Below are 51957 nucleotides of genomic sequence, written 5' to 3'. Positions count from 1 at the left end.
GGACTTCATAGCCTTTTTCTAATAATAATTCGCTCAGATAGGAACCATCTTGACCGGTGATGCCGGTAATTAGGGCGCGTTTAGCTTCAGTCATCAGTAATTTACCTAATCGGAAAGAATAAAGACCCTGAAAGGGTCTGACTGCTTATAGCACACTTTAGCCCCTCATGACAAGTTTGGCTAGGTTGACAGGGGACAAAAAGATGAATTGATTTTTTATCTGGGCTGCATAGATTCTAAATGGTTCTGACAATTTTATCGGAATTTTCTGACTTGAAATTCCTTGACTTTGACTAATTGATAATTATCTTTTCCCATGGCTAGGGAAAATTTGGCTTCGGTCTCATCAAGTAAATTTTTGGAGATAGCTTTCCACTGTTCTTTCGTTTGCCAATGGGCAACGATAATTAATTGTTCCTCGATGGCGGGATTAATCCAAATTTCTTTACCTAAAAACCCCGCTTGTTTTGCTAAAAAATTTGTCCAAATTTCTTCATCTTTTTGGATAAATTTTTCCCTAGCTTCGGGTTTAACTTGAAATTCTAACCACTCAATGACCATAGTAATTATCTCCTATTTTTTGGCTTTCATCAAGAATTCTTCTGTGAGTTTCATAAAAGCTTTGGAACCACTAGAAGAAGGCATGGCTGCCACCACAGGCACGAACATATCCACAGCTTTAGCTACATTAACATCCATAGGAATCGCATTAGCAAAAATTTGATGGGCTTGAAAATCCTGTTGTACCCGGCGCATGACTTGATTATAGTAGCGACTGAGTAAACCACCACCGGAAAGAATAAAAACTATACCGAGTAAACTAGGGTTAATCGGTTGGGTTTCTTGATGACTAGCTTTCAGTTTAACTATTCTTCTTTCTAATAGCTGAATGCCGACAATTGATAAGGGTTCGGGACGGGCAGGTAGTAAATAAAAATGACTGCTACATAGTCCACTACGAGTTAAAAGATTATAGCCCGGAGCGCAGTCCATGATAATATAATCGTAACGGTCTTGAATCGGTTCAATGATTTTTTGAATTAGGATTCTTTCCAGGTTATTCCAAGCATGATCAAAGCCTAAATCTTCCTGTAAAATTGCTTGATGGTGCAGGGTTTCTGAGACGACATATTCGTCATATAGTTCGATGTCTCCCGGCAGTAGATCTAAGCCTTTAATTTCACAGACTGAAGGGACAATAATATCATCAATAGTTAATTTATTGTAGGGATTGGGTTTGATAATTGCTTCTAATAAATAGCTTAAAGTGCGTTTTTTGCGACGCAGTTGAGCGAATTCATGGGGGGACATCAAGCTAAGAGTCGCACTGATTTGAGCGTCTAAATCGAGGACAAGGACTCGTTTTTGCTGAAATTTAGCTAAACAGGTGGCAAGGTTGACGGTAAGGGTAGTTTTTCCTACTCCTCCTTTCATATTAACGGTGCTGATGACAGTGGCCATGATGGGAATTCCTTTCTAGTTAACCGATGGAATATCTCGACGTAAAACCTGCCCGTTGGGAGCCATAATCAAAGGAGGTAAACTGGTAATATCGATCGCCTTTTGGGTTTTCATATCGTAGGTGGTGTAAACTGTTTCCTGTTGATGGGGATTAATATCGATAATTGTTAGGGTTTTTCTAGGTGCTTGTTCACTGTTCAATAACCGTCGCGGTCCACTGCCTAAAGCTCCCGCGTGTAATAATTGTAATTGCCCCCGTTTACCCGGATAGTAAGCGTGAGCATGGCCACTAATATAAGTATGCACCTGATGGCCCTCTAAAAACGCTCTTAATTTCTCGGCATCGGCTAAATAATCCCCTGGTCGATTTCTACCGACGGCAATACCGTAGAGGGGTAAATGACCGATTACTAGCCGCATTCTAGCATTTTTAGCGTCGCTACTACTCAAGTTTTTTGCTGCCCAATTTAGTTGTTGCCCAGAGATTAAATGAGTGGAGGCATCCCAAACTAGATAGAATATACCATTTTGAGTGAAAGTATAATAAAAAGGAAAGCTGGTTTTATCGATAAAATTTAAACTTGTCTCATGTTGGGGATTTTGCCAATAATCTTGGGCTAATTTTCTCTCTTGAGCATAGATAAATTTTCCTGCGGATAAAGCTCCAGAAGCGTCATGATTACCGATGGTAAAACCAAAGGGTATTTTAGCAGCTCGCAGGGGTGCGGCGATATGGGAATCAAAGGCTGACCACATAGCGTTAATTGCTGCCTCTGTCAGGCTGCTTTTTTGTCCTGCCACCATGTCGCCACCACAGAGGACCAGATCGGGTTTATGATTGATAATTAAGGGGATAGCTCGATCGATTTCGGGATCGTAAGTAGTGGAACCGTATTGACTATTAAGGTCACTAATCACGATTATCTTGACTTTTTTCGCCTTTTGTGCTTGTTTAACAGGAGACTCAGGGGGATTTTTGGAAGTAACGGGCTGTAAAATTTGATGAGCGCAAGCTGCCAAGCTAAAACCGCCTAAACTGCCACTAATAAGCAAAAATTTACGGCGTTGCATAGAATATCAATCTCGTCTTTAATTGAGGTCACGTCAGTTAGTGTAGCAATTTTTGTCCCTTCGATCGCTTTTAAGGAAATAACTTGACAATTCTCTTAACTTCTTTTGCGCCTTGGTTATGTCATCACCGGAGTAATTCCTCCGATGATTTGTTAGTATCTATTCAAGATAATTATGCAAAAAAGCTTTTATTTTTGCGTCAACTTCCCGTTAATACCCATCGAGCCAGTGAACGAGTTATCAAAGCTATTCAAGACAAAAAACCCGATTTAGTTATTTGTTGTGGCATGGCGGAAAGTCGTTATCGTTTAAGTTTAGAATCTCAGGCTAGGAGTAGCACAAAAAAGTTATTGACACCAATTCCCTTGTCAGATTTAATTAAAAACCTTGACTATAGTTATATCAGCGATAATGCTGGTCAGTTTGTCTGCGAAGAATTATATTTTCAAGTCTTAAAATATCATCCGAGAGCCTTATTCGTTCATGTGCCGCTTTTAACAGACAAAAATTTCGCTATTATTCAAAGAGATTTTCAAAAAATTATCAGTAATTAGTCGGACAAAATTAATTTCCCAAGCTTAAAGCACTGGAATTTTTTAAGGCCGATAAATTAGCATTACCCGTACAGAATAAAGCAATTTCTAATTCAGCAATCAAAAAAGTCACCAACTCATCTACCGCCGCCTCCGATGCCACAGCTGCGGTGAGAAAAGGCCGGGCTAAACCGCCTAAATCCGCCCCTAAAGCGATAGCTTTGCCAATATCGACCCCATTTTTCAAACCCCCGGAAGCGATGAGAGGAATAGTAGAATTAATTGCCCGGATAGAGGTAATACAATCGGCGGTGGGTAAACCCCAATCGGCGAAAACTTGACCTAAATGACGCTGTTTTTTATCTTTTGCCCTTTGACTTTCCACCTTTGCCCAAGAAGTGCCGCCAGCCCCCGCCACATCAATCGCCGCCACCCCCGCCTCTATTAACTTTTTAGCCATTGCCCCGGAGATGCCGTTACCCACTTCCTTAGCCACCACAGGAACGGGCAATTTAGAGCAGACGAGGGCGATTTTGTCAAGGAGTCCTCGAAAATTTTTATCGCCTCCCGATTGTACCCATTCTTGCAGGGGATTAAGATGAAGAATCAGGGCATCAGCCTCCAATAAATCGACTAATTTCAGGCATTCTTCCACACCACAGCCATAATTTAACTGCACTGCCCCTAAATTAGCCAAAAGCAGGATATCGGGGGCGAGATGGCGAACGGAAAAAGTGGCGGCTAATTCCGGTTGTTCGAGGGCGATGCGTTGGGACCCAACCCCCATCGCTAAACGGTAACGTTGGGCGACGGTTGCCAGTCGAGTATTGACTAGATGGGCTAAGGTAGTTCCCCCGGTCATGGAAGAAATCAATACAGGGGCGCCGAGGCTTTTGCCTAAAAAGCTAGTACCAATATTAATATCACTGCGGTCTAGTTCTGGCAAACAGCAGTGATTAAAGCGATATTTCTCTAATCCACTGCTAATTTCGCTAAATTCTACGTCTTCTTCCAGACAAACTCGCAAATGTTCGGCTTTACGATTTTCTATGTCACTAGCGGCATTAACAGGGGGGAGAGTGGTCATAAGTAGTCGTGCAAAATAAATTTCCTAGTGAAGAAAGGCAAAAGGCAGGAGGCAAGAGGCAAGGGGGGGTAGATATGTGTAATTAATTTTGCTTAGGTACTTAGGTGAGGATTACAATCGCTACACAGTTGACTATACAGGATATTGAGTCAATTGTTCCAGTTGTTAACGAAGGCGGTGGTTGGTCGTCAGCAATGGAAACAAATTCAGCCATAGGAGCGATCGATCTTTTTGTCCTTTGTGTCTTTGTGGTTCTTTCCACGCGCTATATTAGATTGACAAGTCAAATAAATCAAGAGAAAGAGCTAAAAGATTGGCAACAGATTAACTGGTTCGTGTATGCTTTGAGAGGGTCATAATCTGAGATTTATGTTTACCCATCAGCTGATTGGCTACGAGATGATCAATATGCCTCCCGTTAGTTTAATCCGTGGCTGCTACGAATGCCCGGGGAAGATTAGCTAATAAGCAATCGCCCCGATCTGAAAATTCCCGCTCGATTTTCCTATTGCTTCGGTTGAAAATTGACCATGACTCTTATCTCTTCTAAATCCCTCACTTTACCGGAATTTCTCTCGCTAACCGATGCCGATGGCGATATTACCTATGAATTAGTCGATGGAGAAGCGATCGCAAAAATGTCACCGAAATTCTTTCATTCTCGTTTAACTGGTGCTTTATTTCTCGTACTCGATCGCTGGAATCAAGGACGGGGAGAGGTGGGAATCGAATGGGCGATCATTCTCAGCAAAAACGATCGAGATTGGTGTCCCGTTCCCGATCTCCTCTACATTTCCTTGGAAAGGTTAGGAGATATTCCCCTCACCGATGAAGCTTGTCCCGTTCCCCCGGAATTAGTCATCGAAATTATTTCTCCGGAACAATCCTTCAGCAGCCTGAGCGAAAAAGCCGTGGACTACCTAAAAGCGGGAGTCAGTCGCGTCTGGATCGTCGATCCCCGGGCCAAGCAGATCACAATTTTCTATCCCGACGCACCCCCGGCGATTAAAAAAGGCGATGACGAGATGAGCGATATTCTCCTCCCCGATTTAACCCTAACCCCCGGACAAATTTTTGCCAAGGCCCGATTAAGTTAATGCCCTACACCCCGCGATCGATTCCACCTTCTCCGAACACCTGTACTGATTAACGGCAGCGGATAGATTAGAACGGATTGAAAAGTTAACGAAAACAGGAACGATCAAAAACCCTAAAAGTCAACCCCTAGGCATAGCGTTTAAGGTTTTAACATTCTTTTAATGTTTCGCTCATGATCAATTTGGGAGGAGTTTTATGGAGCGATCGCCCTAAGCTGCTGTAGAATTAGTTTGACAAAAGTGAGATGCAGCCAAAGACTTGCAGTTAAATAATTGGATGGCGACCTAAAAACATGAGTGAATTAACTATTCGTCCTGCTAAAATTACTGGTGTCATCCCGGATTCGATCGCCGCCGAGGTGGGTTTTGAAATTGGGGATGCGCTCGTCTCTATCAATGGTAATCGTCCCCGGGACTTAATCGATTATCAATTTTTGTGTGCCGATGAATTTCTCACCCTAGAAGTGCTTGATAGTCAGGGAAAAACTCACCGGATAGACATCGAAAAAGATTATCATGACGACTTAGGTTTAGAGTTTGAAACTGCCCTTTTTGATGGCTTAATTCAGTGTAATAATAAATGTCCTTTTTGCTTTATCGATCAACAACCAGAGGGCAAAAGAGAAACTTTATACCATAAAGATGATGACTATCGCCTAAGTTTTCTCTATGGCAGTTATTTAACCTTAACTAATCTCACATCAAAAGAATGGCAGCGAATCGAAAAGATGCACATCTCACCGCTTTTTGTATCCGTTCATGCCACGGAACCAGATCTGAGGATTCGTCTCTTAAAAAATCCCCGCGCTGGTCAAATTTTAGACCATTTAAAATGGCTACAAGCGAGACAATTACAAATTCATGCTCAAGTGGTAGTTTGTCCCAATATTAATGATGGAATTCATCTGGAAAGAACCCTATTAGATTTGGTTTCTTTTCATCGGGGAGATATTCCCTGTGTGGAGTCGGTTGCCGTAGTTCCCGTGGGATTAACCCGCTTTCGTCCCCAAGAAGATGAATTAATTCCCGTTAGCCAAGAAAAAGCGCGAGAAGTGATTGAACAAGTCCAAATTTTACAGAAACAATTTCGCCAAGAATTTGGCAGTAATGTGGTGTGGTTAGCCGATGAATGGTTTTTAATTGCCCGAGTCGATTTACCACCCCAATCTCACTACGAAGACTATCCCCAAATCGGTAACGGAGTTGGCTCAATTCGTCAATTTATTAGGGATTTTCAGAAGACAGCCAAGAAGTTATTACCTGCTCAAATTACTCCCTCTAGACGGTTAATATGGGTAGTGGGAAATGCGGTAGAACAAGCTTTTCAACCCCTAGTTAAACAGTTAAATAAGGTGCAGGGTTTAACCGTGGAATTAGTGGCTTTAAATAGTGATTATTGGGGACAGGAAATCACGGTTACGGGTTTATTAACCGGGCAAGATATTCTTAAGGGATTACAAGGTAAAAATCTTGGGGATGGGGTTTTATTACCCTCCCTCATGCTCAAGCATGGGGAAGCGGTATTTTTAGATGATTTAACCCTAGAAACTGTGATTAATCAGTTAGGAGTCCCTATTTATCCAGTCCTGGGAGTGGAGGAATTAATTAAAACTTGTCTGACGCTCAATAGATAATCAGTTTTTAATAACTGGATTTATTATTAGCATAAATTAAACTTATCACACAAAGAATAAGAGGGCCGAAAAGCTGCAATCTTTTTAATGTTTCATCGCTTCTATTATTTTCATGGTTTCGACGCTGACAGTACAGACTCGTTGTAATAAGTCAATTACTGTTTCTTTATAATCGGCAAAGCGATAATGATTAAATCTTTCGGCGATGGTTTGATCTTTGGGTTTCTTTTCCTTATATTGATCTAATATCCATTCTAGGGCTGAACGATTACCGAGTTTATATTCCCAGGCAATTTTGGGAATATCTTGTAGGAAAGTGACATCATCGAGGTTGATAGAATTTTTTTCTCGGTCAGCTTTTAGTTTAGTTTTTGGTTTGAGGTTATTATTAGTATCAATGCGGGTTAGTGGGTAGGGTGCGACGGTTTCATAGTTGATATGTAATTCCATTAGTTTGCTTCCCCATTCTACCCATTGAGAGAAGTTATCATAAAAGGGAAGTCGCGGAAATTCTCGCTTAAGATTTAATTCGTATTTACTGCGATATTCCGGGTAGTGGAGGACTGCATAAGTGTAGTGGAAGATATCGAGTTTGGTGATGGTTTTATCGTTGTAATGTTTTTGGAATTGCTGCAATCCCCAATCGGTGATATTATCGATGCGGTTTCCTTCTTTGTCGTAGTAGTAAAGAGGGAGACATTGAGAGTCACCTGTTAAATGTAAATCAAAAATTTGATTACTTGAGAGAACTGTAAATGCTTTTTGTCCAGAAGAATAAATAATAACTATGTTTTGAGAATTTATATCAGGAAAGATTTTTGGGAGTTGATATTGCATTTCATTAACACATTTATCCCAGTAAATATATTTTGAAACAAAACTTCTATATAGAGATGGTAATATGCAATTCTCATCAAAACTTATTTTACTATTATTTGTTAATTGTTTTTTCAAGTCTCTCGTCCACTTAATCTCAGTTGATAATTTTTCCTCTAAAACATTTGATGTTTTTGATATTTTTCCTAGTTGTCTATTATAAATTTCTAGAAAATAAGACATTTTACGAGATAAGTTTTTGTCAGAATAATCATATACCCATTCATCTCGATTGGTTACTACACCCAATGAAAATAGTTTGAAAACTGCCATTTCTTCTGCGCCAGATTTGGCTAGTTTAGTATTCTTATTTACCAATGGTATCAGACAATCGAAATCATTATCTGATTGTTCAATCCAGTTATGTTTTTTATCTGGGATGATATGCTCAAAATCAAGCTGATTAAGTTTTGTCGATGACAAAAACTCTAATTTTTGCGCTGCTGTATCCAATTCAGGACGGCGAGTATATAAAATTTGACAAGGAAGATTATTACTTTCTCGCTTCACCATCAAACTAATCGTCACCCCCGTCTGAATACCGAAAACATTATGAGTTGTCCCTGAAAGTTTAGGATTTTTCCTGACATTACCACCTAAATCAATGATATAAATTTCACTAAACTCATTCTCTACTACTTTTCTAAAACCGTCAAATGTCCTCGCATCGATAAATGACGAATTAGTAATAAAACCTATTATACCATTTTCACCTAACCTATCTGTAGCCCAACGAAAGAAGCGAGAATACATATCATATAGCTTTGTCTTCTGCGCGGTACTCTCTTCGATGTAAGTATCCTTAATGCGCTTATCAATAGCAGGATACTTCCGATTTTTATTATTGTCATTCTCATTTTGCTGATTAGCATTATAAGGAGGATTACCAATAATTACAGAAATATTGCGGTCATTTTGATTTTGAATGCGTTGGGTATTCTCCACCGACATGGCAAACAAATCCATCTGCTTGAGATGAAAAGCAGCATGGTCCAGGGTATCCACAAAACAGATATGCTCAAACTCCTCATACTCACCCATCTTCTGCTTATAGGTGAACTCAATATTCAAATTCGCAATATAATAAGGCAGAATTGCCACCTCATTACAGTGCATCTCATGCTTATACTTGTACCGTAACTTATCCTTCGGTAAATACTCAATTAACTCCGTTACAAAAGTTCCTGTCCCCGTCGCCGGATCTAAAATTTCTACTCCTGGATCCGCCAACAACTTACCAAAATGCTTGTGGACCAAATAATCGACACTTTCAATCATAAAACGGACAATTTCATTGGGTGTATAGACAATTCCCAACCGGTCTGCCGCTTTCGGATTGTATGCTTTATAAAAATTCTCATAAATCGCCTTGAGAAACTTCTGCTTCTCGTGGTGGTTATAAATATTCGCCGCTGTCCGCCGAATTACTGCATAATAACGTTCAATAGTCCCTAAAGTATTGCGCTTAGTATTACCAGTAAAGAAAGTTTCAATCACTCCCTGTAATTCCCTAGCGATATTATTTTCCCGGTGAAACTGGGACTCATTAAAAATATTGATAAAAATATCCTCTGTCAGGATGTGCTGAATAATCATCTCTCGCACATCTTCCAGACTAATTTCTGGATTGATTGACTTGCGACAAATCTCTAAAAATTTGTCCCGCGCTGTCACAAAATTCCGATTCGTCTCCGACTGTCGCGCAATTAAACCCCGCAACGCTTCTAAAATTGTTGGTAAATCTTCCTTAAAACTATCAATTGCCTCTCGAAAATCCTCAACCTCCGGACGGACATAATTGATAAAAGCATTAATAATCCCATCCAAAGCCTCATCATCGCGCATGGAGACGCGCAGTCTTTCCTCTCCTCCTTGAATTAAAACCGCCGTCTGGGAGTCTTCAAATAAAATATTGTCATTGGGGTAGCCTTTCGCTAACTTTTTCTCAATTTCTTCGTCTAAATTATCGTATTGATCCTTACTTTCCCAATATCCCCAATCTAACCGCAAAGCATCCTTTACCGTCCCGTCAGGATAGACAACTTTTCCCGACTTAGTGCGATAATCCAACTCCGGAATTAACAAAAAATCCCGCGCCTTGCAATAGTCATTTAACAAATTCTGAAAAGCGACTCTAATCGAAGTTTCCTTGCGACTTCCGCCATATTGGACAATCTTCTCAACTTCCGCCTGATACTGGCTGATTAATAATCTAGACATGGGCTTAGAGGAGGTAAATTAAGTGGTTAGTCGTACAAAATTAATTTCTTGGTTAGGAGAGGCAAAAGGCAAAAGGCAAAAGGCAAAAGGCAGTTCCTTCCTGTCTTCGTAGTTTTTTCCACTCCCTCGCCAGCAGGACTATATCCTAGAATACATTTTACCCAGCAAACCCAAGAGAGTAGATTTTGCATCTCCCCTTGATTGTCTTTAATCGGGATGACAGGATTCGAACCTGCGGCCCCTTCGTCCCGAACGAAGTGCGCTACCAAGCTGCGCTACATCCCGAAATTTTTTAGCTAAATCATCATAGCATATTCGGCCTTGATTGGGTCGAGACTTGCTAGGATATTACAGATATAGGCAAAAATTATCGGAGTAGTTCAGGCGTGACGGTCAAACCAGAGTGGTTACGGGTGAAAGCACCGCAATGGCAGCGAGTCGGCAGTGTTAAGGAAGTTTTACGCGATTTAGGCTTAAATACCGTTTGTGAGGAGGCTTCCTGTCCCAATATCGGCGAATGTTTCCACGCAGGGACGGCTACCTTTTTAATTATGGGTCCTGCTTGCACTCGCGCCTGTCCTTACTGTGATATTGATTTTGAGAAAAAACCGCAACCTTTAGACTCCACGGAACCCCTGCGACTAGCGGCAGCCGTGCAACGTCTTGATCTTAATCATGTAGTGATCACTTCTGTCAATCGCGATGATTTGGCTGATGGGGGTGCTAGTCAATTTGTCCGTTGTATCGAGGAAATTCGCCGCATTTCTCCAAAAACTACCATCGAAGTGCTGATTCCCGATCTTTGTGGCAATTGGCAGGCTTTAGCTTTAATTCTTGCCGCTAAACCTGAAGTTTTAAACCACAATACCGAAACTGTTCCCCGTCTCTACCGTCGCGTGCGTCCCCAGGGGGATTACCAGCGTTCTCTAGAATTATTGCAGCGCGCTCGCGCCATTGTTCCCGCTACCTACACAAAATCGGGCATTATGGTGGGATTGGGGGAAACCGACGAGGAAGTGCGGCAAGTGATGGGCGATTTACGGGCCGTTGATTGTGATATTCTCACCATCGGGCAGTATCTGCAACCATCGCCAAAACATCTCGGTGTACAGGAATTTATCGCCCCCGAACAGTTCCAAGCTTGGCGCGAATATGGGGAATCCCTGGGATTTTTACAAATTGTTGCGAGTCCCTTGACAAGAAGCTCTTATCATGCTGAACAAGTCAGAGCCTTAATGAATTTGTACCCGCGAGAGTCTTGAGATGGGGCAGCAATTGCTCAAAAGCTCGTCCTCGGTGGCTAATTTTTCTTTTTAATTCGGGAGACATTTCCGCAAAGGTTAAAGCGTATTCGGGAACATAAAAAATCGGATCGTAACCAAAACCACCTTTACCCCTAGGACTGGTGAGAATTTCTCCCGTGCAGATTCCTGTGGCGCTCAAGGCAATCTCACCATCGGGACGGGCGATCGCAATTACACAGACAAAACGGGCCGAACGATCTTGATTATCCCCTAATTCTCTGACGAGGCGATCGATTCTTTCTCGATCATTTTTACCATAGCGGGCCGAGTAAATCCCTGGGGCATTTCCTAACCCGGTTACTTCCAATCCCGAATCATCGGCGATCGACCATTCTCCCAATGTTAGGGCAATTTGAGCAGCTTTTAAATAGGCATTTTCGGCAAAAGTCGCCCCGGTTTCCTCGATCTCTAAATAATCGGGTTTTAACTGCAATTCTAGGTCGATATCAGTTAAGTATTCCCCTATCTCTGCCAATTTACCCGGATTACTCGTGGCTAGAATTAATTTTTTCATTGGCCTTTTATCTCAGTGATCAGTGATCAGTTACCAGTTATCAAATGTGAGGTTTCAGCTTACTAGACCTCCAGGTAAGTAGCTGGTTATAATTAAATTAAAAATGGATTTTAGGCTCGATCCCCCCTGCCCCCCTTAATAAGGGGGGTGCCGATAGGCGGAGGGATTTACCCTTAATAAGGGGGGTGCCGATAGGCGGAGGGATTTACCCTTAATAAGGGGGCATCTGAAAGTTTTTAATACCTACCTACTTAATATTATCTCAAGACTAAAAGTCTTTCTGGTTGATTAACCCGTATTTTTTCAGTGAATTGCAGATATCTACTGATAACTGATAACTGTTTACTGATAACTGATAACTGTTTACTGATAACTGATAACTGATAATCCCGCTAACATTTGAGCGTAGGGAGTTTCGTGGAGGTGGGCCTTATTGACAGCACCAAAAAGGGTTAATTTGTCGATAATTACCGATTTCATCGCAGCAATTGCCTCTCCTGCGATTTCTAATAAATCCTTATCCTCTGGCCCGCAAATTTCCCGTTTCAGGGACTGCATATAGGCTTGACGCACTTCTGTATTAACATTAAATTTGCAGACTCCTAACTGGATCGATCGCCCGATCATTTCTGGGGGTAAACCGGAAGCGCCGTGTAAAACTAGGGGAATAGACAGAAGTTGTCGAATCCGGGCCAGGCGATCGAAATCGAGACGGGGCGGACTTTTGTACTCGCCATGGACATTACCGATAGTTACGGCCAGAGAATCCACTCCCGTTGCCTGCACAAATTGCACTGCTTGCTCTGGATCTGTCATTTTAGCCTCTTTTTCGGCAATAGTTAACCCGTCCTCAGTGCCGCTAATTCGGCCGATTTCTGCCTCCACCACGGCCCCGTATTCGTGAGCGAGACGAGTCATTTCTTTGGTAAAAGCGAGATTATCTTGGTAGGGAAGATGAGAGCCATCGGCCATAATTGAGGTCATCCCCGCTTCTAGGGCCTCGTAGATGTCGCTGGCTTTAGTGCTATGGTCAAGATGGACCGAGATAGGAACCTTGGCCGAGCGAGCGGCCTCTAAACAGAGAGCGACGAGGGTGGAACTGCCATAACGCAAAGCGCTGGGGTGAATTTGCAACATAGCGGGACTACGACAATCCTCGGCGGCACTAATCACCGCTTTGACCCCTTCTAGGTTATAAACATTAAAAGCCCCGATCGCATAGATATTTTTGCGAGCGGTTTCGAGGAGTTCCTGAGTAGAAGCGAGCATAATATGGAAAATAACCATTGATACTGCCCAATTTTACCCTAATTAGGGCTGGATTCTGAGTAACGCACAGAAAACGGGTTTCTCCGAGAAACCCGTTTTCTACTCATGCAATAGGCAATAGGAGGAATAGATAATCAGTTTTTAATAACTGGATTTAGTATAAAAGGGCAGCGAGTGTCAAAATCGCTACAATAATAAATAAAATCCTAATTGGGAGGAAAGCCTATCGATACCATCTTCGGCAATACCCAGGGACTAAAAGCTAGTCAGATGAAACAGCTACAAAGGCTGTACCATGAACGCTTACCCATCGATACTCTCACCACCCCAGAATTCGCCCAAAGACTGGCGGCTATTAGTACCGATATCCATCAACCCCTCTGCACCTATATCAACCGTCGCGGCCAGGTAATTCGTGTGGGAGTAGGAACCCCCCGACAAACCCAATTTTCTCTCTTGGAACTACCCCGCTACGGTTCCGAACGTCTTTGCGGAATTCGTTGTATCGCCACGGAACTCAAGCAGGAACCGCCAAAAGAATCCAGTTTAACCGCCATGGCTCTGCAAAGATTAGACGCACTGGTGGTCTTAACCCTAACCGGCACAGGCATGATCCGTCGCGGTGGTGGGGCGACCGGTTATGTGGAGCAGGTCTATCTGGCGCATCTCATACCACAAAGTCAAACAAATGTCAATAGTAATATATACTGGTCTGTCTCCCCGCCCTTAAATCTAGAGGATTTAAGCAAACAGGACTTTTTAGAGTTAGTGGAAGGACTAGAGGCGGAGTTTCAGCGAGAATTTACCGCTATAACCGTTGATACAGCCGAAGATCGGGTGCTATTGGTTGGTTTAATGACCGACAATATGAGCGATCGCCAGTTTGAGGACGGTTTAAGTGAATTAGAACGTTTAGTTGATACCGCCGGGGGTAAAGTTTTGCAAGTCACCCGACAAAAACGGGATCATCCCCATCCTCAAACAGTGATCGGTTCGGGAAAAGTGGCAGAAATCGCCCTACAGGTGCAAACTTCGGGGGCTAATTTAGTCGTATTCAATCGCGATCTTTCTCCCGCCCAAATTCGCAATCTAGAGAACCAAATCGGGGTGAGAGTGGTCGATCGCACCGAGGTGATCTTGGACATTTTCGCCCAACGGGCCCAATCCCAAGCGGGTAAACTACAGGTAGAATTAGCCCAATTAGAATACACTTTACCCCGTCTGACTGGGCGCGGATTAGCCATGTCGAGATTAGGGGGAGGAATTGGCACTCGCGGACCGGGGGAGACAAAATTAGAAACAGAACGCCGAACTATTCAACGTCGTTTATCCCGTCTCCAAGATGAGGTGGATCAACTGCAAGCTCATCGTTCCCGTTTACGCAAACAACGGCAAAAACAAGATGTAGCCAGTGTGGCGATCGTCGGTTACACCAATGCGGGAAAATCTACTTTAATTAATGCTCTCACCGCTGCCGAAGTTTATACCGCCGATCAACTGTTTGCTACCCTCGATCCCACCACCCGACGCTTAACTATTACCGATCCCCTCACCCAAGTCTCTCACCCCCTCTTACTAACCGATACGGTGGGTTTTATCCATGAATTACCCCCCTCGCTGGTGGATGCTTTTCGGGCAACTTTGGAGGAAGTAACGGAAGCAGACGCATTACTCCATCTGGTGGATCTCTCCCATCCAGCTTGGGAAAGTCAGATTGCCTCGGTGTTAAAAATCCTCTCGGAGATGCCGATTCAAACTGGTCCAATGTTAATGGTGTTTAATAAGTTGGATCAGGTAAAAAGCGACGATTTGGAAATAGCTAAGGAAAAATATCCCCAAGGTGTTTTTATCTCGGCTATTCGTCGGCTAGGATTGGAAACTTTAAAACAAAAGTTAATCGATTTAACTGCTTAGGTAGGGTTGGCTGAATAAGTCTGTTGGTGGGGTTAGGAGATAGGAGTCAGGAGATTATTTTTATTTATTCTTCCCACTTCCTAATTCCTAATTCCTAATTCCTAATTCCTAATTCCTAATTCCTAATTCCTAATTCCTACTGATAACTCAGGAACTATGCAAACAATCTTTCAGCGCGTAGGCTACCTGTTGTTGTTCCTCAAAGCTTAAATCGGGGAACATGGGCAAAGATAACACTTTTTCACTTGCTAATTCGGAAATGGGTAAATCACCTTTTTTATAGCCTAAATACTGATAAACCGGCTGTAAATGCAGGGGAATCGGATAATAAACCATCGATAGGACATCTTTTTCCTGCAAAGCTGCCCGAATTTGGTCACGATTCTCTGTTAAGATCGTGTACTGATTCCAAACGTGCTTACCCCCAGCTAAAGCGGCAGGTAAAGTGATATTAGGCAAAGGTTGCAGTAATTCCTGATAACGTTGGGCAATCTCGATCCGTTGATTATTCCAAAAATCGAGATATTTCAGCTTAATTTGCAAAATAACTGCTTGAACGGCATCTAAGCGACTATTCACCCCGATTACCTCATGGAGATAACGCACCTTGCTGCCGTGTTCTTTAACCATACGCATCTGTGCCGCTAACTCAGGGTTATTAGTGGTGACAGCCCCACCATCGCCACAACCGCCTAAATTTTTGGTGGGAAAGAAGCTAAAACAGCCAATATCGCCGATACTCCCCACTTTCTGCCCATGCCATTCTGCTCCTGTTGCCTGCGCGCAATCCTCAATCACCAATAAATTATGGGAACGAGCGAAATTTACTACCTCAGACATATTGACAGATTGCCCAAAAAGGTGTACTGGGATAATCGCTTTCGTCTGGGGAGTAAGCGCTTTTTCCAACAGTGCCACATCGAGGTTAAAAGTATTAATATCGATATCGACAAAAACCGGCACTGCCCCGACTAAATTAATCGCTTCGGCGGTGGCAATAAACGAAAAAGTGGAAGTGATTACTTCATCCCCCGCTTGAATACCGAGGGCGCGTAGTGCCAGATAAAGGGCATCGGTTCCCGAATTACAGGCGACACAATCGCTAACACCGTGATAGAGGGCAAATTGTCGTTCTAATTCGCTCACAGCTTCGCCACCAATATAGCGCCCAGAACGGAGGATTTCTAAAACGGCATGGTTAGCTTCTTCGCTGATAACTTGGTATTGACGGGATAAATCGACGGGGGGAATTGTACTCACGCGCTTTCACTCAAATTAGAGACTAATCGGGATTTGTCGGCGAAAAGAAGGAATAATTAGTCAAAAATAATTATAAACTTGCTATTTATAGATGAACTATCGTTGTAATTTGTTTCTTTTATTTTTATGGATGGATTAGTAGAACTAAATCTGGTGGATTTGGGTTGGGCTTTGGGGATGATGGGTATTTGTTTACTCCTCTCCCGTTGGTCAAATTTAGCCCTAGAGGGACAATTATTATTAGCGACCGGTCGATCGATCCTGCAATTATTAGTGGTAGGCTACGTTATCGCCGTTATTTTTTCCCTCGATAATCCTCTAGCAGTGCTGGGGATTTTGGCAGTAATGATAACTATCGCGACTATTGTTGCTAAAAATCGCATCGATAGCCGAGATAAAGGCTTATTACCCCTAGTTTTTGGCTCTTTATTGATTAGTAGCTGTCTAACTTTAGGTTATGCGATCGCTTTAATTATTCAACCAGAACAATGGTACTCGCCCCAATACTTGATTCCCTTGACGGGGATGGTGTTAGGGAATGCCATGAATAGTGCCTCTTTAGCCGGGGAGAGATTAAGCAGTACGATTAAAAGTCACCGTTTAGAAATCGAAACCCATCTTTGTTTAGGGGCAACTCCTCAACAAGCGATCGCAGATTATCAAAAAGCGGCGATTCGAGCTAGTTTAATCCCTACCCTCAATCAGATGATGGTGGTGGGTTTAGTCAGTTTACCCGGAATGTTTACCGGACAGGTATTGGCAGGAAGTGAACCTTTAAACGCCGCTTCCTACCAGATACTGATCCTGTTTATGATTGCCCTAGCTAACCTAATCACCGCTCAATTGGTGACAGAGGGAATCTATCGGCGCTTTTTCGGTGAGAATTTATCACTGATCAGTTGAAAGGAATCGGGAGGCGGGGGTTAGGGTTTTAGGGTTTTATTTGAATTCCCCCATTCCTCTATCCCCTAACGGCCAAAAATTAGGCCTTCCACTTGCTGGCGACGACTTCAGCGAGATCAACCACCCGTTGGGAGTAACCCCATTCGTTATCGTACCAAGCGATAACTTTTACCATATCGCCACCCATCACCATGGTGAGACTAGCATCAATGATCGAGGAAGCATCAACACCGCGATAATCAGAGGAAACGAGGGGTAAATCATTATATTCGAGAATTCCTTTCAAAGAATTTTCCGAAGCTTCTTTGAGGACTTCGTTTACCTGTTCCGCGATCGTGCTTTTTTCCACTTGCGCCACTAAATCCACCACAGAAACGTTAGGAGTGGGTACCCGCAGAGCGATACCGTTAAGTTTCCCTTTCATTTCCGGGATAACTAAGGCTACAGCCTTGGCAGCGCCGGTGGAGGTGGGAACAATGTTAACGGCGGCGGCGCGAGCGCGACGCAAATCCCGGTGACTAGCATCCAGAATGCGTTGATCACCAGTGTAACTGTGGGTGGTGGTCATCGTCCCTTTGATGATGCCGAAGTTTTCGTGAATCACTTTGACGACAGGAGCAAGACAGTTGGTGGTACAACTGGCATTACTGATGACGTTGTATTTATCGTGTTCGTATTCGTGAGCGTTGACACCAACCACATAGGTTCCCACACCCGAACCTTTACCCGGTGCGGTAATGAGGACTTTTTTTGCTCCTGCGACAATATGCTTAGAAGCGCCCTCTTCATCGACGAAAACACCGGTAGCTTCGATAATCAGATCTACACCCCATTCAGCCCAGGGCAGATTGAGGGGATTGCGATCGGAATAACATTTAATGGTTTTACCGTTAACAATTAAAGAATTATCATCGGCATCGATATTAGCGTTAAGTTTGCCTAACATCGAGTCATATTTGAGCAGGTGAGCGTTACTCCGGGGATCGGATGTATCATTGATCCCCACTACCTCTAAGCCACTATCAGTCCGTCCTAACCAACATCTTAGGAAATTACGTCCAATCCGTCCGAAACCATTGATCGCTACTCTAATCACTGCTGCTTGCCCTCTACGTTTTAGTGCAATACATAAAAAAATAATTAATGTTCCCAATCATACCTTAAAGGTTGAACTTTACGATCCCGATCGAAAATAATTTATTACCTCACCAATCTTATCGGGTTTAAATGAGTAAATTTAATTAATTAAAGCGATTTAAAACCAAAATCAGCCTAAATAACCGCTAAAAGATTCTCATAAACCCATTCCCTCCTTAGCTGTCAGCTTTTTCAGTAATCAGTCATCAGTGATCAGTGATCAGTTACCAGATGTCAGATGTCAGTTTTCAGTTCACTGATGGCTCTTCGGTTCGTGTTGTACAATGGACGGGGTTATAGGGGATGAAACCACTATAGAGAAAGACATTTATAGCGTTTTTCAGTCTGCTGAGGTACAAAAGTTATGGGTTTTAGGCACTCATGCAAGAGGCAAAAGGCAAGAAAAATAGGTGTACCTCACTAGCTTAGGAAACGCTATAGCGATTTTTGTCAATTGTTTTCGATCTGGAACGAACTAATCAATTAAGTCTTTTGCTAGATAAGGATTTAGTAGATTTATGCCCCTGATTACTGATTACTGTTTACTGTTTACTGTTTACTGATCACTGAAAAGTCCCCACACCAAAAAAAAAGGGGATTGGGAGAAAAAATTTTAATTCTGCGTCAAGGATTTTGCAAGGCGACTGGGCAACACTTTGGAATTCTGCTCAAATGCCCCTATCATGAAGTTGACTTTACTACCGATCGAGTTTAAAACTTATATAATCGTGGGTTTGAGGAGTGAAAACAGTGAAAAAAGTTAATTTTAACGGCCAACCTTTCCATTTTATCGGTATTGGCGGTATTGGGATGTCAGCCCTCGCTTATATCTTAGCCAAGCGCAATTTACCCGTGTCTGGCTCCGATTTACGTCCTACTCATATTACCCAACGGCTACAGGGAGCGGGAGCGCACATTTTCCACCGTCAAGAGGCAAATAATTTAGCTTTATTTCATTCTCCGGACCCTGAAAACAGTAGCCAAACAGTTCCGCAAGTAATCTGCTCCACGGCGATTAATAACCATAACAAGGAATATCAAGCGGCCAGAGACTTAGGATACCCAATTTTTCACCGCAGCGACGTTTTAGCGGCTTTAATCGCTGATTACGACAGTATTGCCGTTGCTGGCACCCACGGCAAAACCACCACTAGCAGCTTAATCGGTTACGTTTTGTTAGAAGCGGGATTAGACCCCACGATCATTGTCGGTGGTGAGGTGGACGCTTGGGAAGGTAACGCTCGTCTTGGTCAAGGTCGTTTTTTAGTGGCAGAGGCCGATGAGTCCGATGGTTCCCTAACCAAACACGCCCCGAAAATCGGTGTAATTACTAATATTGAGCTAGATCACCCCGATCATTACCAGAATTTAAGCGAAGTTATCGATACTTTCCGTGAATTTGCCGATCAGTGCCAGATTTTAGTCGCTTGTTTAGATTGTGACACGATCGCCGAGCATTTCCGTCCGACAATTAGTTATAGTCTCGATCCCGAAAAAGGTGCCGATTACACCGTCAGCGAGATTATCTATGAACAGGGAATGATGAAAGCTTCCGTCTGGGAAAAAGGCAGTTATCTGGGACAAATGGAAGTGAAAATCCCTGGGCAACATAATATCAGTAATGCTTTGGCAGTAGTGGCTATCGGACGTTATCTCGGTTTAGAATTTGCCGTTATTGCCGATGCGATCGCTACTTTTGCCGGGGCAAAACGCCGTTTTGAACACAAGGGAGAAGCAAACGGCATTACTTTTATTGATGATTATGCCCACCATCCTAGCGAATTGTTAGCCACTTTAGCAGCGGCAAAATTAAAGGTAGAAGGCAAACAGTACCAACGTTCGATCGCTATTTTCCAACCCCATCGCTACAGTCGCACCACTACCTTTTTAGAGGAATTCGGCTCCGCTTTCAGTTCCGCCGATGTGGTAGTCTTAACGGATATTTATAGTGCCGGGGAAGTGAATATCAATCACGTCACTGGGCAGCAAGTGGCCGAACAGGTGAGAAAACACCATAAAAACGCCTACTATCACCCCGAATTGAGTTCTTTAGGTCAATTCCTGCTAGAAATTCTCCAACCCGGCGATCTAGCCCTCTTTCTCGGTGCTGGCAATCTCAATCAAGTTATCCCCGAAATGCTCTCTCTTTACCGCGAACAATTAGCAGTTAGAGTATAGGAGTTAGTTATCAGTTATCAGTTATCAGTTATCAGTTATTATGTTTACTGTTTACTGATTACTGTTTACTGAAAATGTTCCCCAACCCCTAAAACCCTATGATTAAATCCTCTGTTTCTCTAGCTGATTTCACTTCCTACCGGGTGGGGGGAAGAGCGCAATGGTATGCCGAACCAGTTAATCTAGAGGAATTAAGAGAAGTGTTCGCTTGGTGGCAATCACAAGATTTACCCTTAACTGTTTTGGGGGCTGGTTCAAATTTACTAATCAGCGATCGAGGTTTACCCGGACTTGTTCTCAATACTCGCTATCTGCGATCGAGTTGTTTTGATGCCGAAACTGCTACGATTACAGCAGCGGCGGGGGAACCCCTGCCAAAAATAGCTTGGAGAGCGGCAAAAAGGGGCTGGAGGGGCCTAGAATGGGCGGTGGGTATCCCCGGTACGGTGGGGGGGGCTGTGGTGATGAATGCGGGGGCGCATACCTCCTGTGTGGCGGATCGATTAGTGCGGGCGCTGGTATTAAATCCCGATGGTCAGTTAGAAACTGTAAGCAAAGAAGATTTAAATTATAGTTATCGCAGTTCTTCTCTGCAAGGGGATCAACGTTTAGTTATCGAAGCTACATTTCAGTTAGAAGCTACCAATAATCGCGAGGAAATAATGGCAATTACTACCCATAATTTACGCCATCGCAAAAGTACCCAACCCTATGATCGTCCTAGTTGTGGCAGTGTTTTCCGCAATCCTAAACCGCAATTTGCTGGGGCTTTAATTGAGGAAATGGGATTAAAAGGTTATCAAATTGGTGGGGCGCAAGTATCAGAATTACACGCTAATTTTATCCTGAATATTGGTTCAGCAAAAGCCTCGGATATTCTGCGTTTAATTCGTTATGTGCAGGAACAAGTGTTCGATCGCTGGTCCCTCTGGTTAGAACCAGAAGTGAAAGTTTTAGGGGAATTTGACGGGATTTAACTATTTTTCTCGATAACTTGACTAGGAATAGATAAAGGCAAATAATCAATTAATCGATCGAGATCAAGACTCAATGTCTGATAACTTGTTATTGGTGGGTTAGGGAATCACCTAAGTCACCCCGTTGAATTATTGATTGTCACTAAAAATGTTTAAGCGATCGCTTTTCTTGCCCCTGTTAATTTTATCCCTTAGTTGTACGCTGCTTTTTAGTGCTTGTCGTCAACAAACAGCTAATAATCCTCCAGCAACGACAAATAATAATTCAGAAACTTTAAAACTTTTATATTGGCAAGCGCCGACGATTTTAAATCCCCATCTCTCCACGGGATTTAAAGACTCAGAAGCGAGTCGCATTACCTTAGAACCTTTGGCTAGTTTTAATGAAAAAGGGGAATTAGTTCCTTTTTTAGCGGCGGAAATTCCTACTATTGAAAATGGGGGAGTTGCCCGGGATGGTAAATCGGTGACATGGAAGCTAAAAAAAGATATTAAATGGTCAGATGGTACTCCTTTTACTGCCAAAGATGTCATCGCTACCTATAATTTTATCACCAATCCGAAAACTGGTTCTACTAGCGCTGGCAATTATGAAATAGTTAAAACTGTGGAAGCGATCGATCCCCATACAGTTAAAATAACTTTTAAGCAAGTTAATCCCGCTTGGTCATTAGTTTTTGTGGGAACAGAAGGGATGATTTTACCTGCTCATCTCTATGAAAAATATAGCAATGAAACGGCACGCCAGGCCCCCGCTAATTTATTACCGGTGGGAACTGGTCCCTATAAAGTGGTAGAATTTAAACCGGGAGATACGGCAGTTTATGAACCAAATTCTTTCTTTCGAGAAGCGGATAAGTTAGGTTTTCAAAGAATAGAATTAAAAGGAGGCGGTGATGCAACTTCTGCGGCACGAGCGGTTTTACAGACAGAGGAGGCGGATTATGCCTATAATTTGCAAGTAGAAGCTAAGGTTTTAAGTGATTTAGAAAAATCGGGTCGGGGTCAGTTAATATCTAGTTTTGGTTCTTTGATTGAACGAGTTTTATTTAATCTGAGTGATCCTAATAAAGTTACTCCTGAAGGTGAGAGGTCTAGTATTAAGTTTCCCCATCCTTTTTTGAGTGATGTAAAAGTAAGAAAAGCTTTATCTTTAGCCGTTGATAGAGATACTATTGCCACGCAGCTTTATGGTATTGCTGGGAAAACAACTCCTAATTTTATCGTGATGCCATCGGCATATAATTCGCCCAATACTAGCTATGAATTTAATCTAGGAAAAGCGAAGAAATTACTAGATGATGCGGGATGGAAAGATAATAATGGTGATGGTACTAGGGATAAAAATGGGGTAGAAATGAAATTAGTCTTTCAAACTACTGTTAACACTCTCCGTCAGAAAACCCAAGAAATTATCAAACAAAGTTTACAAGCGATCGGGGTAGGAGTAGAATTAAAAACTATTGATGCCAGTATTTTCTTTTCTAGCGATCCTGCTAACGATGACACGGTAGAAAAGTTTTATGCTGACCTACAAATGTACACTACAGGTAATAATAGTCCCGATCCGAAAGCCTATTTTAAAACCTTTACCTGTGGCGAAATTCCCCAAAAAGCTGATGGTTGGGCCGGGGATAATTATGCTCGTTATTGTAATCCTGAATACGATAAATTATGGCAAGCTTTTAGTCAAGAATTAAACCCAGAAAAACGGCGAGAAATAGCAATTAAAATGAATGATATGTTAATTAATGATTTTGTGATTATTCCCCTGGTTCATCGTGCCGATGTGGTGGCAATTAGCAATAGTTTGTCGGGGTTTGAATTAACTCCCTGGGATAGAAATACTTGGAACATCAAAGACTGGAAGCGTAGTAAATAAATGCTGAAATATTTTCTGAAAAGATTATTATTTTCGATTCCCACTCTTTTAGCTATTAGTATGGTGGTTTTTGGCATTTTGGCCCTAGCGCCGGGGGATCCGATGGGAGAATTTGCCGCTAATCCTGCTATTACGGAAGCGGTGCGAGAAAATATTCGCAAAAGTCTCGGATTAGATCAACCCCTTCCCCTGCGTTATGTCAAGTGGTTGTTAGCATTTATTCAAGGAGATATGGGCTATTCTTTCACCAGTCGCAGCCCAGTTTTTACCCTAATTTGGCAGCGTTTACCCACAACTCTCTGGATTGTCGGTAGTGCCTATATGTTCGGGATTTTAATCGCCTTTCCTTTGGGCATAATTTCAGCAGTCAAGCGCTATTCTTGGTTAGACAAAATTATCTCTACTTTTTCGATGCTTGGCTTTTCTTTACCCACCTTTGTGACGGGATTATTATTAATTATTATCTTTAGTGTGCAGTTAAACTGGCTACCATCTTTTTATAACAGTACCCTAGAAATCAGTGATTTTAATAGTTTGATCGAGCAGGTTAAACAGTCAATTATGCCCGTAACCGTATTAAGCTTATATCAAGGGGCGATGTTGATGCGGTTCGTGCGTTCTTCCGTAACTGAAGAAATTCACCAAGAGTATGTTAAAACTGCCTTAGCCAAGGGACTAACTAATTTTTCTGTCCTAACTAAGCATATAGTTCGCAATGCTTTAATCCCCGTTGTCACCCTGATTGCTCTCGATATTCCCTCAATTTTTACTGGAGCTTTAGTCACAGAACAAGTGTTTCGTGTGCCGGGTATCGGTGCTTTATTGATCGATTCTATTTCCCGCAGTGATACCCCTGTAGTGATGGCGATTACCTTTATCTATGGGATTTTAATTGTTATCTCTAACTTAATTGCCGATTTAACCTATAGTTGGCTCGATCCGCGAGTCAGATATTAACTATGAACATCACAAAATCCTTACACACGGCGATTTTAGTCACGGAGCTAGAAAAAGCCATTAACTTTGACGAAAATGTTCTAGGATTGACTAGAATTGATCGACCTTTTCAATACGATGGGGTTTGGTATCAAGTGGGAGATTATCAAATTCATTTAATTGTCGATAGCAATTACCAAAACTACCGTCCCAATCCCGAAAAATGGGGACGCAATCCACATCTTGCCTTCGCTATTGATGACGTGGCGTCCATGGGTAAGTATCTAGAAAGTCAAGGTTATACAATTCAAATGAGTGCCTCGGGTAGAAAGGCATTATTTGTCAGTGATCCCGATGGTAATTTCCTAGAAATGAGCCAAATTTAGCCTGAAAAATTACTCAATATGTTAGACCAATTACAGACTCAACTCTATCACCTTGAACAATACGCCGATCGCTTAGTCACTTCCCAACTAACTCACCTTAGTTTTGTCAGTATTGCCGTGATTTTTCTAGCGGGTTTACTCACCAGTCTTACCCCCTGTATGCTGTCGATGTTGCCGATTACCGTCGCTTATATCGGGGGTTACGAAAATAAAGGTCGTTTAGCGGCTTTTTGGCAGTCCACATGGTTTTCCCTGGGATTAGCCACCACCTTAGCGGGATTGGGACTAATTGCCGCTACTTTAGGAAAAGTCTATGGACAGGTGGGGATCGGTTTACCAATTATCGTCAGTGCGATCGCTATTTTGATGGGGTTAAACCTCTTGGAATTATTACCCCTGCGCTTCCCCTCCCTTGGCGCTACCGATTGGATTACTGGCGATTTTCCCCCGATTTTGCGGTCCTATCTTCTCGGTTTAACATTTGGTTTAATCGCATCCCCTTGTAGCACACCTGTTCTAGCAACTCTATTGGCATGGGTGGCAAATACGGGAGATTTAAGCTTAGGAGGGGGATTATTGTTATCCTACACTGCTGGCTATGTTTTACCCTTAATTATCGTCGGTTCTTTTACTGCCTCGCTGAAAAGCTTTCTTTCCCTGCGTCAATGGTCCGGGTGGATTAATCCTGTCAGTGGGGTTTTATTAATCGGTTTTGGAGTTTTTTCTTTATTATCCCGTCTGCTGTGATGGTGGAGGGTTACAATGGGTAATTGGCTAAAATTGTAAAACTTTTAACTATAGAACCTCTTGCATAATTAATTTTTGATGGTTTAAAAACTGCTCATTTTTGCAAATCTGCTGAGTTGGGATTTTTAAAGGTAAACTATCTTCTAAAATTGATCATTACTTCCGATTTTATCACTCAATCCAAGCTTTTGGGGGGTAGAACCCCCCAAACCCACCGCGCATTAGCTTTTCGGTGGGATGCTTACAGACAGCTGCTGATATATCTGTGATAATTTAAGAATCACGGATAATTGCTGGTTGTCGGTGTTTCTGTAAATGTGAGATGCAGCCTAATTGATTACTGTTCATTCTTAATTCTCCTGACTACTGGCTGCTGACTTCTAACCCTAACAACAATTTTTGATCTTTACAAGAGTTCTTATGACTATATCGGAAACTTCCTCAAATTTAAAGAATAGACCAGCCCAATGGGGACGGAAATTTATTCAGACTATTGCCGATCTGCGATTGGCAATTATTCTTTTACTTTTAATCGCTATTTTTAGCATTTCTGGGACGGTAATCGAACAGGGACAATCCCTATCTTTTTACCAAGCTAATTATCCTGAAAAACCCGCTTTATTTGGCTTTCTGACTTGGCAAGTTTTATTACTATTGGGATTAAATCATGTTTATAGCACTTGGTGGTATTTATCATTATTAATTCTCTTTGGTTCCAGTTTAACCGCTTGCACCTTCCGACGACAATTACCAGCTTTAAAGGCGGCCAGAAACTGGCAATTTTATCAACAATCTCGCCAATTTCAAAAACTAGCTTTAAGTGCTGAATTAGAAACAGGTTCCCTAGAATCCCTCACTCCCCTATTAGAAAAAAAAGGCTACAAAGTTTTTCTAGAAAATAACAGTCTTTATGCTCGTAAAGGTCTGATTGGTAAAGTTGGTCCGATTATCGTTCATGCAGCCATGTTAATTATTTTAGCAGGAGCGATCTGGGGAGCGTTAACGGGGTTTTTCGCTCAAGAAATGGTAGCTAGTGGCGATAGTTTTCATGTTAAAAATATTATTGAAGCTGGACCCTTATCTAAAAATTCTCTCCCTAAGGATTGGGGGATTAAAGTTAATCGTTTTTGGATTGATTATAGTCCTAAAGGTGACGTAGAACAATTCTATTCTGATTTGTCGGTGATCGATGATCAAGGAGATGAGATTGATCGCAAAACTATTCAAGTTAATCAACCTTTGCACCATAAAGGGGTGACTTTTTATCAAACCAGTTGGGGGATTGCTGGGGTAAAAGTACAGGTGAATAATAGTCCGATTCTACAGCTACCGATGGCTAGTTTAGACACCAAAGGTAATGGACAAATCTGGGGAACTTGGATCCCGACTAAAACCGATCTTAGTGAGGGAGTTTCTCTTTTAACCAGAGATTTACAAGGTACGGTAATCGTCTATGATGCTAAGGGAGATTTAACCTCTGCTGTACGGGAAGGAATGACGATTCCTATCAATGGAGTTAATCTAAAAATAGTCGAATTAGTGGGCAGTACAGGGTTACAAATTAAGGCAGATCCGGGAGTGCCTATCGTCTATTTAGGTTTTGCTTTATTGATGATGGGAGTGGTAATGAGTTACTTTTCCCATTCGCAAATTTGGGCTTTACAATCGGGCGATCGCTTTTATATTGGTGGTAAAACTAATCGCGCTCAAGTCAGTTTTGAACGGGAAGTGATCGATACCATCGAAATGTTAAAGTTAAAGTAGAATTGACGTTAATCTGGTGTCGTTTCCTGATAAAAAGTTCTGTTTATCTATCTTTTTCCTTTTGCCTACCCTAACCAAGAACTTAATTTTGTTCAATTACTTATATGCCAGAATTGCCAGAAGTAGAAACGGTGCGTCGCGGGTTAAATCAAGTTACCCAGGGCAAAAAAATTATCGGTGGGGAAGTATTATTACAGCGTACCCTAGCCTATCCTAATTGCGAGGCAACTTTTCTACAAGGAATTGCTCAGACTACGATTAGCAATTGGCAGCGCCGAGGCAAATATCTCCTCGCCAATTTAGATAATGGTAGCAGTATCGGGGTTCATCTGCGTATGACCGGACAATTGCTCTGGGTAAAAGATACCACTCCCCTGCCGATTCATACGCGCTTACGCTTCTTTTTTGCCAATCAGCAAGAATTGCGCTTTGTCGATACCCGCACTTTCGGGAAAATTTGGTGGATTGCCGCCGATAAAACCCCAGAAAGCGTGATTACTGGTCTCAAAAAACTGGGACTGGAACCCTTTGATCGCAATTTTACCCCCGATTACCTCTATAGTCACTGTCAAAAAAGTCGTCGTCCGATTAAAACTTTTCTCCTCGATCAAAATGTGGTGGCAGGAATTGGCAATATCTATGCGGATGAAGTTCTTTTTAAAAGTGGTATCCATCCCCAAACTGCCGCCAATCTCTTAAAAATTGAGCAAATAGACTTATTGACAAAAAACATTATTTCTGTGTTGGAAACGGCGATCGCTGAAGGCGGCACCAGTTTTAGCGATTTTCTCCACGTTACGGGAGTTAACGGCAATTATGGGGCGATGGCCTGGGTTTATGGTCGTACTGGCGAAAATTGTCGTCTTTGCGGTGCAACTATTGCCAGAATTAAATTAAGTGGGCGCTCCTCTCATTTTTGTCCCCAATGTCAAGTCTCAACAGTAAACAGTAATCGGTAAACAGTTGTAAGCTGATAGCTAGATTGTCAGGTCACGGAAATCGATGCAAAGTTCACTGAAAAGGATTATCATCGGGGCGAGTTTTTTTCTCGCTACGGTAGTCGGGGCAACTATCGGTTATATGGCCTACGGTTGGAGTTTTCTCGATGCCGTTTATATGGTGATAATCACCATATTTGGAGTAGGTTTCGGGGAAGTTAAACCGATTAACACTCCCAGTCTGAGAGCTTTTACCATGTTAGTTATCGTCTGTGGGACCACCTCGGCCGTTTATGTGGTGGGAGGTTTTTTTCAGATGCTCACCGAGGGAGAAATTAACAAAGCCTTTAGCGATCGCCGGATGAATAAAGAGATGGAATCCCTAGAAAATCACGTCATAATCTGCGGTTTTGGACGCATAGGACGCATCCTAACGACTAAATTGGCAAAAACAGCCCAATCCTTTATTATAGTCGATAATAACCCTGATCGCATCCGATTAGCTCAGGAAAAAGGTTACATAACTCTTAATGGTAACGCCACCGATGAAAGTATTCTCCAAAAAGCCGGTATCGACAAAGCGCGAGTTTTAGCGACGGTGTTGCCCGATGATGCATTAAATGTCTTCATCACTTTAACCGCAAGAGAACTCAGTCCGCAACTATACATTATCGCTAGGGGAGAATATCCCAGCACCGAGAAAAAATTAAAACTAGCCGGAGCCGATCAAGTGGTCTTACCTGCTACCATTGGAGCGGAGAGAATGGCCCATTTAATCACCCATCCGGCCGCGATTGATTTTTTACAGGAAGATGAAGGTAGGCGCAATCTCAACGAATTATTAGCCGATATCGATATGCAATTTGAAGAATACTCGATTTTAAGCGATTCGCCCTTTTTGGGACAACCTATCAGTCAGATGGAAGTGCGGGGACAGGGTGCTTTTATTATCGTCGCTGTCCGTCAATTTGATGGTCGTGTCATCACCCATCCCGACCATTCCACCATTCTACAGCAAGGCGATACGGTCATTTTATTAGGTCATCGGGGCGATGTTCCCAATTTTGCCCGTCGTTATGCCTTGCGTCGAGAAATGCGCTATCGAGGGTCTTCTTGGTAGGATATTTACCCAGAAACAAGTTTAGCTCTCTAATTCTTTGTGTAACAAGTTTAACTTATGTAGGAGCGCTCGATCTTTGTGTTCTCTGTGTCTCTGTGGTTCGTTCCACTCACTCGCCCGCAAGACTGTATCTTAGAATACATTTTACCCACCAAACCCGGGAGAGCCAACTGCTGATAGCTATCAGTTTTTTGTAGAATAGGGAGATTGAGAAAACGAACATCTGCCCCTATGATAAGATTCCCTTTGACTGGTCGCTACTCTGGTTTATGCGTCCTGCTCACTTTATTCTGGTTAAGCGGTCAATCTTTACCGGTGCGAGCAGAAAAAATCTATAATCCCGTCCCCCTCATCCTCAATAAAGAAATTAACGATACTCTCACCGACAAAGATATTCCCACGGGGGAGGGGGGGTTTGCTAGGGATTATACCGTAGATTTGGACAAGGATGATCAGGTGGCCATCGATCTGAAGTCAGAAAATTTTGATGGAGTTTTAATTCTCCTGGCCGACGATGGTTCCACTGTAGCAGAAAATGACGATGGTCCGGATGGTGGCACTAATGCTCTCCTGTTTGCACGCATTACCGAGTCGGGTAAATATATTATTCGGGTGAGAGCTTTCGGAGAAACCGGTGGGGGAAAATTTACCCTGAAATTAACCCGTTTACGGGCTGTGGAGGGCAAAAATTAGGTAATTATTGTCAAAAAAACCAAGAATAGAGCCTCTGTCCACTCTACCACCGCACCGTAGGTATCGCCGGTGTGACCCCGAAGACGACGATATAACCAGTAACCGGTAAGCAAAGCGAGGGCGATTCCGGCACTAATGGCGATTATTCCCCACCTTAGACCGCCAAATAGGGCGATTAACCCCCAAATTACTCCCCCACAGTCCCAGGGCAGACAAAAAGCCACTTTATGAAAGGCTCCCTTGCCGGTGGGTTTGAGGTAGGGATAAAGAGCGATCGCCATTACTTGCCCCCAACGTCCCCAAATTGGTGCTAAAATTAGAGCTAAGGCTCGATTATCGCTTAAATCCGTCAAAGCGGCGATTTTGAGCAGCAAAACCATAGTCACGGCCATGACTCCAAAAGCCCCGGTAACACTATCGGTCATGACCGCTAAACGGCGCTGGGGGTCGGTGACAGCTAAACCATCGGCCGTGTCACTAACTCCATCAAGGTGTAGTCCTCCCGTTAGATAAACCCAAACCCCCACAAGGACAACTGCACGAGTTAGGGGGGGCATTCCCAGACCAGCTAGAGTTATATCGAGCAAAACCAGAATTAAACCCAAAAATAAGCCCACTAAGGGAATCCATCGGGCAATTCTACCAAAATCAGGCCAGGCAATCGGAACGGGAATAATCGTGTAAAAAGCGATCGCACCTAAAAATGAGCGAATTTCTTGACAAATGAAGTTAAATATGGTAGTAAATACCTCCAAAATTAGATTCTGGTATGGCATCGTTTCTCATAAAGATGAAGTATAACTTAATTTTGGGCGTTGTCAAATTGAAAGATGATCCGAATCAGCTGGGAACTGAAATTACTTTGATAGCAAGGATTGCATTGCATCTTTCCTATTCTGATCTGAGAACGCAAAATCTCCCGTTTCTGTTCGCCGCTTTAACCATAAATCAATCGTGTTACGACTGATATTGAACATCTCACTGACTTCCGACTTTTTGAAGCCATCATTTTCAATTGCCCAGATCACTTTTTGCCCAAAGTCATAACTGTAGGGTTTGTCCATGGGAGGACGGGTTTCAAGATTTGAGGTTTTCTCTATTCCAAATCCTAATGGCTCTGACGACTGCTATAAAACTATTTGGTTGGGACTGCGAAGGTAACATGATATCAGCTAGACTTGGAAAGTATCTCATCAAATCAGTCCCCCCCATAGAACCCCCTTGAGCCATCTTGCACACTTTATCTGTTTTTGTCAAATTTTATGTTAAGAAAGATGTGACTAATGGATAGGCTTAATAAGGGGGTGTCTGACAATTTTTAACACCTACCTACTTACCAAGTCAGTTTTTAATAGTGTGATACTAAATCCGGTTATTAAAAACTGATTATTTATTCCCCCTTTTGCATGAGTACCTCTTGCCGTTGGGCTGTCCTGATATGTAGCCTATACTCAACGGATTGAGTGTAATAGGTTCCAATCCCAGTGATCTGTGTTACCATTCGGGGTAAATTCAAGCGATCTCCAGACACCTATGAGCAAGGTTCTCGTGTTGAATGCCTCCTACGAACCGCTAAATATTACCAGTTGGCGGCGCGCGATCGTTTTATTGTTGAAAGGAAAAGCTGAATCCCTAGAACATAACGGAAAAGTGGTTTGTCGTGACTTACCCCTACCTTCCGTTATCCGTCTTAGGCAATACGTCCGTGTTCCCTACAAGGAAATTCCTTTAACCCGTCGTAATATTCTCGAACGAGATCATCACACCTGTCAATACTGTCTCTACCGAGGTGAACAATTAACCATCGATCATGTGATTCCCCGTTCTCGCGGAGGGGGTGATACCTGGGAAAATTTGGTGGCGGCTTGTGTGCGTTGTAATGTGCATAAGGGCAATCGTACACCAAAAGAGGCCAATATGTCCCTACGCGCCCAGCCGCGTCGTCCCTACAGCAGTCTCCACTTTGAGCTATTAAAGCACACCAGGGGGAATCACAATCACGAATGGCGTAAATATGTCATCGGTATTTAGGGTGAAAAAGGCATGGTGAAACCAAGACCAAAATTGATTCCCATGCCATTATTATTAGTCTGGGTGCGAGGATTGGCAACCCCCGTGCCTAGATAAACCGCACAACCGCGACAGGGAGAATTGACTCGGTAGCGCACCGCCATGGGATCATTGGGATCGGTGATAGTTACTCCCTGATGATTTAAATCTTTAATTAGATTGGTGACGGGTTTGAAAAAATCGGCGCTGGGGGGTTGACTTGGTTGCAGTTCTAGGGTTTGTTCTTGGGAAGCAAGAACGATTTCCGAAGCGATAATTAGCAGTAGAGAAGTAGTTAAGCCAAATAAACCCAGATTATTTTTGATTTTCATCTTTTTTATTACCGAGAGATTGTTAAATTTTTCCCGTGAAAATTCTAGCGTTTCCTCGCTGGAAAGGAACCTAATCAGTAAAAAAAATTTACTGATTTTTACCATACTTATAATAGGCGGCACAAGCACCTTCACTAGAAACCATGCAAGTACCGATGGGATGTTCGGGAGTACAAGCAGTACCAAATACTTTACATTCCCAGGGTTTTAAAACACCTTTAAGAATTTCGCCACACTGACAAGCTTTGTGATCTTTAACACGCTGATTGGGTAAGGTAAATTTCTTCTCCGCATCAAAATTACTGTATTCATCTCGCAGTTTTAACCCTCCTTGAGCAATTTCTCCTAAACCTCGCCATTCAAACTGATCTCGCAGTTCAAAAACTTGGTCGATTGCCGATAAAGCGACTCTATTTCCTTGATTTTGTACCACTCGATCGTACTGATTTTCGATCTCACATCTCTGCTCATCTAATTGTTTTAATACCATCCAAATTGATTGGAGAATATCCAAAGGTTCAAACCCAGAAACTACCACAGGTTTATGATATTCTTGAGCAATAACTTGATAGGGTTGTGTACCAATTACCATGCTGACATGACCAGGCCCAACAAAACCGTCTAACTGTAAATCTGGGTTATCTAACAAAGCTTTCAGAGCGGGAATAATCACCACATGATTAGAAAATAAACTAAAATTAGTGATGCCATCTCTTTGCGCTTCTAAAACAGTTAAAGCGGTGCTAGGAACGGTTGTTTCAAAACCTAATGCTAGAAATATTACTTCTTTATCGAGATTTTCTCTGGCAATTTTTAAGGCATCGCGAGGAGAATAAACCATGCGAATATCATCACCTTTTGCTCGCGCTTGCAGCAGACTTAAATGGGAACCGGGGACACGCATAGTATCGCCAAAAGTTGTCAGAATTACGTTCGGTTGTTGTGCGAGAAAAATGGCATCATCTAAACGACCTCGCGGCATTACACAAACGGGACATCCAGGACCATGAATTAATTCGATAGTTTCCGGAAGTATTGCCTCGATACCGTATCTAAAAATTGAGTGGGTATGACCTCCACAAACCTCCATAATTTTAGTAACTTTTTCCTGCTTTTCAGAGATTCTTATCGATAATTGTTCAATTTGTTGAATTAATCCTGCCGCTTTAACTGGATCACGAAATTCATCAACGTATTTCATAACAAGCTCTCTCTCTATAAGTGTTTGGACAAAAGTAAAGTTAATTTTGGAGTCGGTCGTCGGTCGTCAGTAATAATTGCCGTAATTTACATTTATTAAGATAGACAACATAATTAATTTATGGGTGACTACTTAAAAACATTAATTATGATTAAATTCTTCCTATAATTCTGCTAATTGTGTTAATAAATTTAAGGTTTCTTGCGCTTCATCTTCATCGATTCGATTCATAGCAAAACCCACATGAACTAATACCCAATCCCCTACACAAGTATTAGCGGGATGGTCTTCATCAACAATGCAAGTAATATTTACTTCTCTTTTTACACCTCCCACATCGACGAGAGCGAGATGATGGTTTTCATCAATAATTGCTGTAATTTGCCCCGGTATGCCTAAACACATAGTTTTTACCTTGAAAAATCTAGTTTTTGCTAATTATGCGCTGATTTTTTGGGTAGAGATTGCAGTAATATCAACTGAGAATCAGGTCATACCTGCCATTCTGGACTATTGCCCTCAAGAACAGCTTTTTTCCTGTATCTTTTTTAAGATTTCCCCTGTCCCGGACTGTGGACGCTATCCCAGCAAGGGTAAAACTTTTGTATTAGGGACTATATCACTTTAGTAAATTGTCTGTCAAAAGTTGATAAAGGAGCCGAGCAGAAATGTTGAATCCGTACATAAAACTTTACATACAAGCTGACAAGAACAGGCGTTCGCTTAGAGAGATTAAATTTCCCTCTTGTGATAAAATTAAGTTAACATAGCGCAGTTTATTGAGTAAATTATCCCCATATATTTGAGGAATCTGTATAAGCTGCAAAATCAAGTATACGATTAATATCGTATAAATTTGAATGGTGACACCATTGACGTTTTTAGTCATTAGTCTATCTAGCTTTAAGTGCATTTTTAGGAATTTCCAGAGGATTTATATTGCCCATCGCTGACGATAACCCTCGACTATTTCCTCGTTGCTCATTATCTCTATATCTACATTAGTGGCAAATCGATATTCTGTCTTAGTTTCTAAATCGCAAAAACTGATAACCCGACATTTTACTTGTTTCTTAGAGCCGATATAAACCAATTCTCCTTCTTCTTCAAATTCTAATGTGTAGTTATTTTTGATTATGACAATAAAAAGTATCCCACTCTTGGACATCTCCAGCAGATTCTCAAAGCCACAAAATCCTCTATCCTCTACAGCGATGCCGTTTTCTGGCACTGTTGTCATCATTAATTCCGCAAAACGTTCGTCGTTACCAAAGCCAAAATGAACATGACTTTCTCCAATAGAACCAGTTTCAGCATCTACGCCCATCACTAATTTCATCTGATGATAGCCTGACATCCAAAACAATTTACTGGTCAAAGTAATTACGGTTGACCCGTTCGGCTTCGCTCAGGGTCAACGTCGAGCGAAGTCGAGACCTTGAATCGAGAGCATCCTCTGTATGCTCTCTCTTTTCTTTTTTTTAGTTCCTGATTTAAGCTCAAATAAATCTGATTAAACGCTTGATAATCTCGGTTTTTACTGGCTTTAGAGAAAGTAGATAAGTCCACCGCTATTCCTTGATGATAAGTTAAGAAAAACAAATCTCGTAAGCTGCCGAGAATTTTATCGAAAATTAGATGAAGCCAGATAAGTACAAATAGCCTTGTATTGAGAACAGGATAGTCATTTTTGGGGAGTCTTTTTAAGATTGTCTTGACAATTCCCGCAAAAGAGTTTAGCATCATGATTATAATAATTATAAGTTAGATGCGACTAGAATATCATATTTTAGTCGCTTTTTTTCATTATGAAGCTATCATTCAACACTTCTGGGTTAGATGATATGGGCGAAGTTTTTTTCTAGTCGTCGAAAATACCCAATACCACTGACTAGCAAGAGAACGACTAGGGCCAGGGATAGCAGGAATCCGGGCCAATAGATGCTAGTATCACCCCCGATAATCGCCCAACGAAAACCATCAATTACTCCCACCATAGGATTGAGAGAGTACAACCAACGCCATTTTTCTGGAACTATGGAACTATATTACTACTAAATCCTACGGGAGAAATATATAGCCCAAATTGAATGATAAAGGGAACGATATAACGAAAATTGCGAAATAGAACATTTAACGCTGATAACCATAAACCCCCACCCATAGAGGTAGCAAAAGCCATGAGAATGAATAAAGGTAGGGTGAAAATGCGCCAACTAGGTAAAAAATTATAGCGTTTCCCATTCACAAAAGGTACATTCTCGACCTTAAACAGCTTAATCAGTAAAGCTTTAAGTGTGCCGCACAGGTACGAGAACCGCTATATACCAAGCCATTAACCCTAACAGAATCATTCCTGACAGCAGAAAATCAACAAAACTGACAATAACGACACTGATGGTAACAATTAACCGGGGAAAATATACCTTAGAAATTAGATTAGCATTATCGATTAAACTATTACTATAGCAAAGATCGGGGTGGTTAGGACAATCAATCGCTGAAACCCTTGACCGATAAGAGTTTGAAAATTGAAAGCGTCCTAAATAACCCATTTTTTGCTATAGCTTCCGCAAGAGAACTAGCGAAAAATTGTCAGGGTAAGACCCCCGCAAAGACTAAAATCGGATAGGGGGCAGCGCCATCACTAGGCAAACGGGCTAATTTACCGAAGACAAAGGTAAATACTAACATGGTTAAAAATGGCCGCAGTAATGCCCAAGCAATGCCGATAAAAGTTTGCTTATAACGAACTAAAATATCGCGCCAAGCAAGGAAATAAAATAATTCTCGGTATTGCCATAAATCCCGCCAATATTGTCTTTAACTTCGCCCAGCTTCAATAATTAATTCTTTTTTCATTACTTTTGAGGTTCTGGGGGTTGCTGTTTGGAAGCTGCCGCAATCGCTTGATTTAAACGAGTTAATTCCTCCTTAAACTTCGGTTCTTGGGGATAGTTTTTGACTAATTTTTCTAGGAGACTTTTTGCTCCAGAAACATCTTGAGTTTGTAATCTTGTTCCATAAAGAACTAGCATAACTTCCAGATTGTTGGGATATTTTTGATATAACTTTTCTAAAGGTTCCCTGGCTCCGATAAAATCTTTTAACTGTAAGCGAGCTTGGGCCAGTCCTTGCAAAGCAGTGGGGTTATCCGGTTCACGTTCGAGAATTTTCTCATAACCTTTGACCATTTCTTGTAATTTTTCGGGGGGAATAGTTGCCTCTTGCCCGGGTTGATTGCCTTGGGGGGAATTAGAATTATTATTTTTCCATAAACCTAAAGTTGGCACCACCATTAAAGCCAGAAATACTAAACCAGAGGAAACAATTAGGACTCGTTTGAGGGTATCGTTATTTTTTTTGGGCATACTTTTTAACAATTAGAGATAAGATTAATCAGTAGTAACTCGATGAAATTCGTGACCCCAAAGATTATAAGCCCAAATTCCCAAGCTAAAACTACCTAAGCAGAGGATGGTGAGCATCAGGAAAACTTGCCACCTATTGTAACCTGCTTCCTGAAGTTCTAGACGACCGAGGATAGTAGCAGCTAACAGAATTAAAACTCGACTAAATACCGCCCACTTGTGGAAGATAAAGACTACCGCCAAAGACCAGCCGAGAATTGATAATACAGCGCTAATATCGTTTTTAAACCAACTGCGGAAAAATACCGGCATTAAGTGACTAAACAGAGTTAATCCTAGGGCAATTGAGAGGATAATCCCTACCGCTAGGATATAGATGATGATTTCTAGCCATTCGCTAGTGAGAGTCCAATTCATCTCATCACCGCGGACAAGTAACCAATCACTCCATGATAAACGCTCCTGGGCGATCGACCAGCCAAACACCCCATAGACCGATGGTATTAGAAAAGTAAGTAGTATAATGCGCCAAAACATAATCAGTTATCAGCTTCTGAAGGCAAGAGGCAAAAGGCAAAAGGCAAGAGGCACAAAACAGAATCTGGCAATTCTCCTACCTAAAAAAAGGTTAGAAACTAAGTACATCAAAGCTTTTAGCTTAATCAATTAGGTTTTAGATTCGGCCCTTGTTATCATTGAAAAAAGTCAAGCCTGAACTCTGAAAGAGACGAAAATTGCCCCTTTTCAGACTTCAGGCCCGTGGAGTTGTCCCGATCGCTTAGGACATATACTGGATGATAAAGTCGAAGTAGGGGGCTGCTTCCACAGCATCCTCTTGAGTCAAAAGACCTAAAGCGGCCTCTTTGAGACAACGAATCGCCTCCACCATGCCGGGGACGGGAACATTAAGAGAGTTATACATCTCTTTGACCCCGATCAGACCGGTTTGTTCGATCGGCCCCTTATCTCCGGCTAATACCCCATAGGTAACTAGACGCAGATACCAACCATAATCGCGCAAGCATTGATTATATTGACGCTGACCGTAGGCATTACCCCCCGGTGCTCTATAATCGGGACGTTTCTTGAACAGTTGTTTTTGAGCCTGATCGACGATTTTTTTCTCATTTTCAGCGAGAGTCTCGGCAATGCGAATTCTCTGCTCACCGGTTTTTAAAAATTGCCCGATACCCTGTAGTTCACCACTACTAGGATAACGGAGTTCGTCGTCGGCTTTGAGGATGACTTGGCTAACTACGCTCATAATATCAAGGTAAATTCTGATAACATTCTGTAGTTTATCTCAGGTCGGGGTCTGGAAGTCGAGTCATCCCTGCTGGTTAGGCAATTCCTAAAAATCTGTAATATTTCGTTATGAGTTTCCCCGACAGCCCGGTTACTCTCTAGAATGAATGTATTAGTGATCAGGAGCGAGGAGATTGTAATTGAGATGTCACCGCACACCGATTAACTTGAACCCGATAACTGGTAATTAATATGGAATTTTTAGCACCCTTGCTGTTGATAGCGGGCATTCTGGGGTTAAATGGCTTTAAAATCGATCGAGAATACCAGCGTGGTGTTATCTTTCGCCTAGGGCGTTATCAAGACACCAAAGGCCCTGGACTGTACTGGATTATTCCCCTAGTTGACCAAAAAATGCAGGTGGATATTCGCACCAAAACCGTCGATATCGCCCCGCAAGAAACTGTCACCGCCGATAATGTCACAATTAAGGTTAATGCGGTTCTCTACTATCGCATTATCGATCCGGGCAAAGCGATTAATAAAGTCGAATCCTACCCCGCGGCTGTTTATCAAGCGGCCATGACCACTTTAAGAAATGTCGTCGGTCAAAATCATCTCGATGATGTCTTGCAAAAACGGGACAAAATTAATCACGCGGTCCAACAAATTGTCGATGAAATTAGCGAACCCTGGGGCATCGATATCGAACGGGTGGAGATGAAAGATGTGGAAATTCCCACCGGTATGCAGCGGGCCATGGCCAAGGAAGCGGAAGCATTGCGAGAAAAACGCGCCCGTTTGATTAAAGCTGCCGCAGAACAGGAAGCCTCCTTAAAATTAGCGGAAGCTTCCCGATTAATCATGGAAAATCCCGCCGCTTTGGAATTACGCCGCCTACAAATGTTAACGGAAATTGGAGCGGAAAATAACACCAGTACCGTGATTATGCTTCCCTCCGATATCCTAAATCTTGCTCAAAAATTAACCGAAAAACCATCACAAAATGGCTCAATTGTCAATAGCCAAAAAGGTTAATTTTCTCTGGTGTGTTAGGTTGGTTTAACACACCTAAAATTGCTAATTAACGCATGGTGACGAATTCCTCGGCAGCGCTGGGGTGAATGCCGACAGTGGCATCAAAATCGGCTTTTGTCGCGCCCATTTTTACGGCAATGGCTACTCCTTGAATAATTTCGGCTGCGTGATCTCCTACCATGTGCGCCCCAAGAATTTTGCCACTTTCCTGATGGACAACTAATTTCATCAAAGTTTTGTCCTCTCGGCCTGGTAAAACATTGTAACCAGGGCGGAATTTAGACCGATAAACTTTAATCTCCGTGTCACCATATTGTTTTTTTGCTTGCAATTCTGTTAATCCCACCGTCGCCGCTTCAGGAGTAGAAAATACTGCCGAAGGAACGTTTTCATAACTCATTAACCGGGGTTTATTACCAAAGACTGTATCGGCAAAAGCGCGCCCCTCATTAATCGCCACGGGAGTTAAATTAATTTTATCGGTACAATCGCCCACGGCATAGATATTATCTTCACTGGTTTGGCTATACTCGTTGACAACAATTGCCCGATTTTTGACCTCGACATTGACATTCTCTAAGCCCAATTTTTCCAGCTTAGGGATTCTTCCAGTAGCGGCTAATCCTAGGGCATCAACAAATAAGATTTCTGAGGTTTCTTGACCCTGAATATGTACTTTTAAACCCTCAGCAGTTTTCTCGATCGAAGTGGGGAAAGTTTCGGGCATAATTTTAATTCCCTGACGGATCATTTCCGCTTGAATCTCATCGCGGATATCCTCATCAAACCCTCTTAAAATCTTGTCTTTACGGATTAACTGCACCACTTCTGTCCCCAATCCGTGCATAATACCAGCAAATTCTACCCCAATATATCCTGCCCCTAAAACTATAATTCTTTTCGGTTGTTCTGGCAGTTGAAACATGGCATCAGAAACTACTGTATGTTCTATCCCCAGAATATCAGGTTTAACGGGATGTCCCCCCACAGCAATTAAAATTTTATCGGCAGTAATTTTCTCCTCTCCCACCTCTAGGGTATGGGTATCAAGAAACTTGGCATAATTAGGAAAAATCGTCACTTGAGAATTATCGAGCATCTTTTGATAAATGCCATTTAAACGAATAGTTTCCTGATTGACTGCGCTAATTAATTTTTGCCAATTTAACTGACTCTCTACTGGACTCCAACCGTAACCTTCCGCATCCTTAAATAGTTGCGGAAAACGACTAGAATAAACCATTAATTTTTTAGGAATACAACCGCGATTAACACAGGTTCCTCCCAAGCGATCGTATTCTGCTAATCCCACTTTTGCCCCGTATTCGGCCGCCCGTCTAGCGGTGGCAATACCCCCAGAACCACCACCAATCACGAATAAATCAAAATCATAACTCATAAAAATATCCTCGCAAATACATAGAAATTTGACGGCATCAAAAAACTTTCAGGGCAAAAAGGAGAGCGAATATCTCGGATCAATCCCTAATCGAATCTATCGAGTAAATAGCACAATATAGTCACTAATGCTGCTAAATTAGAGCCAATTTGACTACTGCCAAGATTTAATTCTATGCTAACACGCCGATCGAAATTATCTTTTCTCTTGGGGACTTGTTCCCTATTTCTCTGGGTAAACCATCCCCTCACCCTCGCAAACCCCATCAGTCAAGACAATTCCCCCCCTTCCCAGTTTATCTGTCCTGCAGACTTAGCCAGCAGGATCGATCGCATTTTGGCCCGCCCCGATTATCAAGGCGCTTATTGGGGAATTTTAGTAAAATCCCTCAATTCTCAGGAAAATCTCTATAGTCTCCACGAAAATAACTTTTTTACTCCCGCTTCTACTGCGAAATTATTAACCACTGCCGCCGCTTTTAGCAAATTTAACCGCGATTATCGTCTGAAAACCCCCATTTTAGCCCAAGGCAACCCTCCCGATTTAGAGACTTTAACCTTAGTCGGGAGGGGAGATGCAACCATAACCACAGAAAAGTTAGAAAAATTAGCAGAAAAGTTAAAAGCAAGGGGAATTAACTCAATTTCTCGCTTAATTGTCGTTGCTAGTCCTTTTGTCGTCTCCGATAGTCAAAAAACTTGGGAATGGGAAGATGTCTTTTTTGACTACGCAGTTAGTGCTTCTAGTTTGGTTTTAAACGAAAATTCCGTCACTTTAAGGCTTTTACCGCGACAATTGGGGCAAAGCTTAGATTTACAATGGTCTGATCCCATTGCCGCTAAACAATGGCTAATTGAGAATCAAACCAGCACCGCAGCGGAAGGAAGCCCGAATAATCTGGCAATTAAGGGCAATTTAGCCAATAATCGCCTGATTATCACTGGTTCTCTGGCGATCAATAGTCAAGATGATTTTAATTTAGCTATTCCCCAACCCTCAGAATATTTCCTCGATCGCTGGCGTAATATCCTTGAAAAAGCGGGAATTACCGTTAAAAACGCCGAAATTAGCTCAGAAATTCTCGGCGATGAAATCACCAATTTAGAATCAGAACCCCTAGCATATTTGGTGGAAAAAGTCAATAAAAATAGCGATAATTTACTAGCGGAAACCCTACTACAAATGCTCGGCGGTGTCTCGGGATTGCAAGAAACTTTAACAAAACTGGGAATTAACAGCGATGGTTATAAAATCGGCGACGGTTCGGGGCTATCACGACAAAACCTAATTAAACCGAATACTTTAGGTCAAATTTTACAAATAATGGCAGAAAAACCTGATTATCGTCGTTCTTTAGCTATTGGCGGCATTGATGGCACTTTAACCAATAGATTTCGCCAGACTCCCCTAGAAGGACGATTACAGGCAAAAACCGGGACTTTAACCGGAGTTATCGCTCTCGCCGGTTATCTAGAAACCGCCGACAATCAACCCCTAATCTTTAGCATAACCGTCAATAACAGCGATAAACCCGCCACTACCCTCAGAAACGGCATCGATGAGGTGATTTTGCTTCTAGGACAGTTAAAACGCTGTTAATCTTTAGGAGACTCCGAGATAGGGAGATAGGGAAATTTCAGCTAAATTCCCCCACTACCCCAATACCCCAACACCCCTCTCCCCAACCCACAACTAATTCGATCGAGTCAATTAATCACAGAAGACTGTATACTTTTGTAAAAATTGCTTCTAGCTGACCTGTAGATTAATCGAGGGAGTTATTGATATATGTATATAGTTCAGGTTGCCTCTGAGTGCGCCCCGGTGATTAAAGCTGGGGGATTGGGGGATGTGGTATATGGATTGAGTCGAGAATTGGAAATTCGCGGTCATTGCGTGGAGCTAATCCTACCCATGTATGATTGTATGCGCTACGACCAAATTTGGGGCTTACACGAGGCTTATCGGGACCTGTGGGTGCCTTGGTATGGTGGGGCAATTCACTGTAACGTTTTTTGTGGTTGGGTACACGGGCGCTTGTGTTTCTTTATTCAACCCAATTCGGGGGATAATTTCTTTAATCGCGGCACTTACTACGGTTGTAAGGACGATAATATGCGTTTTGCTTTCTTCTGCAAAGCTGCTTTAGAATTTTTGCTCAGAAGTAATAAACGTCCCGATATAATTCATTGTCACGACTGGCAAACTGGTTTAATTCCGCCCTTACTGTTTGAAATTTATAAATACCATGGTATGGGCAATCAGCGCGTTCTCTACACCATCCATAACTTTAAACATCAAGGATTTGGTGGTGCGGAAATTCTCTGGGCAACAGGATTAAATAACGATCCTTACTACTTTAGCTATGCCCGAATGCGCGATAACTTCAATCCTTTTGTGATTAATTTTATGAAAGGTGGGATCGTTTTTGCCAACTATTTCAATACCGTCTCGCCCCACCATGCTTGGGAAGCACACCACACCGATGTTAGTTACGGTTTAGGCCATACAATTCACCAGCATCAACACAAATTCACCGGCATTCTCAACGGTTTAGATTACAATATCTGGAACCCAGAAGTGGATAAATTTATTCCTGCACCCTACGGTATTGATAGCTTCTCCGAGAAGGCAGGCAATAAAAAGGCACTGCGAGAAAGACTCTGGTTAAGAGATGAAGCAGAAAAACCCTTAATTTGTTATGTCGGTCGTTTAGATGACCAAAAAGGCGTACATTTAGTTCACCATGCCATGTATTATGCCTTAGCTCGTGGGGCGCAATTTGTCCTCCTAGGTTCCGCCACCGAATCGTTAATTAATAACTGGTTCTGGCACGAGAAAAATCACCTCAATAATAACCCTGATGTTCATATTGAATTGGGCTTTAATGAGGAATTATCTCACCTCATTTATGCGGGTGCTGATATGATTGTGGTTCCCAGTAATTTTGAACCCTGCGGACTGACACAAGTAATCGGCTTAAAATATGGAACTGTTCCCATTGTCCGGGGAGTTGGTGGTTTAGTTAATACGGTTTTTGATCGCGATTATGATACCTATCACAAACCAGAAGAACGCAATGGTTTTGTCTTTTTTGATCCCGATAATAATGCCCTCGAATCAGCCATGTCTCGGGCATTAGAATTGTGGTACACTCAACCAGAAGAATTCCAAAAATTAGCGATTCAAGGCATGGAATGCGATTACTCTTGGAATCGCCCCGGAGAAGAATACGTTGCCCTCTATGAAATGATTCGCCATAAATAAGCTGTCTTGTCTCTAGCAATTCCCTGGTGGTTGTCAACAGAAATTCGAGGAATATATTTGTTGAAGTTTCCAGGGTAATTGCTTGAGTTTTGAGCGATTCCTGACTCCTAACCCCACCAACAAACTTTTTCAGTAAACCCTACCTAGTAGAGCAGAAATGTTAACTTTGCTTGGTATTCTTGGGTAAGGGGATGACTAACCCCCAAAATCTGAAATATAGCTAACATGGCTTTTCTTGCCCCATCCTGACGATATTTTCTACTTTCTTCTACCACGCTGCTCAGTTTATCTAAAGCGGCGGCATAATCTTCTTTGAAAGCGAAATTAATCCCAGTAAAAAATATCGGATCGAGGGGATTATTTTCTGGTTTTAATTGTTGAAATTCTAGGAGGGTTTTCCAACCTTTAATAACAGGATTTTCTTCTTCAATAGCACTGATTAATCGGTAAGCATCAGACCATTTTTCTAGGCGCATGAGAAATTTTACCGCCATAATAATTAATCGCGGTTCGTTGGGATATTTAGGAAAAAGATGATCAAATAATTGTTTAGCTGCGGGCAAATTATCGAGGGCGATCGCTTCTTGTATTTCTGCTAATCCTGTTTCTAATTCCGATTGTAAATCGAGACGGGAAAATAAGTCTCTAATTTGTTCTTCTGGCAAAGCACCGACAAAACAGGGTAACACTTCTCCCTTGCTGACAATTCGCACATCGGGAACTCCTTCCACATCGTATTGTTCGGCTAATTCGGGATTTTTATCTATATCTATTTTTGCTAGGATAAAATTATATTCACTTGCCAGTTTTTCCAGCATCGGTTTTACCAATTTACAGGGTCCACACCACAGGGCATAAAAGTCTAAAATCACTGTATTTAGATAGGATTTCTCGATCACTTCACTGTCAAAATTTGTCCCATCTACCTCGATAGAATATCCCATCTATTTCTCCTCTAATAACTTATTTTTCAGCTAGTTTTGTCCCACTCATCTCTTTTACCCAAAGGGCTAATCCTCCCCCTCTTCCCCGGGCTGCTATCATTGTTTCTGTGATCAGGAAATAGGCAAAAAATGCCTGTTTTTTGATATTTTCTCGATAAAAATTCGCTTCACTTGCCTGGCCATTTCTAATAAAACCTGAATAGAGAGAGCGATTAAATAGGGTTAGGTTGAGCCTAGTAAAATCAAAGGCGAGAAGACGGGTTTTAGGAAAAAACTTAACCGGACCGCTTACGCATAGTTTTACTGCCCCTAAAACTATCTGATTACTGACGCTTCCAGAGATAAATTCTCCCGGTTCTAAGCTCTCATTTCTTTGGTAAAAGATGGTAATTTTTAACCAAGAGGGTAGATAGCGACCCTTCCCTAAAACAATTCCCGCTCTCTTTTTAGCTTTTTGAGTTCCCGTGATAAAGTATAATCGCCAAGTACCGACTAAAGCCTCAAAAGTAAGATTTTCTTTAGTTTTTTTATTGTTTTTTTCTTTGGTTAAGAGAAATTCCAGCAATTGAGAGACAGGGGGGCGATTATTGTCCTCAAGTATTAGGGGTGAGTCGAGATTTCTAACCATGATTTGAGACAGTGCCAAGATATTTTAACTAAAGCTACCGAACTCGAAAAAGCGAGCGATAAACTGGTTGACCTTTATTATAAGTGGACTTTTCCCTCTCCGTCGCTACGGGGAAAATATTTTCCGCTAACCAGGGGGTTTGATGTTGCCGAACAAAATGGGGATGTGCTTGAAATCTCTCCGTCATTTCCATGGCGATCGATTCCACATCCGACTGCAAAAAAACCCAGCCTCCAGATACCATATACTTAGCCAAAGCTATGACTAATTCCGGCTGCACAACCCGACGCTTACTGTGACGCTGTTTAAACCAAGGATCGGGAAATTGAATCGACACCCAAGATAACTTATCTGCGGGCAAAGATTGCAGTAAAATTTCTGGGGCAACATTCATATTGCCAAAAACAAAAGCGAGATTTCTTAATCCTAACCTTTCCCGTTCCTGATTCGCTTCAATTACCAAAGGTTGACGAATTTCAATCCCCAAAAAATTAATTTCTGGATATACTTGGGCCATTTGTAACAAAAATTTACCCCGCGCACAACCAATATCAAGATGGAGAGGTTGCGTCAGATACTGATAAACTTGATTCCAATCGGGGGGAACGATCGGATGGCGATATTTATGACTTAAGGGATTGACGTGCTGACGAACGCGAACTTTAACCAAAGATATTTTCTCCTCATTTCTCCTCGATCAATCTAGTTTACCGATATTTAGCCCAATTGAATGCGATGAATTTCCGTTTCGCCATTCTCAGCGATCCTCATATCGCTTTACCCACAACCATTTTGAACCATTCTAATCGCTTTCATCTGGTGGAAGTGAGTATTCCCGCTTTAAAAATTGTTTTAGACCATCTCATCACCCTTAACCTCGATTTTCTGCTGATTGCTGGCGATTTAACCCAAGATGGTGAACCAGAAAATCATCGTTGGTTAGCCGATTGTTTAGCTACTTTACCCTTTCCCGTCTATGTGGTGCCGGGTAATCATGATGTTTTGAGTTTAACCGCAACAGAAAACCAGATCGGTTTAGCAGATTTTCCCTTTTATTATCAACAATTTGGTTACAGCCATCCCGAACAAATATACTACCAAAAAGAAATTTTACCCGGAGTGCAATTAATCGGTCTTAATTCTAATCAATTTGATGACCAAGGTAAACAAATTGGTAGTTTAGATGCAGAACAATTGCATTGGTTAAAACAGACTTTACCTGCGCTAAAAAACGATCTAGTTATAGTGATGATCCATCATAACGTTATCGAGCATTTACCCGGACAAAGCAATCATGAATTAGGTAAACGCTATATGTTGGCTAATGCGGTAGAACTGCTCGATATACTACAGGAAAACGGCGTAAAATTGTTGATTACTGGCCATCTCCACGTGCAGGATCTGGCTTTTACTAGAGGTATCTATGAAATTACCACCGGTTCCCTCGTCAGTTATCCCCATCCCTACCGGGTGCTAGAATATCGCGAAAACACGGTTGAATTAGCCATAGAATCCTTTCATCTGCAAAATATACCCGGATGGGAGAATTTACCCGCTATTTCTCGGCAATGGTTAGGCGATCGCTCTTATCCTTTTATGATGCGTTTGTTAACCTGCCATCCTCTCAATCTTCCCGTGAGTCTAGCGGAGGAATTAGCCCCGAAATTACGAAATTTTTGGGCAGATGTAGCCAAAGGTGACACAATCTTTGATTTTAGCGATTTTCCGCCCCTAGTACGCCGTTATTTTTACGCTTTCAGTGCCATTGATCATCTCGGTAATCCTCATTTTATCGACAATCAAGCCGTAATTAGTTTCCAGCATCAGTTCAGTTATCAGCGATCAAACCAACAAACAATTAACTGAATGTCAGCCGAAGTCCCTCGCTTTTAGCGATGGGAAGGGGCTTTGGCTTTTCTGGTTTCCGTGTGGCAACGAGGTCTATACTGATAGTTTCTTCCGCTAAATATAGTCATTTCAGATAAGTCTGATACAATCTAGACCGGTTGAATCCTTATGAACTCTGGCATTGATATTCTCAATCTTAATTGAAATGACTATAGGAAGCTCTCAACGACCTTGAGAGTAGTTCACAACATTTTGAAAATAAAAGTCATTTTGTCCCCTTTACCGAGGCAAATACGATCGCCAGCCCGGAGACGATGACGATTGCCAGGGGGTAGGGGATTGTGATTAACGTAGGTTCCGTTAGCGCTACCGCTGTCTTCGAGGTAATAGATGCCCCCTTCGACGCGGATATCGGCATGAACCCGGGAGACGATATCAGAATCGGGAAAACCGGAAACATCGATATCGGGGGGAATGCGATCATTAGGTTTGCCGACATGAATTACCGATAGATGTAGGGGTAATTCAATTTTGCTATCGGTTTGCAGGTGCTGGAGACTAGCCATTTCCGTCTGTAAGCGGGTGGCAGCTGGAACCGGTGGAGAAGCAATAGGAGGAGGTGCGATCGAGGCGACGGTAGCTGTGGAGACCGGTGAGAGGGGTTCAGGTTCTGATTCGGCCTCGGCTGCCACCATGGGAACGGAATTAGGCTGTAAATTGTAGCCACACTGACCGCAAAAGGTGGCATCAGTTTGGATGGTTGCCCCACAACTGGGACAGAAAGACGTCCGCGGCAAGGGAGTATAACAGGCCTCGCATTGACTGGCCTCATCGGGGTTAATATGTTCGCAATTAGGACAAACGATCATTTTTAAGGAAAAAGTAAAAAAGCAGATCAGGGGTTGGGTTTTAGGGTGTTAGGGTTTTGGGGTTTTAGGGTTTTAGTTGAAATTCCCCCATTCCCCCATTTCCCCATTTCCCCATTTCCCCTATTCTCTAGACAAAAGAGGAACCAGCGGCCGCATCGAGTAACCAATATAATTCCCCGGACGGGGGGTGGATGAGACGGGAAGGATAGGAGAAAGAATCACCATGGGCAGAGAAAATCTCATGTAAAGCGGGGCGTTTACTTTCCCCGGCAGCGATAAAGATCACACAACGGGCCCGATTGATTAGGGGAACAGTAAAAGTTAAGCGGGGATTGCCGTCTTTCTCGCCGACGGTGATACAGCGATCGCTGACCGTTAAAGCTGCCGTGTGGGGAAAGAGAGATGCTGTATGACCATCATCGCCCATTCCTAATAAAATCAAGTCAAAAACGGGAAAATCGGGCGAATTTACTCCAAACCATTGGCGGAGATGATCATCGTATTTTTGGGCGGCCAGGTGGGGATCGGGGTCATCCGTGGGCATAGAATGAATATTAGCGGCCGGGATCGGTATGCGATCGAGCCATGCTAACCGGGCCATGCGTTGATTACTGTCAGGATGATCGGGACTAACGTAGCGCTCATCTCCCCAGAAAACGTGAATTTTTGACCAGTCGAGGGGTTGAGAGGATAAAGCCTCGTAGAGAGGTTTCGGGGTACTACCGCCAGACAGAGCGATCGTAAAGTAGTCCTGTTGGTTGAGGCTGGTTGTGATTTTTTCCAGAACCAGCGCCAGAGATTTCTCAATCAGAGCTTGTTTATCGGCTAAAACTTCCACCAATTTCTGCATGGGTTTTGTGATCGACTCAGGGGGGCTATCTCTACTATAGGCTAACCGTTCAGGACTCATCTGAGAGCTTGGGAAAAATTTATTCTTTGACAGGGATAAGTTTAGCGATACCATATTGAGGTAATATTTCTAGAGTCGATTCTCGGAAGGGGTTGACAAGCAGAATGATTTAACATAGGGTTTAGCGGGAGGTTGAGCGAGAGTTAATTAGAAATAGCAGTTTGTCAAATTGCCTCTGTCGGCAAAATCCTTCCGCAAATCCCCAGCGAGAACTTTTAAACAGACTAATGAATCTATTCATTGACATACCATTACAGAAACAGCGATGAACAGCTTTACTTCTTTGTCCCTGAAATTAACGGGATTGGTTTTCATTCTTTCCTTCCTTTTGGATGGGTTTATCCTGCCGCTGCCCTATCGATTCAATCAATCCCAATGGCAGGTAGGGTTCGTCACCACCTTTGTCGATCGAGGAATTGTTCCTCTCTTGGGTATCGTTCTCGTTTTAATCGCTTACTGGATTGACGCTAACAATAAAGATGTCATTCCTAGAAAATCCCGCAAATTTGAATTGCGTTGGCCGATCTTTATTTTTTCCACCCTGTTAGGCTTAGTTTTTCTGTTGATGATTCCTGTTCATATCAATAATATCAACCAGATTAAAAACAACGCTTTGACTCAAATTCAACAGGGTGTTGACCAAGGGGAGGGACAAATTCAAGCCTTTTTAGTCCAGTTAAACACTCTATCCCAAAATCCTCAACTATTAGAACAGCAGATATCTCAGAGAACTCAAGTGATTGAAAGTGGCCGTTTCCAAGGACAACCGATCAGCACAGAACAGTTACAGACCCTCCGTGAACAAAGAGAACAGTTAACTAATTTACGGGATTTATCCAAAAAACCGAAGGAGTTTAAACAGAAATTAGATGAGATCAAAAATCAGCTACAAACTCAGCTGCAAGATCGGCGAACACAGGCGGAAAGTCAAGCTAACTTAGAGGCTTTGAAACAGTGGTTAAGAGTTGGTATTCAAAGTATGTTGCTATCGATTTGCTATAGTTTGATCGGTTGGTTAGGAATTCGAGAACTAGGTAGTATGAAAAAACGCCCCGCCTAAGTAGGGCATTTATCTTAATGATGAAGTATAAAGTTTTCGTTTTCGGGAGTCAGAATTCAGGAGACGATCGCACACAAGAGCATACTTCATCCTTAGGCTCGAATCTTTAACTACTTAAATATTCAGCCACAGGGCATCATTTGCTGATGCCCTCTTATTTGTTAAACCTCTAATACTAAATCCTGTTTAAAAGGTATAGGAGAGCGGGGGAGCGGGGGGTAAGGGAGATGGGAGCGGGGAGAATAAATAAAAATAATCTCCTGACTCGGAGAATACTGACTCGGAGAATTCTAACTCCCGACTCCTAACCCCACCAACAAACTTTTTGCCGCAAACCCTAATGAGAGATTTTTCAGTACAAAGGCTCTAAAATGACCAGTGCCAGTTATTGGCCTGAAGACTTGTTTTTTCAGTCTTCAGGCTTTATCATGGGTACTGTGTGGTGTGTGTGATGTGAAGGAGTAAGATGACTGCTAATAGCCAACTTATCTCCGTCAAGGCTCTACAAGCTTTGATGAAGCGAGGGTTCAAACCTTCGGTCTCTGGTAGACGGCATCAAAAATCTTGGTTAATAGCTTTAGACGGCGATACCTCAAAACGATTATTCGATATCGTTTTCTCCCTATCGGTGCTAATTTTCTTTTCGCCGCTTTATTTAATTTTAGCCTTATTGATCGCGATTAGTTCCCCCGGTCCGGTCTTCTATGTGCAGAAGCGCGTCGGTCAAAACTTCCAGCATTTCAACTGTATTAAGTTCCGTACTATGGTGATGGATGCGGATAAGGTACTAGAGAGACTGATGGAAGACTCTCCCCAACTGCGGGCGGAATTCGAGGATAATTTCAAGCTTAAGGACGATCCTCGCATAACTTGGATTGGCAAATTTCTCCGCCTAACCAGTTTAGACGAGTTTCCCCAATTCTGGAACGTCCTGCGGGGAGATATGAGCGTCGTCGGTCCGCGGCCTTTAGTTCCCGAAGAATTGCAGAAATATGGCAATCGCATCGACAAAGTTTTAACTATTCGCCCTGGTTTAACTGGTTTATGGCAAGTTTCCGGACGCAATGACATCCCTTATCCCATGCGCGTGCAGATGGATGTGTATTACGTTAATTCCCGTAACTGGTTAACTGATATATGGGTAATCTTCAGAACTATCGGTGTTGTGGTTTTTCCCAAAAATAACGGTGCTTACTAAAGCAGTGAATAGTAATTAAAGATTACTCACTACTGTTTCAATGTAATTAATTGCTAGACTGGAGGAGAGAAAAGCAGAACTTGCTTTTCTCTCCTCTTTTTTTGATAAAGATTATGACAGTAATTACTCACGGTTCGCTCAAATGAGGGCTCTTCTGGTTTCTGTGTGGAAACGAGGTCTATACTGATAGTTTATTTAACAAAATAGTCCTAAAAGTCTTTCCCAGTAAACATTTCACGATTTCATCAGCAAAAATTATCACACAAAGTCGAGAAGAGCCAAAAATGATATGAAGCTAGAAATGCTGGAAAACGGTCAGAGCAAGCTAGGAGCAGAAAAAAGAGAAGTAGAAGTAAGAATCGTTGGGTTTTGTGATCTAGAAAGTAAAAGTGAATTTCCGATAGCGACGGACTTACCCTTAGAAGGAGAAGGGGTGGTAAGTAATGAGGAAATTGCCGCAATGTATCGACAAAGATGGCAAATAGAACTTGTTTGGAAGTTCTTAAAAATGCAGCTAAAGCTTGACCGTTTAATCACAAAAAACCAGAGAGGAAGTTGCATACAAATTTGTAGCTGTATCATCGCTTATTTAATTTTGCAGCTAATAGATATTGAAGAAGTATTTGGCAAAAGCTTATTAGATAAATTGCGCTATTTACAGAGTTTTATGTGTCAACATATCAGCTATGTACACTGG

The 51957-nt window shown here is 42.3% G+C and carries 52 protein-coding genes, 1 tRNA gene and 1 pseudogene; 24 read left to right on the top strand and 30 right to left on the bottom strand.

Annotation, left to right across the window (positions count from 1 at the left end):
• The 4 genes from MiAbW_RS13655 to MiAbW_RS13640 all read right to left on the bottom strand — a co-directional run.
• The coding region (locus MiAbW_RS13655) for a GDP-mannose 4,6-dehydratase (protein ID WP_123231299.1) at positions 1-94 on the bottom strand (94 nt) is incomplete at its 3' end.
• A 161-nt stretch (positions 95-255) separates the two neighbouring features.
• The gene (locus MiAbW_RS13650; RefSeq protein ID WP_151696554.1) at positions 256-561 is read right to left on the bottom strand and encodes a TIGR03792 family protein; all 306 of its coding nucleotides are present in this window, start codon (positions 559-561) and stop codon (positions 256-258) included.
• A gap of 12 nt (positions 562-573) precedes the next feature.
• Positions 574-1461: a ParA family protein gene (locus tag MiAbW_RS13645; RefSeq protein ID WP_151696553.1), complete on the bottom strand. Its 888-nt coding sequence runs from the start codon at positions 1459-1461 to the stop codon at positions 574-576.
• Positions 1462-1476: 15 nt separating this feature from the next.
• Positions 1477-2532, bottom strand: a complete 1056-nt coding sequence (locus MiAbW_RS13640; protein ID WP_151696552.1) for a metallophosphoesterase family protein — start codon at positions 2530-2532, stop codon at positions 1477-1479.
• An 83-nt stretch (positions 2533-2615) separates the two neighbouring features.
• Here MiAbW_RS13640 and MiAbW_RS13635 point away from each other — a divergent pair, with 83 nt between their 5' ends.
• Positions 2616-3086: a pyroglutamyl-peptidase I family protein gene (locus tag MiAbW_RS13635; protein WP_151696551.1), complete on the top strand. Its 471-nt coding sequence runs from the start codon at positions 2616-2618 to the stop codon at positions 3084-3086.
• A 10-nt stretch (positions 3087-3096) separates the two neighbouring features.
• On the opposite strand, the gene fni is transcribed toward MiAbW_RS13635, so the two are convergent.
• Positions 3097-4152, bottom strand: a complete 1056-nt coding sequence (gene fni, locus MiAbW_RS13630) for a type 2 isopentenyl-diphosphate Delta-isomerase (protein ID WP_151696550.1) — start codon at positions 4150-4152, stop codon at positions 3097-3099.
• A gap of 530 nt (positions 4153-4682) precedes the next feature.
• Between fni and MiAbW_RS13625 the strand changes: the two genes are divergently transcribed.
• Both MiAbW_RS13625 and MiAbW_RS13620 read left to right on the top strand, forming a co-directional pair.
• Positions 4683-5249, top strand: a complete 567-nt coding sequence (locus tag MiAbW_RS13625) for a Uma2 family endonuclease (protein ID WP_151696549.1) — start codon at positions 4683-4685, stop codon at positions 5247-5249.
• 293 nt (positions 5250-5542) lie between these two features.
• A complete protein-coding gene (locus tag MiAbW_RS13620; protein ID WP_151696548.1) occupies positions 5543-6883 on the top strand; it encodes a TIGR03279 family radical SAM protein in 1341 nt (446 codons plus the stop codon).
• A gap of 84 nt (positions 6884-6967) precedes the next feature.
• Here the strand turns inward: MiAbW_RS13620 and MiAbW_RS13615 are convergent, their stop codons facing one another.
• Entirely contained in the window at positions 6968-9979 is a 3012-nt protein-coding gene (locus tag MiAbW_RS13615) for a type ISP restriction/modification enzyme (RefSeq protein ID WP_151696547.1), read from the bottom strand.
• A gap of 211 nt (positions 9980-10190) precedes the next feature.
• A tRNA-Pro gene (locus MiAbW_RS13610) sits at positions 10191-10264 on the bottom strand.
• A 71-nt stretch (positions 10265-10335) separates the two neighbouring features.
• On the opposite strand from MiAbW_RS13610, the gene lipA reads away from it, so the two are divergent.
• Positions 10336-11241: a lipoyl synthase gene (lipA, locus tag MiAbW_RS13605; protein ID WP_151696546.1), complete on the top strand. Its 906-nt coding sequence runs from the start codon at positions 10336-10338 to the stop codon at positions 11239-11241.
• On the opposite strand, the gene rdgB is transcribed toward lipA, so the two are convergent.
• Together rdgB and MiAbW_RS13595 are read right to left on the bottom strand one after the other, a co-directional pair.
• Positions 11204-11797: an RdgB/HAM1 family non-canonical purine NTP pyrophosphatase gene (rdgB, locus tag MiAbW_RS13600; RefSeq protein WP_151696545.1), complete on the bottom strand. Its 594-nt coding sequence runs from the start codon at positions 11795-11797 to the stop codon at positions 11204-11206. The two genes, lipA and rdgB, sit on opposite strands and share 38 nt — an antisense overlap.
• 363 nt (positions 11798-12160) lie before the next feature.
• Entirely contained in the window at positions 12161-13084 is a 924-nt protein-coding gene (locus tag MiAbW_RS13595; protein ID WP_238707295.1) for a class II fructose-bisphosphate aldolase, read from the bottom strand.
• Between the two features lie 192 nt (positions 13085-13276).
• Between MiAbW_RS13595 and hflX the strand changes: the two genes are divergently transcribed.
• A complete protein-coding gene (gene hflX, locus MiAbW_RS13590) occupies positions 13277-14980 on the top strand; it encodes a GTPase HflX (RefSeq protein WP_151696544.1) in 1704 nt (567 codons plus the stop codon).
• A 147-nt stretch (positions 14981-15127) separates the two neighbouring features.
• On the opposite strand, the gene MiAbW_RS13585 is transcribed toward hflX, so the two are convergent.
• Complete coding sequence (locus MiAbW_RS13585) at positions 15128-16240, bottom strand: DegT/DnrJ/EryC1/StrS family aminotransferase (protein ID WP_151696543.1); 1113 nt, start codon at positions 16238-16240, stop codon at positions 15128-15130.
• Between the two features lie 126 nt (positions 16241-16366).
• Here MiAbW_RS13585 and MiAbW_RS13580 point away from each other — a divergent pair, with 126 nt between their 5' ends.
• The gene (locus MiAbW_RS13580; protein WP_151696542.1) at positions 16367-17143 is read left to right on the top strand and encodes an ABC transporter permease; all 777 of its coding nucleotides are present in this window, start codon (positions 16367-16369) and stop codon (positions 17141-17143) included.
• A 79-nt stretch (positions 17144-17222) separates the two neighbouring features.
• Here the strand turns inward: MiAbW_RS13580 and MiAbW_RS13575 are convergent, their stop codons facing one another.
• Positions 17223-18239: a type I glyceraldehyde-3-phosphate dehydrogenase gene (locus tag MiAbW_RS13575; protein ID WP_151696541.1), complete on the bottom strand. Its 1017-nt coding sequence runs from the start codon at positions 18237-18239 to the stop codon at positions 17223-17225.
• A gap of 791 nt (positions 18240-19030) precedes the next feature.
• Between MiAbW_RS13575 and murC the strand changes: the two genes are divergently transcribed.
• The 10 genes from murC (at position 19031) to MiAbW_RS13525 (ending at position 29901) form a co-directional block, all read left to right on the top strand.
• Positions 19031-20458, top strand: a complete 1428-nt coding sequence (murC, locus tag MiAbW_RS13570) for a UDP-N-acetylmuramate--L-alanine ligase (RefSeq protein WP_151696540.1) — start codon at positions 19031-19033, stop codon at positions 20456-20458.
• A 98-nt stretch (positions 20459-20556) separates the two neighbouring features.
• Positions 20557-21435: a UDP-N-acetylmuramate dehydrogenase gene (gene murB, locus MiAbW_RS13565; RefSeq protein WP_151696539.1), complete on the top strand. Its 879-nt coding sequence runs from the start codon at positions 20557-20559 to the stop codon at positions 21433-21435.
• A 148-nt stretch (positions 21436-21583) separates the two neighbouring features.
• Complete coding sequence (locus MiAbW_RS13560; protein ID WP_151696538.1) at positions 21584-23317, top strand: peptide ABC transporter substrate-binding protein; 1734 nt, start codon at positions 21584-21586, stop codon at positions 23315-23317.
• Complete coding sequence (locus tag MiAbW_RS13555; protein WP_151696537.1) at positions 23318-24274, top strand: ABC transporter permease; 957 nt, start codon at positions 23318-23320, stop codon at positions 24272-24274.
• Between the two features lie 2 nt (positions 24275-24276).
• Positions 24277-24639: a VOC family protein gene (locus MiAbW_RS13550; RefSeq protein ID WP_151696536.1), complete on the top strand. Its 363-nt coding sequence runs from the start codon at positions 24277-24279 to the stop codon at positions 24637-24639.
• 18 nt (positions 24640-24657) lie between these two features.
• Positions 24658-25386 (top strand): cytochrome c biogenesis protein CcdA, encoded by a 729-nt coding sequence (locus MiAbW_RS13545; RefSeq protein WP_002757062.1) that lies wholly within the window; start codon positions 24658-24660, stop codon positions 25384-25386.
• A 420-nt stretch (positions 25387-25806) separates the two neighbouring features.
• Positions 25807-27150: a cytochrome c biogenesis protein gene (locus tag MiAbW_RS13540; protein WP_151696535.1), complete on the top strand. Its 1344-nt coding sequence runs from the start codon at positions 25807-25809 to the stop codon at positions 27148-27150.
• Between the two features lie 104 nt (positions 27151-27254).
• Positions 27255-28109 (top strand): DNA-formamidopyrimidine glycosylase, encoded by an 855-nt coding sequence (locus MiAbW_RS13535; RefSeq protein ID WP_151696534.1) that lies wholly within the window; start codon positions 27255-27257, stop codon positions 28107-28109.
• Positions 28110-28152: 43 nt separating this feature from the next.
• Positions 28153-29208 (top strand): potassium channel family protein, encoded by a 1056-nt coding sequence (locus MiAbW_RS13530; protein ID WP_151696533.1) that lies wholly within the window; start codon positions 28153-28155, stop codon positions 29206-29208.
• Between the two features lie 231 nt (positions 29209-29439).
• Complete coding sequence (locus MiAbW_RS13525; RefSeq protein WP_149973588.1) at positions 29440-29901, top strand: PPC domain-containing protein; 462 nt, start codon at positions 29440-29442, stop codon at positions 29899-29901.
• Here the strand turns inward: MiAbW_RS13525 and cobS are convergent.
• Entirely contained in the window at positions 29898-30677 is a 780-nt protein-coding gene (gene cobS / locus MiAbW_RS13520; RefSeq protein ID WP_151696532.1) for an adenosylcobinamide-GDP ribazoletransferase, read from the bottom strand. The two genes, MiAbW_RS13525 and cobS, sit on opposite strands and share 4 nt — an antisense overlap.
• A 138-nt stretch (positions 30678-30815) precedes the next feature.
• Positions 30816-30965, bottom strand: a pseudogene (locus MiAbW_RS13515) (helix-turn-helix domain-containing protein); the annotation flags it as partial.
• A 469-nt stretch (positions 30966-31434) separates the two neighbouring features.
• On the opposite strand from MiAbW_RS13515, the gene MiAbW_RS13510 reads away from it, so the two are divergent.
• Entirely contained in the window at positions 31435-31932 is a 498-nt protein-coding gene (locus MiAbW_RS13510; protein ID WP_002785544.1) for an HNH endonuclease, read from the top strand.
• On the opposite strand, the gene MiAbW_RS13505 is transcribed toward MiAbW_RS13510, so the two are convergent.
• The 11 genes from MiAbW_RS13505 to MiAbW_RS13470 form a co-directional block, all read right to left on the bottom strand.
• Positions 31929-32282, bottom strand: coding sequence for a hypothetical protein (locus MiAbW_RS13505; RefSeq protein ID WP_110578066.1), 354 nt, complete (start codon positions 32280-32282; stop codon positions 31929-31931). The two genes, MiAbW_RS13510 and MiAbW_RS13505, sit on opposite strands and share 4 nt — an antisense overlap.
• 88 nt (positions 32283-32370) lie before the next feature.
• Positions 32371-33483 (bottom strand): hydrogenase formation protein HypD, encoded by a 1113-nt coding sequence (hypD, locus tag MiAbW_RS13500; RefSeq protein WP_151696530.1) that lies wholly within the window; start codon positions 33481-33483, stop codon positions 32371-32373.
• Between the two features lie 162 nt (positions 33484-33645).
• Positions 33646-33888, bottom strand: a complete 243-nt coding sequence (locus MiAbW_RS13495) for a HypC/HybG/HupF family hydrogenase formation chaperone (protein ID WP_151696529.1) — start codon at positions 33886-33888, stop codon at positions 33646-33648.
• A gap of 529 nt (positions 33889-34417) precedes the next feature.
• Positions 34418-34861, bottom strand: coding sequence for a transposase (locus MiAbW_RS13490; RefSeq protein ID WP_238707294.1), 444 nt, complete (start codon positions 34859-34861; stop codon positions 34418-34420).
• 457 nt (positions 34862-35318) lie between these two features.
• Positions 35319-35480: a hypothetical protein gene (locus MiAbW_RS20155; RefSeq protein ID WP_238707293.1), complete on the bottom strand. Its 162-nt coding sequence runs from the start codon at positions 35478-35480 to the stop codon at positions 35319-35321.
• Positions 35481-35518: 38 nt separating this feature from the next.
• Positions 35519-35731: a hypothetical protein gene (locus tag MiAbW_RS20150; RefSeq protein ID WP_238707292.1), complete on the bottom strand. Its 213-nt coding sequence runs from the start codon at positions 35729-35731 to the stop codon at positions 35519-35521.
• A gap of 43 nt (positions 35732-35774) precedes the next feature.
• Complete coding sequence (locus MiAbW_RS20145; RefSeq protein ID WP_238707291.1) at positions 35775-36038, bottom strand: hypothetical protein; 264 nt, start codon at positions 36036-36038, stop codon at positions 35775-35777.
• Positions 36039-36078: 40 nt separating this feature from the next.
• The gene (locus MiAbW_RS20140) at positions 36079-36210 is read right to left on the bottom strand and encodes a hypothetical protein (RefSeq protein ID WP_238707297.1); all 132 of its coding nucleotides are present in this window, start codon (positions 36208-36210) and stop codon (positions 36079-36081) included.
• 134 nt (positions 36211-36344) lie between these two features.
• Positions 36345-36854 carry a tetratricopeptide repeat protein gene (locus MiAbW_RS13480; RefSeq protein WP_151696527.1) on the bottom strand — a complete coding sequence of 170 codons (510 nt, stop codon included), beginning with the start codon at positions 36852-36854 and terminating at the stop codon, positions 36345-36347.
• A gap of 24 nt (positions 36855-36878) precedes the next feature.
• Positions 36879-37391 carry a hypothetical protein gene (locus MiAbW_RS13475; protein ID WP_151696526.1) on the bottom strand — a complete coding sequence of 171 codons (513 nt, stop codon included), beginning with the start codon at positions 37389-37391 and terminating at the stop codon, positions 36879-36881.
• A gap of 241 nt (positions 37392-37632) precedes the next feature.
• Complete coding sequence (locus MiAbW_RS13470; protein ID WP_002745306.1) at positions 37633-38118, bottom strand: allophycocyanin subunit alpha-B; 486 nt, start codon at positions 38116-38118, stop codon at positions 37633-37635.
• Between the two features lie 233 nt (positions 38119-38351).
• On the opposite strand from MiAbW_RS13470, the gene MiAbW_RS13465 reads away from it, so the two are divergent.
• A complete protein-coding gene (locus MiAbW_RS13465; RefSeq protein WP_151696525.1) occupies positions 38352-39137 on the top strand; it encodes a slipin family protein in 786 nt (261 codons plus the stop codon).
• Between the two features lie 46 nt (positions 39138-39183).
• On the opposite strand, the gene gorA is transcribed toward MiAbW_RS13465, so the two are convergent.
• A complete protein-coding gene (gorA, locus tag MiAbW_RS13460; protein WP_151696524.1) occupies positions 39184-40536 on the bottom strand; it encodes a glutathione-disulfide reductase in 1353 nt (450 codons plus the stop codon).
• 174 nt (positions 40537-40710) lie between these two features.
• On the opposite strand from gorA, the gene dacB reads away from it, so the two are divergent.
• Entirely contained in the window at positions 40711-42135 is a 1425-nt protein-coding gene (gene dacB / locus MiAbW_RS13455; protein ID WP_151696523.1) for a D-alanyl-D-alanine carboxypeptidase/D-alanyl-D-alanine endopeptidase, read from the top strand.
• 189 nt (positions 42136-42324) lie between these two features.
• Positions 42325-43803 carry a glycogen synthase GlgA gene (glgA, locus tag MiAbW_RS13450; protein WP_151696522.1) on the top strand — a complete coding sequence of 493 codons (1479 nt, stop codon included), beginning with the start codon at positions 42325-42327 and terminating at the stop codon, positions 43801-43803.
• Between the two features lie 143 nt (positions 43804-43946).
• Here the strand turns inward: glgA and MiAbW_RS13445 are convergent, their stop codons facing one another.
• The 3 genes from MiAbW_RS13445 to trmB are packed head-to-tail and all read right to left on the bottom strand — an operon-like array spanning position 43947 to position 46045.
• On the bottom strand, positions 43947-44747 hold the full coding sequence (locus MiAbW_RS13445) for a tetratricopeptide repeat protein (protein WP_151696521.1): 801 nt from the start codon (positions 44745-44747) through the stop codon (positions 43947-43949).
• A 19-nt stretch (positions 44748-44766) separates the two neighbouring features.
• Positions 44767-45375: a hypothetical protein gene (locus MiAbW_RS13440; RefSeq protein WP_151696520.1), complete on the bottom strand. Its 609-nt coding sequence runs from the start codon at positions 45373-45375 to the stop codon at positions 44767-44769.
• 34 nt (positions 45376-45409) lie between these two features.
• Positions 45410-46045 carry a tRNA (guanosine(46)-N7)-methyltransferase TrmB gene (gene trmB, locus MiAbW_RS13435; protein WP_151696519.1) on the bottom strand — a complete coding sequence of 212 codons (636 nt, stop codon included), beginning with the start codon at positions 46043-46045 and terminating at the stop codon, positions 45410-45412.
• 65 nt (positions 46046-46110) lie between these two features.
• On the opposite strand from trmB, the gene MiAbW_RS13430 reads away from it, so the two are divergent.
• A complete protein-coding gene (locus MiAbW_RS13430; RefSeq protein ID WP_151696518.1) occupies positions 46111-47241 on the top strand; it encodes a metallophosphoesterase family protein in 1131 nt (376 codons plus the stop codon).
• Positions 47242-47465: 224 nt separating this feature from the next.
• On the opposite strand, the gene MiAbW_RS13425 is transcribed toward MiAbW_RS13430, so the two are convergent.
• Positions 47466-48092, bottom strand: coding sequence for an FHA domain-containing protein (locus MiAbW_RS13425; protein WP_151696517.1), 627 nt, complete (start codon positions 48090-48092; stop codon positions 47466-47468).
• Positions 48093-48219: 127 nt separating this feature from the next.
• A complete protein-coding gene (gene pgl, locus MiAbW_RS13420; protein WP_151696555.1) occupies positions 48220-48942 on the bottom strand; it encodes a 6-phosphogluconolactonase in 723 nt (240 codons plus the stop codon).
• 325 nt (positions 48943-49267) lie between these two features.
• Between pgl and MiAbW_RS13415 the strand changes: the two genes are divergently transcribed.
• The 3 genes from MiAbW_RS13415 to MiAbW_RS13405 all read left to right on the top strand — a co-directional run.
• Entirely contained in the window at positions 49268-50062 is a 795-nt protein-coding gene (locus MiAbW_RS13415) for an HpsJ family protein (protein WP_151696516.1), read from the top strand.
• 466 nt (positions 50063-50528) lie between these two features.
• Entirely contained in the window at positions 50529-51260 is a 732-nt protein-coding gene (locus tag MiAbW_RS13410; RefSeq protein ID WP_151696515.1) for a sugar transferase, read from the top strand.
• Positions 51261-51549: 289 nt separating this feature from the next.
• Positions 51550-51957 (top strand): transposase (locus tag MiAbW_RS13405; RefSeq protein WP_238707290.1); only part of this gene is annotated, 408 nt, incomplete at its 3' end.

Origin of the sequence: Microcystis aeruginosa NIES-4325, assembly GCF_008974145.1 — a bacterium.
In the GTDB taxonomy this organism is placed as follows: Bacteria; Cyanobacteriota; Cyanobacteriia; order Cyanobacteriales; family Microcystaceae; genus Microcystis; species Microcystis aeruginosa_G.
This window is presented reverse-complemented; position numbering and strand designations above follow the sequence as displayed.

Coding starts and splice junctions, on each gene's coding strand:
- MiAbW_RS13650 (WP_151696554.1), bottom strand. CDS start 561: ATGGTCATTGAGTGGTTAGAATTTCAAGTTAAACCCGAAGCTAGGGAA.
- MiAbW_RS13645 (WP_151696553.1), bottom strand. CDS start 1,461: ATGGCCACTGTCATCAGCACCGTTAATATGAAAGGAGGAGTAGGAAAA.
- MiAbW_RS13640 (WP_151696552.1), bottom strand. CDS start 2,532: ATGCAACGCCGTAAATTTTTGCTTATTAGTGGCAGTTTAGGCGGTTTT.
- fni (WP_151696550.1), bottom strand. CDS start 4,152: ATGACCACTCTCCCCCCTGTTAATGCCGCTAGTGACATAGAAAATCGT.
- MiAbW_RS13625 (WP_151696549.1), top strand. CDS start 4,683: ATGACTCTTATCTCTTCTAAATCCCTCACTTTACCGGAATTTCTCTCG.
- MiAbW_RS13620 (WP_151696548.1), top strand. CDS start 5,543: ATGAGTGAATTAACTATTCGTCCTGCTAAAATTACTGGTGTCATCCCG.
- MiAbW_RS13615 (WP_151696547.1), bottom strand. CDS start 9,979: ATGTCTAGATTATTAATCAGCCAGTATCAGGCGGAAGTTGAGAAGATT.
- rdgB (WP_151696545.1), bottom strand. CDS start 11,797: ATGAAAAAATTAATTCTAGCCACGAGTAATCCGGGTAAATTGGCAGAG.
- MiAbW_RS13595 (WP_238707295.1), bottom strand. CDS start 13,084: ATGGTTATTTTCCATATTATGCTCGCTTCTACTCAGGAACTCCTCGAA.
- MiAbW_RS13580 (WP_151696542.1), top strand. CDS start 16,367: ATGGATGGATTAGTAGAACTAAATCTGGTGGATTTGGGTTGGGCTTTG.
- murB (WP_151696539.1), top strand. CDS start 20,557: ATGATTAAATCCTCTGTTTCTCTAGCTGATTTCACTTCCTACCGGGTG.
- MiAbW_RS13560 (WP_151696538.1), top strand. CDS start 21,584: ATGTTTAAGCGATCGCTTTTCTTGCCCCTGTTAATTTTATCCCTTAGT.
- MiAbW_RS13555 (WP_151696537.1), top strand. CDS start 23,318: ATGCTGAAATATTTTCTGAAAAGATTATTATTTTCGATTCCCACTCTT.
- MiAbW_RS13550 (WP_151696536.1), top strand. CDS start 24,277: ATGAACATCACAAAATCCTTACACACGGCGATTTTAGTCACGGAGCTA.
- MiAbW_RS13545 (WP_002757062.1), top strand. CDS start 24,658: ATGTTAGACCAATTACAGACTCAACTCTATCACCTTGAACAATACGCC.
- MiAbW_RS13540 (WP_151696535.1), top strand. CDS start 25,807: ATGACTATATCGGAAACTTCCTCAAATTTAAAGAATAGACCAGCCCAA.
- MiAbW_RS13535 (WP_151696534.1), top strand. CDS start 27,255: ATGCCAGAATTGCCAGAAGTAGAAACGGTGCGTCGCGGGTTAAATCAA.
- MiAbW_RS13530 (WP_151696533.1), top strand. CDS start 28,153: ATGCAAAGTTCACTGAAAAGGATTATCATCGGGGCGAGTTTTTTTCTC.
- MiAbW_RS13525 (WP_149973588.1), top strand. CDS start 29,440: ATGATAAGATTCCCTTTGACTGGTCGCTACTCTGGTTTATGCGTCCTG.
- cobS (WP_151696532.1), bottom strand. CDS start 30,677: ATGCCATACCAGAATCTAATTTTGGAGGTATTTACTACCATATTTAAC.
- MiAbW_RS13510 (WP_002785544.1), top strand. CDS start 31,435: ATGAGCAAGGTTCTCGTGTTGAATGCCTCCTACGAACCGCTAAATATT.
- MiAbW_RS13505 (WP_110578066.1), bottom strand. CDS start 32,282: ATGAAAATCAAAAATAATCTGGGTTTATTTGGCTTAACTACTTCTCTA.
- hypD (WP_151696530.1), bottom strand. CDS start 33,483: ATGAAATACGTTGATGAATTTCGTGATCCAGTTAAAGCGGCAGGATTA.
- MiAbW_RS13495 (WP_151696529.1), bottom strand. CDS start 33,888: ATGTGTTTAGGCATACCGGGGCAAATTACAGCAATTATTGATGAAAAC.
- MiAbW_RS20155 (WP_238707293.1), bottom strand. CDS start 35,480: ATGGTGGGAGTAATTGATGGTTTTCGTTGGGCGATTATCGGGGGTGAT.
- MiAbW_RS20145 (WP_238707291.1), bottom strand. CDS start 36,038: ATGGGTTATTTAGGACGCTTTCAATTTTCAAACTCTTATCGGTCAAGG.
- MiAbW_RS13480 (WP_151696527.1), bottom strand. CDS start 36,854: ATGCCCAAAAAAAATAACGATACCCTCAAACGAGTCCTAATTGTTTCC.
- MiAbW_RS13475 (WP_151696526.1), bottom strand. CDS start 37,391: ATGTTTTGGCGCATTATACTACTTACTTTTCTAATACCATCGGTCTAT.
- MiAbW_RS13470 (WP_002745306.1), bottom strand. CDS start 38,118: ATGAGCGTAGTTAGCCAAGTCATCCTCAAAGCCGACGACGAACTCCGT.
- MiAbW_RS13465 (WP_151696525.1), top strand. CDS start 38,352: ATGGAATTTTTAGCACCCTTGCTGTTGATAGCGGGCATTCTGGGGTTA.
- gorA (WP_151696524.1), bottom strand. CDS start 40,536: ATGAGTTATGATTTTGATTTATTCGTGATTGGTGGTGGTTCTGGGGGT.
- dacB (WP_151696523.1), top strand. CDS start 40,711: ATGCTAACACGCCGATCGAAATTATCTTTTCTCTTGGGGACTTGTTCC.
- glgA (WP_151696522.1), top strand. CDS start 42,325: ATGTATATAGTTCAGGTTGCCTCTGAGTGCGCCCCGGTGATTAAAGCT.
- MiAbW_RS13445 (WP_151696521.1), bottom strand. CDS start 44,747: ATGGGATATTCTATCGAGGTAGATGGGACAAATTTTGACAGTGAAGTG.
- MiAbW_RS13440 (WP_151696520.1), bottom strand. CDS start 45,375: ATGGTTAGAAATCTCGACTCACCCCTAATACTTGAGGACAATAATCGC.
- MiAbW_RS13430 (WP_151696518.1), top strand. CDS start 46,111: ATGAATTTCCGTTTCGCCATTCTCAGCGATCCTCATATCGCTTTACCC.
- MiAbW_RS13425 (WP_151696517.1), bottom strand. CDS start 48,092: ATGATCGTTTGTCCTAATTGCGAACATATTAACCCCGATGAGGCCAGT.
- pgl (WP_151696555.1), bottom strand. CDS start 48,942: ATGCAGAAATTGGTGGAAGTTTTAGCCGATAAACAAGCTCTGATTGAG.
- MiAbW_RS13415 (WP_151696516.1), top strand. CDS start 49,268: ATGAACAGCTTTACTTCTTTGTCCCTGAAATTAACGGGATTGGTTTTC.
- MiAbW_RS13410 (WP_151696515.1), top strand. CDS start 50,529: ATGACTGCTAATAGCCAACTTATCTCCGTCAAGGCTCTACAAGCTTTG.